We start from the raw sequence: 54,086 nt of genomic DNA on the forward strand, positions 1-54,086 counted from the left end.
GGGGATCGTCGGGTGGGAAGGCGACCAGGCGATCGTCATGACCGGCACCCGCCTCGGCGCCTTGGGCCCTCTGCTGGCCGAGAAGGGGCGGGCGCTGCCGAACCTGCCCGACATCAACAAGCAGTCGCTGGGCGGCGCTCTGGGCACGGCGACGCATGGCACCGGGATCAAACTTCCGGCCATGCACGGCGACGTCACGGGCCTGCGGCTGGTCACGCCCTCGGGCAAGGTCATCGACGCCGACGCGGCCAAGAATCCCGAGATTTTCCAGGCCGCCCGCGTGTCGCTGGGCGCGCTGGGGGTGATCAGCCAAGTGCGGATCCGGACCAGCGCCAACCGCCGTCTGCGCCGCCGCGTCTGGCTGGAGCCCTTCGAAGAGGCGATGGCGAAGGCTGACAGCCGCTGGGCCCAGCACCGCAACTTCGAGTTCTACGCCGTCCCGTTCACGGGGCTGGCGGTGAACATCAGCCATGACGAGACCGATGATCCGGCCGAGGCCCGCGGTCCCGACCAGGATGTCGAGTTCCTGCAGGCGCTGAGGGGCCTGCGAAACCTGCTGGGCTTCGCCACGCCGCTGCGCAAGGCGGCGGCCAAGGCGCTCTTGTCCTCGGCCAAGCCCGAGACCGCCGTCGACGAAGGCTGGAAGCTGCTCTCGACCGAACGCCCCGTGCGTTTCAACGAGATGGAGTTCCACCTGCCGGTCGAGAACCAGCTGAAGGCCTTGGAAGAGGTGATGCGGGTCATCGAGACCGAGCGGCCCGACGTCTTCTTCCCGATCGAAGTGCGCCGCATCGCGGGCGACGACGCCTGGCTCTCGCCCTTCTACGGCGCGGCGCGCGGGTCCGTCGCAGTCCACGCCTATTATCGCGACGACTTCACCTTCCTGTACCAGCTGATCGAGCCCATCTTCCGCCGCTACGACGGCCGCCCGCACTGGGGCAAGCTCCATACGCTGCGCGGTCGGCAGCTGGAGGCGATCTATCCGCGCTGGAAGGATTTCCTGGAGGTTCGCCAGGACCTGGACCCCGAGGCGCGGATGCTCAATCCGTACCTCAAGGGCCTGTTCGGATTGATGTAATTAGCCAGCGGCGCCGAGATACTCGGCGACGCGCGCCTCAAGCTCGGTGCTGAGAGCCTTGCCGACGGGGTGGGTGTCGACCTTGATGTCGTCGCGCACGCAGGCCTTGATCGCGTCAATATGGGCGTCGACGAGGAACATCGGAGCCTTGAGGCGCGTATCGGGATCATCGATCAGCTTGCACAGCGACGCCGCCAGTCGCGTGATCAGCGGAAACTCGTAGGTCGCGCCCAGACCCTTCAGGTCGTGCGCACGCAGGTAAAGGGTTTCCACCGTCTGGGCGTTGAGGCCTTCGGTCTTCACCGCCTGGCGCGCGGCCTCCAGCTTGACGATCTCATCATTGAGCCATTGGGCGAAATTGCCCGAGAGGCTCTTGAGCGCGGCTTCGGCCTTGGCGATTGCGGCCATATCGATGCCGCCGCGCCCGCCCACCTTGAGCTTGAGCATGTTCGGCACCTGGATCACCTCGGCGGTGGTCTTGTTGGTCACTCTTCGCCTCCCCAGCGGCGGTACAAGTTGGGTATGGCTAACATAGCAGGCGTTAATATTAGATGAGACCGGGGTTTTTGTGCGACTCAACGTCTCAGGTCTTGCTCAAGCCGAAAACTGTTCGGCCAGAACGCGCTCCTCCAGGCTCCGTCCTGCGTCGAAGAGCATGGATAGTGACGTGCCGCGATCCTCGGAGATGTGCACCTCCATCACGTCGCGAACCTCGAAGTTGTCCGCCACCGCGCTGACGGGACGTTTGTCGGCTTCGAGAATCTCAAAGGTGACCCGGGCGGACTGCGGCAGCAGGGCGCCGCGCCATCTGCGGGGGCGGAAGGCGCTGATTGGGGTGAGAGCCAGTACGCGGCCGTCGATCGGGATGATCGGGCCGTGGGCTGAAAGATTGTAGGCGGTCGAACCCGCCGGAGTCGCCAGCAGCACGCCGTCGCAGACCAGCTCGCCCATCCGAACCTTGCCGTCGATCGAGATGCGCACCTTGGCGGTCTGGCGGGTCTGGCGCAGAAGCGAGACCTCGTTGATCGCCAGCGCCCGATGCTGGGTGCGCCGCGCATCGATGGCGACCATGGCCAGCGGATGAATCACAGCGCGCTCTGCAGCGTTGATTCGCTCCAGCAGCCCATCTTCGCTGTACTCGTTCATCAGAAAGCCCACCGAGCCGCGGTTCATGCCGTAGATCGGCGTCTGGCTGGCGATCGCCTCGTGCAGACTCTCGAGCATGAAACCATCGCCCCCAAGGGCGACGATCACCTGAGCGTTTTCAGCCCCGACATCGCCATAACGCGCTGCAAGCCGTTCCCGGGCCTCCTGGGCTTCAGGGCGGTCGCTGGACTTGAACGCCAGGCGAGTCACGAACGGTTGCGGCTGGTACATGCGGCCAAGAGGCGGGAAGGCCGTGGTCTTGTCAAACCTGTCCGACGGCCTGCCGGAACGCCATGCCGGCAATGTCTGGCGTAAAGGGGCCAAAGGCGCTGGCCGCGCGGCGCACGCCCTCGTCACCGCCGCCAGGACGGCCGCCGTTCAGTTGCCGCACATGCTCCAGGATCGTCGGGAAGACGCTGCGGTCGATCCCGACGGCGGAGCAGGCCAATGCCAGGAGTTCGGGGCGACTGGTGTCGATCGCCCGCCGGATCTGTCCCGGCTCGAACTTACCCAGCCGCGCCAGGGCCATGACAAAGAGCTGGAGGCGGCCTTCCCGCAGAACGCGGAGAAGGTAGCCGGGGCGAAGCTGGCCGGCCGAATCGAGTTTCTCGATCAACGACCGTTCCATCTCTTCACGATCCTCGTCGACCTCCGCCGGGGCGACGATTCGATCGCTCTCGCCCTTGTGCGCGGCCCGCAGAGCTTCGTTGACGGCGGCCTGCATGCGCGCCGCGTCGAGCTGGAAACGCGAGGTCAGCGCGTCGCGAAGCGCACGACCGACCAGCAGGTAGAGTTGCTCGGCCAGGTCGCTGGAGAGCTTGGGGTGGCGCGCCAGCGGAGACCGTAGGGCCACGACGTCACGTGAGCGGTTGACCAGGCGGCCCATGGCGTCGGGCGAGATCTCGGCGGTGTCGTTGGACGCCAGGGCGGTCATGACCGCCGGCTCGTCCCGACTGATGATCGCTTCCACGACCGGAGCCTTCAGGTTGGGGCGGCGGGCGATCTCGATCTGATGTTCCAGCGTGGCCTGAACCAGCAGGCGGATCAGGTCATGATCCTCCAGCACCGGACTACGGGCGATGATGGGCCGAGCGATCTCGATCTCGTCGAGGGCCATGATGTTGATCAGGGCCGAAGGGGCCCAGTCGGCGTCGGCGAGCCGCTCGGACAGGCGCTTGCGAATGTCGCGCTCGGCTTCGACCACCAGGGTCATGAAGATCGAGTTCAGCAGGGCCTGGATATCGGGATGGGTGGGCTCGCCACGGGCCTGGCCCGCCTCGCATAGATCGACGATGCCGCTCAGCAGTCGTTCCCGATCACCGGGGTCACGACTACGCGCCAGCGTCATCAGCGAAGCGATTTCGACGGTTTGAATGGCCCCGCCTCCACGAATCCGGAAGGTCCGACGAGGATGAACTTGCGGCTCGCAAATGAAAACATGCTTAAACAGGTCAAAGCCGCCGACGCGGTGTTACGCGTCGAGATGCCGCAAGTCTGAGTGGAGGAACCGCCGATGGCGCAAGACCTGATCCTGGCCCTGGACCAAGGGACCACCAGCACGCGCGCCATCCTGTTTGACCGCTCCGGCGCGGCTCTGGGCGAGGCGTCCAGACCTCTGCGGCAGAGCTACCCCGCCGACGGATGGGTCGAGCATGACGCCGAGGAGATTTACGCCGCCGCTGTCGCGGTGCTGCGTGAGGTGGCCGAGACGACGGGGCGTGCGGCGGATATCGCTGCGATCGGGATCACCAACCAGCGTGAAACCGTGGTGGTCTGGGATCGCGCCACCGGGCGTCCGATCCATCCGGCCATCGTCTGGCAGGATCGCCGCACCGCCGATGTCTGTGCGCGCCTCAAGGCCGAGGGCCATGAGCCGAAGGTCACCGAGGTTACCGGCCTGCTGCTGGACCCCTATTTCTCGGCGACCAAGATCGCCTGGATCCTCGACAAGGTTCCGGGCGCGCGGGCGCGGGCCGAGGCGGGGGAGCTGCTTTGCGGCACCATGGACTGCTGGGTGATCTGGCGGCTGACTGGCGGCGCGGTGCATGCGACCGACGCCACCAACGCTTCGCGCACCCTGCTGTTCGACATCGGCGCCCAGGCGTGGTCCGCCGAGATGATGGCGCTGTTTGATGTGCCGCCGACGATCCTGCCGCAGGTGCTGGACTGCGTAGACGACTATGGCGCCACGCAGGTCGACATCCTGGGGCGCGCGGTTCCGATCCGTGGCGTTGCGGGCGACCAGCAGGCGGCGCTGATGGGGCAGGGCTGTGTCGCGCCGGGCCAGATGAAGGCGACCTACGGCACCGGCTGCTTCATGCTGATCAACACGGGAACCGACCGCGCCGCCTCGCGGGCGCGCCTCTTGACCACGGTCGCCGCACGGGTCGGCGGCAAGACCACCTATGCGCTGGAAGGCTCGATCTTCGTGGCGGGCGCGGCGATCCAGTGGCTGGGCGAGGGGCTGGGCATCACCGGCGGCCCGCGCGCCGCCGAGGCCCTGGCCCGCGCGGCCAGGCCCGATCACGCGGTGGTGGTGGTTCCCGCCTTCACCGGTCTGGGCGCGCCGTGGTGGGACGCCGATGCGCGCGGCGGGATCTTCGGCCTGACCCGCGACGCCGGTCTGCCCGAGATAGCCGCCGCCACCTTCGACGCCTGCGCGCTGCAGACGCGGGACCTCATCGAGGCGATGCGCGCCGACGCCCCCGCTGCGTTTGGCGAGGCGGCGCAACTTCGGATCGACGGCGGGATGGCGAAGAGCCCTTGGTTCTCGCAGCGGCTGGCCGATCTGACAGGACTATCGGTACGTCGCGCCAGTTATCAGGAGACCACGGCCCTGGGGGCGGCCCTTTTTGCCGCCGTCGGGGCCGGTCTCTACGCCTCGATTGAGGAAGCCGCCGAGGCCAGTCCAGCGGCCGAGACGTTGGCGCCGGCGATGGGCGAGCACGCCCGCGAAGCCGCCTACGCCCGCTGGCTGGACGCAGTGCCCCGCGTTCGACTTTAGTCGATCACCGGTTGCGGTGACATCGCTGTCATGGTCTCTAGCCCGCAATAAATATTAGCGGAGGCCGCCATGACCACTCGACGCGCCATGCTGGGCGCAGGTGTCGCCCTGATCACCGGGGCGCAAGGGTTCGCGGCCCAAGCGGCAAGCGCGGGCTATCCCAGGATCGGCCGCATCCGCCGCTTGTCGTCCGACCTGGATGCGGTTGTCGACGCGAACGCACCGATCGAGCAGCTGGCTGACGGGATCACCTGGGCCGAGGGACCGGCCTGGGTCGCTGACGGAAACTACCTGCTGTTCTCCGACGTGCCCGGCAACGTCATGCATCGGTGGGACGCCAAGGGTGGCAAGACCGACTTCCTGCGGCCCTCCGGCTATGATGGTCCGCCGACCAAGATCTTCCGCGAGGCCGGCACCAACGGCGCGATCATCAGCACGGCGGGGGCGCTGCTAGTCTGTGACTGCGGCAACCGCGCCGTCGCGCGGATCGATCTTGAGACCCGCAAGAAGACGCTGCTGGCCACCACCTTCAACGGCAAGAAGTTCAACAGTCCGAACGACCTGGTCGAGGTTCGTCACGGACCGCTGAAGGGTTCGCTCTATTTCACCGATCCGCCCTATGGCCTGGAAGGGATGGACGCCTCGCCGGCCAAGGAGCAGGCCTTCAATGGCGTCTACCTGCTGCGGCCGAACGGTGAGGTGGCTCTGGTTGACGGCTCCCTCAGCTTCCCTAACGGGGTGGGCCTGTCGCCCGACGGCCGGCGTCTTTACGTCGCCATTTCCGATCCCAAGCGTCCCGTGATCATGGCCTATGACCTGGGCGCCGATGGACTGCCGACGGCCTCACGGGTGTTCTTCGACGCCTCGGATCTGCTCAAGGCGGGCGGCCCTGGCCTGCCGGATGGGATGAAGATCGACACGGAGGGGCGGCTCTTCGCCAGCGGTCCAGGCGGCATCATGATCCTGACTCCGGACGCCAAACTGCTGGGCGTGATCGAGACCGGCTTCCCCGCCGCCAACTGCGTGTTCGGCGAAGACGGCCGGACCTTGTTCATCACGTCCAACAATGTCGTGGCGCGGGTGCGCACCAAGACGAAGGGTCTGGGACTTTAGTCATGGACACGATCAGCAAACGAACCCTCCTGAGCGCAGGCCTCGCGACTGGCGTGGCTGGCCTGCCCCTGAGCGCCTTCGCCGCCGAACCCGGACGCAAGCTGGGCTACGCGATCCTCGGCCTTGGCTACTACGCCACACGGATCATCATGCCGCGCTTCGCTGAGTGCGAGCACTCGCGTCTGGTCGCCCTGGTCAGCGGCACGCCCGACAAGCTGAAGACCTATGGCGAGCAGTACGGGATCCCCGAGACCCACCGCTACAGCTATGAGACCTTCGACCGGATCATCGACAATCCCGACGTCGACATCGTCTATGTGATCACGCCTAACAGTCTGCACCGCCCCTTCACCGAGCGGGCGGCCAGGGCCGGCAAGCACGTGATGTGCGAGAAGCCGATGGCCAATACGGTCGCCGACTGTGAGGCGATGATCGCCGCCTGCCGGAAGGCCGGCCGCAAGCTGATGATCGGCTATCGCAGCCGCTTCCAGGCCCACAACATCGAGGCGATAAAGCTGGTGCGGGACGGCGCTCTGGGACCGGTGCGTACGGTGGTCACCGACCACGGCTTCACGATCGGCGATCCCAAACAGTGGCGCCTGAACAAGGCCCTGGCCGGCGGCGGCAGCCTGATGGACATCGGCATCTACAGCCTGAACGCCGCCCGCTATCTCACCGGCGAAGAGCCCGTGGCGGTCAACGCCGTGGAATCCACGGACCGGTCCGACCCGCGTTTTGGTGAGGTCGAGGACATCATCAACTTCCAGCTCCTGTTCCCGTCGGGCGCCACGGCCAACTGCGTGTCGGCCTACAGCGTCAACTGCAACCGCTATCGGGTGAGCGGACCCAAGGGCTGGGTCGAGATCGATCCGGCGACCAGCTATCAGGGCCAGGCCATGCGGGCCCAGCTGGGCGGTCCGCCCGCGCCGCGTGAGCCCGCCCCGCAACCCAAAAATCAATTCTCGGCCCAGCTCGATCACCTGTCCGAGTGCATCCTGACCGGCCGCGAGCCGATCGTTGGCGGCGATGAGGGCCTGAAGGACCTTCGCGTGATCGAGGCGATCTATCGCGCCGCGCGCGAGGGGCGGACGGTCAAGCTGTGAGGGGGCTGCTTCTGATCGCCGCCCTGTTGGCCCCGACGGCGGCGCTGGCGCAGCAGCAGATCCCGCTGTGGCCCAACGGCGCGCCGGGGTTCGAGAGCCGAAAGGCGATCCCGGAACAGGCGGCCGACTACTGGGTCAAGAGCGTCAACAACCCCTCCATCACCGCCTATCTGCCGCCCAAGGAGACCGCCACCGGCGCCGCTCTGGTCGTGCTTCCGGGCGGCGGGCATCGGATCCTGGTCATAAACTCCGAAGGCGCAGACGTGGCCAAGGTGATGAACCCCAAGGGCGTGGCGGTCTTTGTGGTGAAGTATCGTCTCTTTCGCGAGGAGGGCTCGCCCTACACGATCGATCACGCCCGCCAGGACGCCGTCCGCGCGGTGCGCTATGTCCGCGCGCACGCCGGCGAGTTCGGCGTCGATCCCCAGCGGATCGGCCTGATGGGCTTCTCCGCCGGCGGCGAGGCGGTCAACCTCGCCGTCTATCAGGGGGCTGCGCAGGACCCCAAGGTCGACGCCGTCGATGCGACCAGCGCTCGCCCGGACTTCCAGGTGCTGGTCTATCCTGGACCCTTGGGCGTGCCCGACTCCGTTCCGTCCGATACGCCCCCAGCCTTCATCGTGGCCGCGAACGATGACGAATGCTGCTCGGCGCCGCCGGTGGCGCTGCTGAACAAGTTCCGGGCCGCCAAGGTCCCGGTGGAGTTCCACCTGTTCCAGTCGGGCGGTCATGCGTTCAACATGGGCCTGCGCAGCCAGAAGGCCGCGCTCAAGGCATGGCCGGATCGGCTTTTCGACTGGCTCGCGGATAACGGCTGGCTAAGACCGGCTAGCTGACCAGGGCCGCTTCGGTGGCGCGGACCAGGCCGTCGATCACGCCCGGCTCGGTCGAGGCGTGGCCAGCGTCCCAGACGATGTCGAACCGCGCCTCGGGCCAGGCCTTGTGTAGCCGCCAGGCGCTGTCCAGGGGCGTCACCACATCGAACCGACCCTGGACGATCCAGCCGGGGATGTCGCGAATCCGGTCGATGTTCTTGAGGATCCAGTCGTCTTCGTCGAAGAAGCCCTTGTGGGTGAAGAAGTGGCTCTCGATCCGCGCGAAGGCGATCGCGAAGTCCTCTTCGTTGAATTTGGCGGGGCGAGCTTCTGGGCCCCTGAGCGAGATGGTGTCGCCCTCCCACTGGCTCCAGGCGGCGGCGGCTTCCAGTTGCACGCGGCGGTCCGGCGCGACCAAGCGCCGATGATAGGCGGCCATCAGGTCGCCGCGCTCGTCCTCAGGGATAGGGGCCAGGAACCGCTCCCAGGCGTCGGGGAACAGCATCGAAGCGCCGTCCTGGTAGAACCAGCGCAACTCCTTCTGCGTCAGCAGGAAGATGCCGCGCAGGACGAGTCCCTCGACGCGGTCCGGATGCTTGATGGCGTAGGCGAGCGCCAGGGTCGAGCCCCAGGACCCGCCGAACACCGTCCACTTCTCGACACCCAGGTGCTTCCGCAGGCGCTCGATATCCTCGATCAGGCTCCAGGTGGTGTTGTCGTCCAGGCTGGCGTTAGGGCGGGAACGACCGCAGCCGCGCTGGTCGAACAGGGCCATGCGCCATTTGGCCGGATCGAAGAAGCGTCGCATGGTCGGATTGACCGCGCCGCCTGGACCCCCGTGCAGGATCACGCAGGGTTTGCCGCGCGGATTGCCGCATTCCTCGTAGTAGATCTCATGAGGACCGCCCGTCGGCATCCAGCCGAACGAAAACGGCTCGACCTCGCGAAAGAGGCCGCGGCGACCGACGGAACTCATGGCGGTTGCGGAAGCGTAACGATCCATGGCCGGAGTCTAGCGCGTTCGGCGCGGGGTTGTGAACGACGGATCGCGCCGGGTTCATGCCTTTCGTCGGCTTCTGTATGCTAAGCGCATGACTCAGATCGCGCCCGAAGATTATTCCGACGACGAGTTGCTGGCGATGCTGAAGCCGGTCCAACTGGCGGAACTGAACCGCCAGATCGGCGAGATGTTTGGAGCCGAGGGCGTAGACCGGGTCGAAGCCCTTTTCGCCATGGCCAACGTCTACTCCATGCGCGCGGCAGAACGCGACGAGACCTCGGCCTTGGCCATGCTGCAGCTGGCCGCCGCCATGCGCCGCCGCGCCCAGGCGATGGTCGACGCCCGTCGCTGAGCTACAACGGGAAGCGGCGGTCCAGCCAGCCGAGGATCGCGGCGTTCACCTCTGCCGGCTTCTCCTGCTGCGTCCAGTGACCGCTGCCTTCGATCAGCACCTTCTCAAGGTCGCTGATCTGGTCGCCCATGCGATCGGCCATGGCCGGCGGCAGGACGACGTCCAGCTCGGCCATGATCATCAGGCAGGGTATGCCGTCGACCCGGCGCGGCAGATGCTCTGAGCGCTCCCAGTTGCGCGTAAAGTTGCGGTACCAGTTGATGCCGCCGGTGAAGCCGGTGCGCTGGAACGCCTCGACGAAGAAAGCCAGCTCGTCAGGCGTCAGGAACTGGTTGTCGTCCGAAGACGGCTCATAGTGGGCGAGGGCGGTCTGCAGGGCCAGGCTGCGGCGCTCGGCCGGCTGGGCCAGGAAGTCTTCCTGCGTGCCCTTCGGCTTGCGCATGAAATAGCGAATGGTCTTCTCCACATCCGCGCCCAGCTGTGCGTCTGCGACGCCGGGCTTCTGGAAGTGGACGATGTACATGTCGTCGCCATAGGCGTTGCGGTACATCTGGATGGGGTCCAGCGGCAGGCGCGGGAAAAACGGCGTGTTGAGCCCGATGATCCCGGCCACCCGCTCGGGATGCATCAGCGGCAGCTGCCACACGACGATGCCGCCCCAGTCGTGACCGACGAAGATCGCTTTCTCTACGCCTAGGTGGTCGAGCAGGCCGACCAGGTCACCTGTCAAATGCTCCATGTCATAGGCCTCGACCGCCTCGGGACCTGGGGTCAGCCCATAGCCGCGCTGGTCGGGCGCGATGACCCAGCGACCGGCGGCGGCCAGGGCCGCGATCTGATGGCGCCACGAGAACGCCAGCTCCGGGAAGCCGTGGCAGAAGACGATCGGCACGCCCTGGCGCGGCCCGGCCTCGTAATAGGCCATGCGGATGCCGTTCACCTCGGCGAACTGCGGCGCGGGAAGACGAGGGGCCTGCGGCAGGGTGTCTGTCATGAGCGCTCAATCTCCCGCGATTGTTATGTGATTGGCGATAAGCTGCTGCGCGCGCGCCGGCCCGGCAAGCGCCATTTCAGGTTTCCGTCGCGGGAAACGCGCGTAAAAGGGCGCGCATGACGAACGCCAGCCCGCCGCCCGCCCACGTTCCGTGGCGACTTGTCCTGCTTCTCGGCGCGCTGACGGCCTTCGCGCCGATGTCGATCGACATGTATCTGTCGAGCCTGCCGTCGATCGGCCGGACCCTGAACGCGGCTCCGGACGAGACCCAGGCGACCCTGGCGGCTTTCTTCGCCGGCATGGCGATCGGCCAGGTGTTCTACGGACCGGCCTCGGACCGCTTTGGACGTCGGCCGCCGCTGTTGATCGGGATTGCACTGTTCGTCGCCGCCTCGATCATCTGCGCGCTCGCGCCCAATATCGAGACCCTGATCGCCGCACGGTTCGCTCAGGCGCTGGGAGGCTGCGCCGGTCCGGTGATTGCGCGGGCGGTGGTGCGTGACCGCTTCAGCCACACCGACACCGCCCGCGTATTGTCGCTGATGACCCTGATCATGGGACTGGCGCCGGTGCTGGCCCCGCAACTCGGGGGCGTCGTTCAGTTCGTGGCGGGCTGGCGCGGGGTGTTCTGGAGCTTGGCCCTGTTCGGCGTGATGATCGCCGCCTGGGTGGTGCTGAGCTTGACGGAGTCCCGCTCTGCGGCGACCGAGGCGCAGGCGCGGAGCGAAAACCCGCTGAGGGCCTATGTCGCGCTGTTCGGGATGCGTCGGCTGATGGGCTATGCGCTGGTGGGAGCGCTGAACGGCGCGGTGCTATTCACCTACATCTCGGGCGCGCCGGACCTGGTGATGGGGACCTATGGCCACACACCTCTGGTGTTCAATCTGGTGTTCGCCTTCAACGCTGTCGGCATCATCGGCGCCAGCCAGGTCAATCGCTGGCTGCTGCGGCGATCAACGCCCGATCAGGTTCTGGCGCGCGCCAGCATCGCCTCGATTGTCGCGGCGCTGCTGCTGACCCTGGCGGCCTGGACGGGCTGGGGCGGGCAATGGACGGTGCTGCCGCTGCTGTTCGCCGCCCTGTCGATCTATGGCCTGATGGGCGGCAACACCATGGCTGGCGCGCTGAGCGTCGATCCCCAGCGCGCCGGCTCGATCTCGGCGCTGATGGGCTCGGCGTCGTTCGGCGCGGGCGCGCTAGCCTCATGGGCGGGCGCAGCGCTGCATGACGGGACGCCTCGCCCGGTGGCCGGCGTGATGTTCGCCTGTTTGGTCGGCTCCGCTCTGGCGATCTTCCTGCTGGCCCTGCCGGGCGCGAAGAAGGTTCAGGCCTGAGGCAGGTTGAAGCCGCGCCAGGCCATCAGCGCCCAGCCAGCCATGAACGACAGCCCGCCCAGGGGCGTGATCGCGCCCAGGATGCGCGGCGCGCCCAGCGCCATGGCGTAAAGCGATCCCGAGAACAGCAGGATCCCAACGAAGAACAGCGCCGTCACGAGGCCCATGCTCTTGGCGCCAACCTTGTGCAGCGTGAACGCGGCGAAGACGGCCAGGGCATGGATCATCTGGTACTGGGCGCCGGTCTTCAGCCATTCGACGGCTTTCCAGCCTTCGATCCCATGCGCGGCGAAGGCGCCGAACGCCACGGCCAGAAGGCCGTTGGCGGCCGCCAGGCCTGTCCAGGTCCGGGGTGTCCACCCTTCCATCGCCTTTACGCTCCGTCACCGTTGCAATCGTTCGTCGCGACCTTAACGTCGTTCACCTGCTCGTAAAGCCGGCCCGTCAGAGCGTCGGCGCGAACAGGGGAGGGACGGCATGGCGCTCACCTGGGGCGACGATTATCCGATCCATCAGACGCCCGAGCCGGTGGCCTACGCCGGCACGGATCGGAACTTCTATGATCGCTATTTTTTCAACGGCTACGCGCCCGAGGGCGACGGGGGCGACCTGTTCTTCGCCGCCGCGTTCGGCGTCTATCCCCACCTGAACATCGCCGACGCCTCGTTCTGCGTGATGAAGGACGGCAGGCAGGTCAATCTTCACGCCAGCCGCTGGCTTGGCATGGAGCGCATGGACCTGCGCGTCGGCCCGATCGCGATCGAGGTTCTGCAGCCCCTGCAACGGCTGAAGCTGGTCGTGCAAGCGCCCGAGCAGGGCGTGGCCGCCGAGATCGTCTTCGAGGGACGCGCCTTCCCGATCGAGGAGCCGCGCTTCATCCGCCGAAATGGGCCCCGCGCCTTCATGGACTATACGCGTCTCACGCAGAACGGTCGCTACAGCGGCTGGGTCGAGGTGGATGGCCTCCGCACCGTCGTCGACGGCTTTGTCGGCACCCGTGACCGCTCGTGGGGCGTGCGGCCGGTCGGCGCGCGCGACCCGCAAGAGCCGGTCCCGCCGACGCCGCCGCAGTTCTTCTGGCTGTGGAGTCCGTGCAATTTCGCCGACGGCAGCTTCTTCTTCCACACCAATGACGACGAGCTGGGCCGGCCCTGGAACCGGCGCGCGGTGTGGCTGGAGGACGGCGGCCGCGAGGAGACGTTCGGCGGCTTTGCGGAGTCCTCCTGCGCCATCCGCTGGAAGAGCGCGACGCGGCACGCCGCCTCGGCGAGTCTGGACCTGGGCGAGGGTGGTTCGGTCTCTATCGAACCACAGACCGAGTTCTTCATGCTGGGCCTTGGCTACACTCACCCGACCTGGGGTCATGGCCATAACCAGGGCGAATTGAAGGTCGAGCGGGAAGACTTCGTTCTGGCGGACATCGACCGTCGCCTGCCGCACCACCTGCATGTGCAGGCGCTGAGCCGCGTGACCTATGTCGATGGGCAAGGGCGGTCGCGGGTTGGCCGGGGCGTCTTCGAGCAGTTGGCGATCGGACCGCACGCGCCGTCCGGCTTCGCCTCGATCCTGGATCTGGCCCCATGAGCCTGACCGAGCGCCTCGAGGCCTATCTGTCACGGATCTGGTCGACCTCCGTGACAGTGTCGGACCTCTCACGCATTCCCGGCGGCGCCAGTCGCGAGACCTATCGCTTCTCAGCCTTGGCGGAGGGCCGGACGCGGCCGCTGATCCTGCGCCGGGACCCGCCGGGCAGCCTGATCGAAACGGATCGGAACCTGGAGTACCTGGCGTTCGAGTCCTTCTACGACCGTCTGCCCATCCCGCGTCCTGTCGCGATGGAGCCCGAGGGCGCGGAGCTGGAGCGGCCGTTCTTCATCATGGAGCGCGTCGAGGGTGGCGCGGCCGCTTCTCCCTTCACGGTCGTTCCCTATGGCGAGCACGCTCGGACGATCGGCGAGCAGTTCTTCCGGATCCTCGGAACCATCGCCGCAGCCGATCCGACGACCTTGCCGCTGGCCAAGGCGGCCGAGCGCCCCGCGCCCGAGGACTGTTGGTGGATTGCACTCGACCACTGGACCAAGGTAATTGAGGACGACCAGCAACATCCCCAGCCGATCGTCTGGGCGGCGATCCGCGCCCTGCGGCGTCGTCCGCCGCCGCCGGCCCAGGCCGTTCGCGTGGTCCATGGCGACTATCGCACCGGCAACTTTCTGCACGACGGCGCGGGCAGGGTTCTCGCGATCCTGGATTGGGAAATGGTTCACCTCGGCGATCCGCTGGAGGACCTGGGCTGGGCCATGGATCCTCTGTGGGGGCACTTCGAGGCCGACAAGGTGGGCGGCATGCTGCCGGGCGACGAGGCCCTGGCCCTCTGGAAGGAAGCCAGCGGCCTTGAAGTCGACGAGACGGCGCTGGCCTGGTGGTCGCTGTTCAACGCCGTGAAGGGCCAGGCGATCTGGACCTCGGCGGCCAAGGAGTACCGCGACGGCGGGTTTAAGGATCCGGTCCTGGCGATCTCTGGCTGGTACACCGCCCGCCGCCACGATCAGATCCTGGCCGAGATGCTGCTGCGCCTGGAGGGGCTGTCATGACGCCGAGCGTGCCCGATATCCTGGTCGGCAACTTCTTGTGCATGGCCGAGCCTGGACCGCCCGAACAGCAGGGCGAGTTCATGGCCGGCAAGGTCGCGGTGGTGGCGCTGTTGTCGCTGCTGGCCGCGCAGGAGGCCGAACGCGGCGCCGCAGCGCGAGTCACCGAGAACGCCGCCATCCGCGAGATCCTGCTCGAGGCCGCTGCGGACTATGGCTTGCATGGCGGTTGGCCGGCCGACCCCGTCGAGCTGACGATCAGCGGGCTGGACCGCGTGAACGCTACGCTACGCCAGGCGCTGATCAGCCTGCATGAAGCCGTAGAGGCGCGCGGCGACACCGGTCGCCACGCCAGTATCCTGCGCCTCTATGCACGCATGGCCGAGCTTCGACGACTCGACCTGCCGCCGCTGCCGGGGCGCTAAAGCCCCGTCAGCGGTGCTTGTTATGCTGGGTGACTTCGTCCGGCTTGATGTCGATCGGGTCCGGGACGGCCGCGTTGTAGGCCGGCGTCTGGTTCAGATCCATCACGACGCTGCGATGGCCCGTCCAGATCATGTGCACGGCCACATAGAGCACGATGGCCAGGCCGACAAAGCCGATCCAGCGGTGCTTGTGCAGCAGGTTGGCGATGGCGGTGGCGGCCACGCCCATCAGGATGATCGACAGCAGCAGGCCGAAGATCAGGATGCTGGGATGCTCGCGCGCGGCGCCGGCGACGGCCAGGACGTTGTCCAGCGACATCGAGACGTCGGCGATCAGCACCTGCAGGAACGCGGCCTTGAAGGTCTTGGCCGGACGGGCGCGCGGCTCGGTGCTGGGATCATCGTCGATCATGGCCATGGCGTCGGCCTCGTCGTGCGTCGTCTGCTCGCGCAGCTCCCGCCACATCTTCCAGCAGACCCACAGCAGCAGGAAGCCGCCGGCCAGCAACAGGCCCACCACGCCCAGCAGCCAGGTGGTGATCAGGGCGAAGGTGATGCGCAGGACGACGGCCGCGCCCAGTCCGTAGAGGATAACCTTCTTGCGGTCCTTGGCCGGCAGGCCGCCGGCGGCCAGGCCCACGGCCACGGCGTTGTCGCCCGCCAGGACGAGGTCGATCATCAGAACTTGCAGCAGGGCGGTGAGCGGGCCTTGGAAGGCGCCGAACTGGGCGATCAGAGCGTCGAACATGGCCTCTCAATGCTTTGGCGCGGGTGACGATGCAAGGCGCAAACGCCTTTTCGCGCAGGATGCGAAAAGAAAGAGCCCCGGATCTGTGGATCCGGGGCTCTTGGTTCTGGGCGCGCTCGAACTAGTGGTGTGCGTGCTCGGGTTCCTTGTGGTGGGCGTCATGGTGACCGTGGCCATGATCGTCATGATGCCCGTGGTCATCATGACCGTGAGCGCCATGGCCATGCGCGTCATGGCCATGATCATCCTGCCCGTGATCGTCATGGCCGTGGCCGTGAGCATCGCCATGGCCGTGACCATGATCGTCGCCATGGCTGGTCGGGGTCACATGCGCCGTGTGCTCGGCATGGGCGTGATGAGCGCCATGGTCGTGGCCGTGGGCATGGTCGTCGTGGCCATGCGCGTGGTCATCGTGACCATGCCCGTGATCGCCGTGGCCGTGGTCGTCGTGACCATGGCCGTGATCATCGTGGCCGTGCGCCGCGTCGTGACCGTGGTGATCGTTGTGGCTGGCCGACGCCGCCGCCACCATGGGGTTCACGTACGAGACGTGCTCCGCAGGCGCGTGGGGCTCAGGGTGAGCGTGGGCATGGAGATCAGCGCCGTGCCCGTGATCACCATGCCCGTGGGCGTCGTGACCATGGTCGTCATGACCGTGGCCGTGATCGTCATGGCCGTGATGGTCGTCGTGGCCATGCCCGTGGTCGTCATGACGCGCCACGGCCGAACCCGCGACGGCGCCGACCGCCGCGCCGCCTGCAGCGGCGAGGAAGGGGTTGACGTGCGAGACGTGCGTGCTGGCCGGCGGCGTATCGAATTCCATCTCGTTACGGCCGTAGTCCGTCAGCGTGCGGTACTTGCGCTGGCTCTCCGCCTTGCGTCGCGAGGCCGAGACGCTGCGCGACACGCCGACCAGAATGATCAGCGCCAGAAGCACCAGAGCCGCGCCCAGCAGGGTCTTGATCGGCGTCGGACCAAGGCCCGGCAGCGAGATCGAGCCGTTCAGAGCCCCCAGATCCAGCTTGTCCATGCCCTTCTTGGCGGTTTCCGGCAGCGCCGCGACGCGCTTGCTGATCTCGCCAAGCGAGAAGCCCTGCGGTTCCTTGGCGCCGGTCATCTCGACGCCAAACTCCGACTTCAGTTCGCCCTTGGCCTCCTGACCCGGTTTGACCTGCCAGGCGAAAGTCGTGGCTTCGCCCGGCTTGACGACGGCGGTTTGACGGCCGTTCGGCGTGATCTCATAGCCTTCGCCCTGCAGTTCGGCGTAGGCGCTGGTCTTCTTGGCCGCCTTGGTCAGACCAAGCTTGGCGGCTTCTTTCTGGATCATTTCGCCCAGAGTCGCGGGCAGCGAGAGCGTGACCTGGCCCGGTTGACCCTTACCGAGGCTTTCCGCCGTGGCCAGCACCGCGCCATTGGTGGCGGCCGGGGCCACGGCGGCTTGCAGTTGTTCGAGCTTGGTCACGGGCTTGGTCGGAGCGGGCGCGGCGACCGGCGCGGCGGCGGCGACCACGGGCGGCTTGGCCAGCGGCGCCGTCGGTTGGGCGGGCTGAGCCGCCTTGATCGGCGCCGGAGCCGGCGCGACCGTCTTCGGCGTCACGGGCTTCACGACGGCCACCGTCGCGGGCTTGGCGACCGGCTTGGCCGGAGCGGCCGCGCCATGCGTCTGCATCGTCGCGTGGACCCGACGGGGCGTCGCCGAGGCGGCGTGGCTTGAGACCTTTGGGTTCGGGATCGGACGCATGGCCGTGACCAGCGTTCCGTCCGGCCGACGCCAGGTCTTCAGATGAGAATTGTGAGCCGGCGCCGGGGGGCGCGTCGAATCCGCTTGAGCCTGGGCCTGGGCTTGCGTCGAGGCGGCTGCGGTCGGACCGCCCAGCAGCCCATCCTGGGCCTGGCCAGCGTGGGGCGGCGGCGGCGCGCCCATCAGCTCCGGCGGCGCGGCGGCGCTCTGTTGACCGCTGGGCGGCGGCGCGGAGGCGACCGGGTCGCCAGCGCTACAGCCCGCGAGCGCCAGAACGCCGGCCGCGGCGGTCGCCAAGGCGGCCAAGCGTGTATTACGTCCAAACATCGGGTCCCCCGATCCCATGTCAGATTCCTCCGCAGAGCAGCGCTCGCGGACCACTGTTCACGAGAGAAGCACGAGCTTGCGACGAAATCAAAACGGTTAAGAGAGATTCACGAAACGATTTCGTCCACCGCGCGAACTTTCGAGGCCTCGTAGAGTGCGATCGCGGCGGCGGCGGAAACATTCAGGCTCTCAAAACCGCCGGGCATCGGGATTTTGCCCAAGGCGTCGCAGTGCTCGGCGACGAGGCGGCGAACCCCTTCGCCTTCCGAACCCAAAACGAGCACTGTCGGCTGGGCGTCGAGCACAGCCTCCAGGCTCTCCTCGGCCTCGCCGGCCAGGGCCACGGCGCGCCAGCCGAGATCGGCCAGCTCCTCAAGGGCGCGGGATAGATTGACCACGCGCGCGTAGGAGACCTTGTCCACGGCGCCGACAGCGGTCTTGGCCAGCACGCCGGAAAGCGCTGGCGCGTGGCGATCCTGCAGGATGACGCCCTTGGCCCCGAACGCGGCCGCCGAGCGGAAGATCGCGCCGATGTTCTGCGGATCGGTGATCTGGTCGAGCATGACCAGGAACCCCTTCGCCGGCGCGCCGAGCTCGGCGATCGTCAGCGCCTCGGGCTCGTCGATCTTCAGCGCCAGGCCCTGATGCACGGCGCCGGGCGGCAACTGCCTGGCGATGTCCTGGCTCTCCATGACCTGCAGGCACGCCAGCTTCTGAAGATGCGGCGCGAGTCGCTTGGCCCGGTCAGGCGTCGCCAGAAGGCGCTTTGGAGCAGGGCGTCGGGGGTTGGAAAGCGCGGCTTCGACGGCGTGAGTCCCCCAAATCCAGTCCTTGGCGTCGCCTTGGCCTCTGGAAAAGTCGTTCTGTTTCCGTGGCTTGGAACGAAAATCGCGTCCTTTGGCAGAAGGGGCTTTCCGGTCGTTGCGTTCGGAATGAGAGGACACTATAAGACGCGCTCCGATTTGGGGCCCCGAGGGCTTCTCGGCCAGCCGGCGCTGCTCTTAGCATCGTCCGGCGACGGTCCAAGAAGCTTTTGTTTCGCATCGGCGTTTGACGGCTTGCCGTCGCTCGTCGAAGCGGATAAAGGCCGCCGGCTTCGGAACTCCATCGCGTGCTTGGGGGAATGTCCCGAGTGGCAAAGGGGGGGGACTGTAAATCCCCTGGCGTAAGCCTTCGTAGGTTCGAGTCCTACTTCCCCCACCATGCGCGCGATGAGTTCCGGAAGGCAGCGCCCTTGAAAGACAGGGGGCGTCCCAGAGCCGAAAGACCGGGAGCCAATCGCGACCCCGCTAGCCCCTGAGGGTGATTGGGCGGGTATAGCACAATGGTAGTGCAGCAGCCTTCCAAGCTGAGGATGCGGGTTCGATTCCCGCTACCCGCTCCAGCTCCCTAACGAGTTATTCCCAACAACCCAGCCGCCGGCGCGAAGGTAGAGACGATGGCCAAGGAAAAGTTCGAACGCACTAAGCCGCACTGCAACATCGGCACCATTGGTCACGTTGACCATGGCAAGACGACGCTGACGGCCGCGATCACGATCACGCTGGCGAAGTCGGGCGGCGCGACCGCCAAGAACTACGCCGACATCGACGCTGCGCCGGAAGAAAAGGCCCGCGGCATCACGATCAACACCGCGCACGTGGAATATGAGACGGCCAACCGTCACTACGCCCACGTCGACTGCCCCGGCCACGCCGACTACGTGAAGAACATGATCACGGGCGCGGCGCAGATGGACGGCGCGATCCTGGTGGTGTCGGCCGCTGACGGTCCGATGCCGCAGACCCGCGAGCACATCCTGCTGGCCCGTCAGGTCGGCGTTCCGGCGCTGGTCGTGTTCATGAACAAGGTCGACATGGTCGACGACGAAGAGCTGCTCGAGCTCGTCGAAATGGAAGTTCGTGAGCTGCTGTCGTCGTACCAGTTCCCGGGCGATGACATTCCGATCACCAAGGGTTCGGCCCTGGCCGCGGTCGAAGGCCGTGACCCGAAGATCGGTGAAGAAGCGATCCTGGCGCTGATGGCTTCGGTCGACGCCTACATCCCGCAGCCGGAACGTCCGGTCGACATGCCGTTCCTGATGCCGGTCGAAGACGTGTTCTCGATCTCGGGCCGCGGCACCGTGGTGACCGGTCGCGTCGAGCGCGGCATCGTGAAGGTGGGTGAAGAAGTCGAAATCGTCGGCATCCGTCCGATCCAGAAGACGACCTGCACGGGCGTTGAAATGTTCCGCAAGCTGCTGGACCAAGGTCAAGCGGGCGACAACGTGGGCGTGCTGCTGCGCGGCACCAAGCGTGAAGACGTCGAGCGCGGCCAAGTGCTGTGCAAGCCGGGTTCGATCACGCCGCACACCAAGTTCGTGGCCGAAGCCTACATCCTGACCAAGGAAGAAGGCGGCCGTCACACCCCGTTCTTCACCAACTACCGTCCGCAGTTCTACTTCCGCACGACGGACGTGACGGGCATCATCAAGCTGCGCGAAGGCGTGGAAATGATCATGCCGGGCGACAACGCCGAGCTGGACGTCGAGCTGATCACCCCGATCGCCATGGAAGAGAAGCTGCGCTTCGCCATCCGTGAAGGCGGCCGCACCGTCGGCGCCGGCGTCGTCGCCAAGATCGTCGAGTAATCGACCGATCCTCAGCACACGCTGAACTGATCTAAGCGAAGGCCCCGGAGAGCGATCTCCGGGGCCTTTTGCTTGGGGCGAAAAGCGGGGAAGGTGGCTGGATGGCGATGATCACCGACCCTGACGACTACTTCCTCCAAGGCTGCGGTCGCTGCGCGCGGTTCGCGACCGCCGATTGCTCGACCCGCCCCTGGATCGATGGCCTCAACGCCCTGCGCCGGCTTTGCCGGGATATGGGCCTGGCGGAGACGGCCAAGTGGGCCCATCCCTGCTACATGCACGCGGGTCGCAACATCGCGCTGCTGGGCGCGTTCCGGAGCGACTTCCTGATCAGCTTCCTGAATGCGGGTCTCCTGGTCGACAGCGCGGGCGTCTTGATGGCCCCGGGTCCTAACAGCCAGACCCCAAGCGTCATCCGCTTCACGACGGTCGCGCAGGTCGAGGCTCTTGAACCCACGATCCGCGCGTATCTGCGTCAGCTGATGGATCACGCCGAAGCGGGGACGAAGCCGCCCATGGTGGCGCGCGAGATCGGCATGCCTGACGAGCTTGTCGAAGCGCTGGACGCTGACCCTGTCCTGGCCGAGGCGTTTCACGCGCTGACGCCCGGACGGCAGAGGAGCTATCTGTTCGCTTTGAACCAGGCCAAGCACGCTGCGACACGGATTGCCCGGATCGAGAAGTTTCGCGATCGGATCATCGCCGGCAAGGGCGCCCAGGAACGCTGAGGCTGGTCACAGCGAGTTTCGCGCCCAAGCAGAGGGAACACCAAACGCCACCCTCTCCCAGCGGGAGAGGGCCGGGGAGAGGGAGTGGGGCCTTGGCCGGAGCGCCGGCAGGGCGGCGGCTTTGAAACCCCTCTCCCGACCGCTTCGCGGCCACCCTCTCCCTCTGGGAGAGGGAGCTCGGCGCCCTGAGCGCTCGGAATTGGCGGGGCTGATCCCAACGAAATCAACGCCTTGTCACTTTTACGCGCCAACTTATCCCCGGCGTCAAAACCCGCTCCATACTCAATGCATCCCCGTCGCGGGGGAGGGCGTATGGATCCGGCCCAATACGGCGGCGGGGCTAGGTTGAGCGGGGCCGCGTGGTCTCGAAGCGGTTTCGACCGGGGTCTGTTCGTTGGATAGATCCGGGATCCCGGAAGGAACCGTAGAGAGGCGAGCGCGGAGCGACAGGGCGGTGATCGTACAAGCCGCCTATCGTGGATCGTCGGGCTGGACACGGATGTAGCCGCTCCAGTTGATCCGCGCCCGTCCGGGGGCTCCTGGGGTCCCGAGCTGAAAGACGCTCACGCCCCCCATCCTCACGGGCAAGAACAACCTGGCGGAGCGGAAGCGCGAGCCGAAACGCAAAACACATTCACGGTCTCCGGGTTCGCCCGGCCGCTCCGTCGCCTCCCCAGCACCTTCAGCGGTCATGCCGCGTGAAGCGGCGGACGCGCGCCTGCTCGGCTGTCGCCACGGCCGCTGTACCGCCCGACGCCGTCGGAGTAGGCTCCCGTCATGTCGCGTTCCGCCGTCGATCCCCGTTCCGCCCTGCAGTGGCGCGCCGATCAGGCCGCCCGGCCCATCGAGCGGATCACCCCTCAAGAGATCGCCGTCGGCCTGTCGTTCGATGGCCGGCCGCACACGGTGCTGATGGCCACGCCGGAGGATCTTGAGGACCTGGCGCGCGGCTTTGTCGTCACCGAAGCGGTGGCCGCCGCCCAGGACATCGCCGCGATCGACATTCGCACCGAGGAGCAGGGCGTCCTGGTCGATGTTCGCTTCCGCCCCGGGGCGGGCCCTCGGAAGGCTCGGCCGCGCAATCTGGAGGGCCGCTCCAGCTGCGGCCTGTGCGGGGTCGAGCGCCTGGCCGACGCCGTGCGGCCTCTGCCGGTGCTGGCGGCTTCGGAAACGGTCCTGGCGCACGCGGTCATCCCCCGCGCTCTGGAGAGGCTGGAAGCAGAGCAGGCTCTCGGCCGCCTGACCCGCGCCACCCATGCGGCGGCTTTCTTTTCCCCGGACGGCGATCTGGTGCTGTTGCGCGAGGACGTCGGCCGCCACAACGCGCTGGACAAGCTGGCCGGCGGACTGCTGCGCGAGGAGCGTGAGCCGGCGGCGGGCTTCGTCGTGGTGACCAGCCGCTGCTCGTTCGAGATGGTCGAGAAGACCGTGCGCCTGGGCTGTCCGATCCTGGTGGCGGTATCGGCGCCGACCGCCCTGGCGATCGATCGCGCCCAAGCGGCGAACCTGACCCTGGTGGCCCTGGCGCGCGCCGATGGTCACGCGGTGTTTGCGGGCGCCGAGCGCCTGACCGATCGGATGATGGAGCCGGCCTGATGGCGGACGAGAAGATTCCCGGCGTCCGCCCCTATGACGCCCCCGCCGGCGGCTGGGGCGCCCTGAAGGCGGTGGCCGGCGCGCTGTCGGATCAGGAGACGATGATCGAAGGCGGCAAGACCCTGCTGCGGGCCAACCAGCCCGAGGGTTTCGACTGTCCGGGCTGCGCCTGGCCCGACCCCAAGCACACCTCGTCGTTCGAGTTCTGCGAGAACGGCGCCAAGGCTGTGGCCTGGGAGGCGACGACCAAGCGCGCCACGCCCGAGGTGTTCGCCCGCCACACCGTCAGCGAGCTGCTGACCTGGAGCGACCACCAAATCGAGGATCTGGGCCGGCTGACCGAGCCGATGGCCTATGACCCGGCCGACGACCGCTACAAGGCGATCTCTTGGGACGAGGCTTTCTCGCAAGCCGGCGCGGCGCTGAAGGCCCTGCGTGACCCGAACCAGGCCGAGTTCTACGCCTCGGGTCGCGCGTCGAACGAGGCGGCGTTCCTGTACCAGCTTCTGGGCCGACGGTTCGGCACCAACAACTTCCCCGACTGCTCGAACATGTGCCACGAGCCCACCAGCGTGGGCCTGCCGGACTCGATCGGTCTGGGCAAGGGCTCGGTGACGCTGGAGGATTTCGACCACGCCGACCTGATCCTGTGCTTCGGCCACAATCCGGGGACCAATCATCCGCGAATGATGGCGACCCTGCGCGAGGCCAGCCGGCGCGGCGCGACGATCCTGGCCTTCAACCCCCTCAAGGAGCGGTCGCTGGAGCGGTTCGCCTCGCCGCAGGATCCCGTCGAGATGGCGACACTGGGCTCGACGCCGATCGCCTCGGCCTACTATCAGGTGACCATCGGCGGCGACGCCATGCTGGTCCAAGGCATGATGAAGGCCCTGCTGGCCATGGAGGCTCTGGAAGGCGGCGTCCTCGACCACGCCTTCATCGCCGAGCACACGACCGGCTTTGCGGCGCTGGCGGCGCAGCTTGAGGCCCTGGACTGGTCGGTGATTGAGGCGGGCAGCGGCCTGTCGCGCGCCCGGATCGAGGAGGCCGCCGCCGTCTACGCCAAGGCCAAGGCCGCGATCCTTTGCTACGGCATGGGCCTGACCCAGCATCGCGACAGCTCCGGGACCGTGCAGCAGCTGGTCAACCTGCTGCTGCTGAAGGGCAATATCGGACGCCCGGGTGCGGGGATCTGTCCGTTACGCGGCCATTCGAACGTTCAGGGCGCGCGCACGGTCGGGGTCTGGGAGAAGCCGCCGGCCGCGCTCTTGGACTCGATCCGCGACGTCTTCGGCTTCGAACCGCCGCGTGAGCATGGGCACACCGTGGTCGAGGCCATCGCCGCCATGGAGCAGGGCAGGGCCAAGGTGTTCGTGGGCTTGGGCGGCAATTTCGCCGTGGCCGCGCCCGATCCGACCCGCACCTTCGCGGCCATGCGCAAGCTCGACATGGCCGTGCATGTCGCGACCAAGCCGAACCGCTCGCACCTGCTGGTCGGCAAGGCGGCCCTGCTGCTGCCGTGCCTGGGCCGCACCGAGATGGACGTACGCGGCGGGGTCCGTCAGGCGGTGACGGTCGAGGACTCCATGTCCATGGTCCATGCCTCGCGTGGTCTCAATGCGCCGGCGTCCGAGCACCTGCTGTCAGAGCCGGCGATCGTTACGGGGCTGGCTCAAGCCGTCTTTGGCCAGGACCCCTTGATCGACTGGGCCGGGCTGGCGAACGACTATGACGCTGTTCGTGAGCTGATCGCTCGCGTCTTCCCGTCGGCCTTTACGGACTACAATGACAAGGTTCGTGTTCCGGGCGGCTTCCGGCTGCCGGTCGGGCCGTCCGACCGCATATGGCGGACCGCCAGTGGCAAGGCCAACTTCCTGGTCTTCGATCCCAAGGGCGGGGATCCGCGACGGGGCGATCCCGATGTGCTGCTGCTGACCACCCTGCGCAGCCATGACCAGTACAACACTACCGTCTATGGCCAGGACGACCGCTATCGCGGCGTGTTTGGCCGTCGCGACGTGGTTTTCGCCAACCCCGACGACATGGCGCGCTTTGGCCTGAAGGCCGGGATGCAGGTCGATCTCGTGGCAGCCTTCGACGAGGGCGTGTCCCGCGTCGCGCGCGCCTTCACCTTGGTGGCGCGCGACATCCCGCCCGGCTGCCTGGCGGCCTACTATCCCGAGACCAATGTGGTCATCGCGCTGGACGACCATGACCGGCGCTCGGGCACGCCGGCCTACAAGTCGGCCCCGGTCAGGCTGCGCAAGCATGAGGCAGGTCTCAACTAAAGCGATTGTTAGGATGCTCTGGGCCTAAATGTCCGCTCTCCAGGGAGGGCCCCGTGCAGGCCGACGACATCAGGGTCGAAATTGTCGACGCCGCGCGCCTAGGCCCTGCGGAGCGGGCGGCGTGGCGTGACCTGCGGGCTACAGATCCTGTTCTGGCCAGCCCGTATTTCGACTTCCGTTTCATCGAGATCGCCGCCCAGATCGCGCCGGGCGCCAAGCTGGCTGTCGTCCGCCAGGGCGATGCGGTCCAGGGATTCCTGCCCTTCCAGCAGCGCGGCGCGCTTCTCCAGCCCTTGGCCGCGCCGCTTAGCGATTTCCACGGCCTGATCGCCGCGCCAGGTCTTTCCGTGGCTCGCCTGCTAGCGCAGCTGCCGGGGGTGCGCCGAGCACGGTTCGGCGGGCTGGTCGCCGCGATTAGCGACGACCTTCCGGGTCTTGCGCCCCGCCGGGCCATGGCGGCGGATCTGTCTCACGGCTTCGAGACCTATCTCGCCGGCCGCGATGGCCGCTTTCTGAAGGACAAGCGCCGACGCCGGCGTTCGCTTGAACGGGATCACGGGCCGCTAAGCTTCTCGTTTCGACCGGCCACCCGCGACGACGTCGCACTGATCGTCGCTCGTAAGCGTGCGCAGATCCAGAGGACCCATCAGTACGACGTGTTCGCCTGCGGCTGGACGGTCTCGTTGCTGGAGCAACTCGCGGACGCCAGCGCCGATGACTTTGGTCTTCGGACCGCCACACTGCAGGCGGGGGGGCAGGTGATCGCGGCCGAGCTGGGTCTGCTTTCCGGGGGGCGCTATCATCTGTGGTTCCCGATCTACGATCCGACCTTCGCTCGCTACTCGCCGGGCGCGCTGATGACGCTGGACACGTTGGAGGCGCTGGCGGCCGCGGGGGTCACCCGCGTCGATTTCGGGGTGGACGCCGACAACTACAAGCGCGATTTCGCCGACCCCTTCGAGGCGGTGTTCGAAGGCTTGATTGAGCGACGGCGTGGTCCTCGTGGACATCCCATGCGGATGATGGGCGCGGCGCGGCTGGCTCGGCGGTTCGACCGGATCGTCGCCTGCGAGCCGGGTCTCGTGGGGCAGCTTCGTGGAGGAGGGGGCTTTCTCACAGCGATCGCCCGCCGCCATCCCCGGCTGGGCGCGGCGCTCGGTCTTGGGTTCGGCCTGGTCGGCCTGGCCATGATGGTCGACTAGCCGACGCTGAACATGACTTCGGGGTCATGACCTCGAATTAAGTCGAAACCTTGTCAGCCCGTCGCTAGCTTCCCCTCATCGAATTTCAACACGCATCCTTGGGGAGACACCGATGCGGGCTCTGACCACCCTGGCCCTGATGGCCATCGCTACGACCGCCGCTGGCGCCGCTACGGCTGCTCCGTCCCTGAAGATCAAGGACGCTGTCGCGCGGGTCGTGATCATTCCGGAGAACCGCCCCGACGTGAAGGTCGAGTTCCTGACCACGAACGGCGCGCTCCCACTCACAGTCCGCCAGGACGGCGATCAGGTGATCGTTGACGGCGACCTGAAGATGAACCGCATCAATAGCTGCAACAGCCGCGACGGTAAGGTCTGGGTGAAGGTCCGCGGGGTGGGGGAGGTGTCTTATGACAATTTCCCGCAAATCGCGGTCCGTATGCCTATGAACGTCAAGGTTCAGGCTGGCGGTGCTGTCTTTGGCGATATCGGCCGCTCGGACAGTGTTGAACTGGGCAACGCCGGCTGCGGCGATTGGACGATCGCCAACACCAAGGGCAAGCTGGAGGTCGCGCAGGCCGGCTCTGGCGGCGCCAAGGCCGGCACGGCCGCCGAGGCCGAGTTCAGCATCGCGGGTTCGGGTGATGTCTCCGCTCAAGCGATCGCCGGCGATCTGGAGACCAACATCGCTGGATCAGGCGATATCTGGGTGGCGAGCATCAATGGCAAGCTCGAAGCCAACATCGCGGGCTCGGGGAATATCACTGTCGCCGGCGGTCGCAGTCGCGCGGTTGATGTGAGCGTCATGGGATCCGGCGACGTGACCTTCAACGGCGAGGCGGGCGACGTCGACGTCAGCGTGATGGGCTCTGGTGATGTGAAGATCGCCAAGGCGACCGGTCCGGTGAAGAAGCACGTCGGTGGCTCCGGTGACGTGATCATCGGGCAATAGTTCGCCCTATATATAGAGAGGCGACAGAGCGATCGCCCTGGGACGCTATGCGTCTTGGGGCGATGGCGTATCCGGCCAAGGCTCAGCGACGCTGAATCAGGGGGCATCGCCCAAACGCGGAGCATGAGGCCGCGCCACGTGGCCGTTTGGGGGTTGCCTGAAACACGGGCGGCGCCTATCCAGAACCCGCCCGACGACTCGCGTCCCCAAAGTCGCGACGAACCGGACAGAGCGCTTGACGAAACCGATTCTGGAACGTACAAGCGCGCCTCTGTTGGACCGGCTGTGAGCTTTCGAGCTCAAACGCGGTTCGCGAGACGCCCGGACATAGCGCCCTCGTGGTGTGTTATCTGGTCATCACCCCCGACAGGCAACTGTTGGGGACATTTGTTTTGCGGACGCTGCGTACGGAGCCCACCTGGGTTCCGGGTTGGTCTTTGAAATGGTTCGAGACGCGGGCGCAGCCCACTAGGAAACCGAGCGATATGGATCGTCAGAACATCCGCATCCGGCTCAAGGCCTTCGATCACCGCGTGTTGGATCATTCCACGCGCGAGATCGTCAATACGGCCAAGCGTACGGGTGCGACGGTGCGGGGCCCCATCCCCCTGCCCACGCTTATCGAGAAATTCACTGTCAACCGTTCGCCGCACGTCGACAAGAAGTCGCGCGAGCAGTTCGAGATCCGTACGCACAAGCGCGTTCTCGACATCGTTGACCCGACTCCGCAGACCGTGGACGCGCTGATGAAGCTCGACCTGTCGGCCGGCGTTGACGTCGAAATCAAGCTGTAAGGAGGGCCGATCCATGACTCTCCCCACCCAACGCACCGGCGTCATCGCCAAGAAGCTCGGCATGACCCGCTTCTTCGACGAAGCTGGTCAGCACGTGCCGGTCACCGTCCTGTCGCTCGACGGTTGCCAGGTCACGGGCGTTCGCACCGTTGAGAAGGACGGCTACACGGCCCTCCAGCTTGGCGCCGGCGCCAAGAAGGCCAAGAACACCTCCAACGCCATGCGTGGCCACTTCGCGAAGGCGGCCGTTGAGCCGAAGCGCGTCGTCGCCGAATTCCGCGTCGAGGAAAGCGCCCTGATCGAAGTCGGCGCCGAACTGACGGCCGACCACTTCGTCGCCGGCCAGAAGGTCGACATCCAAGGCGTCACCGTCGGTAAGGGTTTCGCCGGCGCCATGAAGCGCTGGAACTTCGGTGGTCTTCGCGCCACCCACGGTGTTTCGGTCTCGCACCGCTCGCACGGTTCGACCGGTAACCGCCAGGATCCGGGTCGTACGTTCCCGGGCAAGAAGATGGCTGGTCACCTGGGTCAAGAAACCGTCACCACGCTGAACGTCACCGTTTGGAAGGTGGACGTCGAGCGCGGCCTGATCCTGGTCAAGGGCGCTGTCCCCGGCCACGAAGGCAGCTACGTGAAGGTTCGCGACGCCGTGAAGAAGGCTCTCCCCGCCGACGCTCCGCGTCCGGGCGCCTTCCGCAAGGCTGGCGAGGCTGCTCCGGCCGCTGCTGAGACCCCCGCTGAAGAGGCCCCCGCGGCTGCGACCGAAGAGGGCGAAGGCTAATGAAACTCGACGTCATCAAACTGGACGGCGGCAAGGCCGGTTCCGTTGATCTCGACGACGCCATCTTCGGCATCGACGAGATCCGCGGCGACATCCTGCAGCGCGTCGTGACCTGGCAGCTGGCCAAGCGCCGCTCGGGTAACCACAAGATTCAGGTTCGTAACGAGGTCTCTCGTACGAGCAAGAAGATGTACAAGCAGAAGGGCACCGGCGGCGCTCGTCACGGCTCGCGTCGTGCGGCTCAGTTCGTCGGGGGCGCCAAGGCCCACGGTCCCGTGGTCCGCAGCCACGCCTTCGACCTGCCCAAGAAGATCCGCGCCCTGGCCCTGAAGCACGCTCTGTCGTCGAAGGCCAAGTCGGGCTCGCTGGTCGTCCTGGACAGCGCCGTTCTGACCGAAGCCAAGACGGCCGCCCTGCGCGCCAACTTCGACAAGATCGGTCTGAAGAACGCCCTGGTCATCGCCGGTCCGGAAGTGGATGCGAACTTCAAGCTCGCCGCCCGCAACATCCCGAATGTGGATGTCCTGCCGAACGCCGGCCTGAACGTCTACGACGTGCTGCGTCGCCAGACCCTCGTCCTGACCAAGGACGCGGTCGAAGCGATCTCGGCCCGTTTCGCTGAGAAGGAAGCCGCCTAATGGCCGCCACCGCTCGCCACTACGACACGATCCTGTCGCCGGTGATCACCGAAAAGACGACCCTGCTCAGCGAGCAGAACAAGGTTGTCTTCAAGGTGGCCAACGACGCGACCAAGGACGAAATCGCCGCCGCCGTCGAAGAGCTGTTCAAGGTCAAGGTGACCAAGGTCAACACCATCGTGACCAAGGGCAAGACCAAGCGCTTCCGCGGTATCGTGGGTCGTCGCAACGACGTCAAAAAAGCGATCGTGACCCTGGCCGAAGGCCAGTCGATCGACATCACGACGGGGCTCTAAGACATGGCCTTGAAGCAATTTAACCCGACCAGCCCCGGCCAGCGCGGCCTGGTGCTGATCGATCGCAGCGAACTTCACAAGGGTCGCCCCGAGAAGAAGCTCGTCGAAGGCCTGACCAAGTCGGGCGGTCGCGGCGGCAATGGCCGTATCGCGGTCCGTTTCCGCGGCGGCGGCGCCAAGCGCCTGTACCGTCTGGTCGACTTCAAGCGTCGCAAGCAAGGCGTGGCCACGGTCGTTCGTCTTGAGTACGACCCCAACCGCACCGCCTTCATCGCCTTGATCAAGTATCAGGCCGACGGTGAGCTGGCCTACATCCTGGCCCCGCAACGCCTGAAGGCCGGCGACGAAGTCGTCACGGCTGAAAAGGTCGACGTGAAGCCGGGCAACGCCTCGCCGCTGCGCACGCTGCCGATCGGTACGATCATCCACAATATCGAGCTGAAGCCCGCCAAGGGTGGTCAGATCGCCCGTTCGGCTGGCGCCTACGCTCAGCTGGTCGGTCGTGACGCCGGCTACGCCCAGATCCGCCTGAACTCGGGCGAACTGCGCATGGTGCTCGATACGTGCATGGCCACCGTCGGCGCCGTCTCGAACCCCGACCACATGAACCAGAACCTCGGCAAAGCCGGTCGTTCTCGTCACATGGGCCGTCGCCCGCACGTCCGCGGTGTCGCCATGAACCCGGTCGACCACCCCCACGGTGGTGGTGAAGGCCGGACCTCGGGCGGTCGCCACCCGGTGACCCCGGCTGGTAAGCCGACCAAGGGCGCCAAGACCCGCGTCAACAAGGCCACGGATAAGTTCATCATCCGCTCGCGCCACAAAGCGAAGAAGGGCCGCTAAGCCATGACCCGCTCCGTCTGGAAAGGCCCGTTTGTCGACGGGTACCTCCTGAAGAAGGCCGATGCCGCTCTGTCGTCGGGCCGCAAGGACGTCATCAAGACCTGGTCACGCCGCTCGACCATCATGCCGCAATTTGTCGGCCTGACCTTCGGCGTGCACAACGGCCACAAGCACGTTCCCGTGCTCGTGTCGGAAGACATGGTCGGCATGAAGTTCGGCGAATTCGCGCCGACCCGGAACTTCCCGGGTCACGCCGCCGACAAGAAGGCCAAGAGGAAGTAATCATGGCCAAGCAGAAGCAAGAACGCCGCCTGCCGGCCGCCGAAGCGATGTGCAAGGTGCGCACCCTGCGCACCAGCCCGCGCAAGCTGAACCTGGTCGCTCAGTCCATCCGTGGCCTGAACGTCCAGCGCGCTCTCAACGAGCTCGAGTTCAGCCACAAGCGCATCGCTCAGGACGTCCGCAAGGCGCTGTACTCGGCGATCTCGAACGCCGAGAACAACCACAACCTCGACATCGACTCGCTGGTCGTCGCCGAGGCCTATGTGGGCAAGAACCTGATCATGAAGCGTTTCTCGCCCCGCGCTCGCGGTCGCGCGACGCGCGTTGAGAAGCCGTTCTCCGAGATCACGATCGTGGTCCGCGAACTGGGTGAGGCCGCCTAATGGGTCAGAAAGTCAATCCGGTCGGGCTGCGGCTCGGCATCAACCGCACCTGGGACAGCCGTTGGTTCGCCGACGGCAACCAGTACGGCAAGCTGCTGCACCAAGACCTCGCGGTCCGCGCCGCTCTGAAGAAGCGCCTGTACCAAGCTGGTGTCTCGCGCATCATCATCGAGCGCCCGCACAAGAAGTGCCGCGTGACGATCTATGCCGCCCGTCCGGGCGTCATCATCGGCAAGAAGGGCGCTGACATCGACAAGCTCCGCAAGGACCTGTCGGTGATGACCGAGGGCGAAGTCCACCTGAACATCGTCGAGATCCGCAAGCCGGAAACCGACGCTCAGCTGGTCGCCGAGTCCATCGCTCAGCAGCTGGAGCGCCGTATCGCGTTCCGTCGCGCCATGAAGCGCTCGATCCAGTCGGCCGTGCGCCTCGGCGCCAAGGGCATCCGGATCAACGTTTCGGGTCGTCTGGGCGGCGCTGAAATCGCTCGCATGGAGTGGTACCGCGAAGGCCGCGTGCCGCTGCACACCCTGCGCGCCGACATCGACTTCGGTTTCGCCGAAGCCAAGACCACCTACGGCATCATCGGCGTGAAGACCTGGATCTTCAAGGGCGAGGTGCTCGAGCATGATCCGATGGCGCTCGACAAGCGTCTAGCGACCGAATCCGGCCCGGCCGGTGAAGGTGGCGGACGTGAGCGTGGTGATCGTCCCGACCGGGGCGACCGTCGTGACCGTCGCGATCGCGCCTAAGGATTAGATCGCCATGCTGTCTCCGAAGAAGACCAAATTCCGCAAGCAGTTCAAGGGCCGCATCCACGGCACTTCGAAGGGCGGCACCCTGCTGAACTTCGGTTCGTACGGCCTGAAGGCCGTCGAGCCGGAGCGCATCACGGCCCGTCAGATCGAAGCCGCCCGTCGCGCCATCACCCGCCAGATGAAGCGTCAAGGCCGCGTCTGGATCCGTATCTTCCCGGACGTGCCGGTCACCGGCAAGCCGGCGGAAGTCCGGATGGGTAAGGGTAAGGGCGCCGTGGATTACTGGGCCGCTCGCGTGGCTCCGGGCCGCATCATGTTCGAAATCGACGGCGTGCCGGACGATATCGCGCGTGAAGCGCTCCGCCTTGGCGCCGCCAAGCTGCCGATCCGCACCCGTGTTGTCACCCGCATCGATGCGGGCGTGGCTCAGGAGGCCTGAGGCTCATGAAGATCGCTGAAATCCGGGGCATGACCCCCGACCAGCTGGCCGACACCCTGATCAGCCTGAAGAAGGAGCAGTTCAACCTGCGCTTCCAGGCCGCCACGGGCCAGGTCGAGAAGACCCACCGCGTCAACGAGATCCGCAAGGATATCGCGCGGATCAAGACCGTGCTGCGCGCCAAGGCCGCGGCTTAAGGAGAACGATATGCCCAAGCGTATCCTCGAAGGGGTCGTCGTCTCCGATAAGGGCGACAAGACCGTGGTGGTGAAGGTCGAACGGACCATCGTCCACCCGGTTCTGAAGAAGATCGTGCGTCAGTCCAAAAAGTACCACGCGCACGACGAAGCCAACGCGTACAAGGCCGGTGAAGCTATCCGCATCATCGAGTGCGCTCCGAAGTCCAAGCTGAAGACCTGGGAAGTGCTTCCCAAGGCTTCGGCTTAATCTGGAAGGTTTAGACCATGATCCAGATGCAAACTAACCTGGAAGTCGCCGACAACTCTGGCGCTCGCCGGGTCATGTGCATCAAGGTGTTGGGCGGCGCTGGCCGTCGCTACGCCAGCGTGGGCGACGTCATCGTCGTCTCCGTCAAGGAAGCCATTCCGCGCGGTCGCGTGAAGAAGGGTGACGTGCTTCGCGCCGTCGTCGTTCGGGTGAATCAAAATCTGAAGCGCAAGGATGGCTCGGTCATCCGCTTCGATAAGAACGCCGCGGTGATCGTGAACAAGCAGAGCGAGCCGGTCGGCACGCGGATCTTCGGCCCGGTTCCCCGTGAACTGCGCGCCAAGAACCACATGAAGATCATCTCCCTCGCCCCGGAGGTGCTGTAATGGCCGCTAAGATCAAGAAGGGCGACCGCGTCGTCGTTCTGGCCGGCAAGGACAAGGGCAAGCAAGGCTCGGTCCTGCAGGTCCTGCCGAAGGACAACCGGGTCGTCGTGGAAGGCGTGAACATGGTTTCGCGTCACACCAAGCCGACCCAAGCCGATCCGCAAGGCGGCATCAAGAACAAGGAAGCTGCGCTGCACGTCTCGAACGTCGCCGTCGTGGACTCCAACGGCAAGCCCACCCGCGTTGGCTTCAAGATCGAAGGCGACAAGAAGGTGCGCGTCGCCAAGACGACCGGCGAGGTGATCAATGGCTGATCAAGCTTACGAGCCCCGGCTGAAGACCGTTTATCGCGAGCGCATCCGCGCCGCGATGAAGGAGCAGTTCGGCTATACCAACGAGATGCAGATCCCCAAGCTGGACAAGATTGTCCTGAACATGGGTATCGGCGAGGCCGTGGCCGACTCCAAGAAGGCCCAGACCGCGCTGAAGGACCTGCAAGCGATCGCCGGCCAAAAGCCCGTTGCGACCCGCGCCCGCAAGTCGATCGCCGGCTTCAAGCTGCGCGAAGGCATGGTGGTCGGCGCCAAGGTCACCCTGCGCAAGGACCGGATGTACGAATTCCTCGACCGCCTGGTCACGATCGCGCTGCCGCGCGTGAAGGACTTCCGTGGTCTGAACGGCAAGAGCTTCGACGGCCGTGGCAACTACGCCATGGGTCTGAAGGAGCACCTGGTGTTCCCGGAAATCAACTATGACCAGATCGAACAGATCTGGGGCATGGACATCATCGTCTGCACCACTGCGAAGTCCGACCAGGAAGCCAAGGCTCTCCTGAAGGAATTCCAGTTCCCGTTCGTGAACTAAGAGCGGGAAGGGAAAGAAACCATGGCCAAGAAAAGCGCCGTCAACCGCAACGAAGCCGTCAAGGCTCTCGTCAAGAAGTTCGCCGAAAAGCGCGCCGCGCTGAAGGCGATCGCCAACGACGAGACCCTGCCGCTCGAGGAACGCTTCGAGGCTCGCCTCAAGCTCGCCAAGCTGCCGCGTAACAGCGCCGCGATCCGCATCCGCAATCGCTGCGAAGTCACCGGCCGTCCGCGCGCCTATTACCGTAAGCTCAAGATGAGCCGTGTGGCCCTCCGCGAACTGGGTTCGCAAGGCCAGATTCCCGGCCTCGTCAAGTCGAGCTGGTGAGGACGATCAGATGTCGATGAACGATCCCCTGAGCGATATGATCGCTCGCATCAAGAACGCCGCCCAACGCAAGCGGTCCAAGGTCTCGACGCCGGCTTCCAAGCTGCGCGCCCGCGTCCTGGACGTGCTGGCCGACGAAGGCTACATCCGCGGCTACTCGCTGGTCGAGAAGCCCGGCGCGTTCCCCGAATTCGAGATCGAGCTCAAGTACTTCGACGGTGAGCCCGTGATCGCTGAGATCAGCCGCGTGTCCAAGCCTGGCCGTCGCGTCTACTCCTCGATCAAGGACCTGAAGCCGATCAAGAACGGCCTGGGCATCTCGATCCTGTCGACGCCGAAGGGCGTCATGTCGGACACCGCTGCACGCGACGCTAACGTCGGCGGCGAAGTCCTCTGCCGCGTCTACTAGGCGCGGGAGGGAAAGAGCATGTCACGTATCGGTAAGAAAGCCGTCGCAATCCCCTCGGGCGTGCAAGTCACGCTCGCGGGTCAGACGGTCACGGTCAAGGGCCCCAAGGGTCAGTTGTCGTGGACGATCGCCGACGAAGTCGAAGTCAAGCAAGAGGGCTCTGAGCTCCTGCTGGCTCCGCGCGTCGACACGAAGCGCGCCAAGGGCATGTGGGGTCTGTCCCGCACGCTGGTGGCCAACATGGTGCATGGTGTCACCGCCGGGTTCGAGGAAAGCCTCGAACTGGTCGGCGTTGGTTACCGCGCAGCCATGAAGGGCACCGCCCTGAGCCTCCAACTCGGTTTCAGCCACGACGTGGACGTTGAGGCTCCGGCCGGCGTCACCTTCGCGGTGCCGAAGCAAACCGAAATCAAGATCGCCGGCATCGACAAGCAGGCGGTTGGTGAGATTGCCGCGAAGATCCGCCGCATTCGTCCGCCGGAACCCTACAAGGGCAAGGGCGTGCGTTATGCTGGCGAGAAGGTTCGCCGCAAGGAAGGCAAGAAGAAGTAAGCCATGGCGCTCTCTCCTCGTGAATCGGCGGCCAAGCGCGCTCAGCGCGTTCGCACCCGCCTCAAGAGCCTCGCCAACGGTCGTCCGCGTCTGTCGGTCTTCCGTTCGTCGAAGAACATCTACGCCCAGATCATCGATGATGTTCGTGGCGTGACCCTGGCGTCGGCCTCCACTCTGGAAGCCGAAGGCAAGGGCGCGGACAAGGATGCCGCCGCCGCTGTGGGCAAGCTCGTCGCCGAGCGCGCCATTGAAAAGGGCGTCAAGGACGTCGTTTTCGACCGTGGCAGCTACATCTTCCACGGCCGGGTGAAAGCCCTGGCCGACGCCGCGCGCGAAGCCGGCCTGAACTTCTAAGGGAACGAAAATGGCTCGTGGTGAACAACAGCGCGGTGAAGGCGGTCAACGCCGTGACCGTCGCGACCGCAACGCCCCCGAAGAGCGGGTCGACAGCGACATCGTCGAAAAGCTCGTCCACATCAACCGCGTCGCCGCCACCGTGAAGGGTGGTCGTCGCTTCAGCTTCGCTGCTCTGATGGTCGTTGGCGACCAAAAGGGCCGCGTCGGCTTCGGTCATGGCAAGGCGCGTGAAGTGCCGGAAGCCATCCGCAAGGCGACCGAAGAAGCCAAGAAGACGATGATCCGCGTTCCGCTGCGCGAATCCCGCACCCTGCACCACGACGGCGCTGGCCGTTGGGGCGCTGGCAAGGTGATGATGCGCGCGGCGCCTCCCGGCACCGGCGTCATCGCCGGCGGTCCGATGCGCGCGGTTCTCGAAACCCTGGGCGTCCAGGACGTCGTGGCCAAGTCGACGGGTTCCTCGAACCCGTACAACATGGTTCGCGCCACGTTCGAGGCCCTGAAGGTGCAATCGTCGCCCCGCCAGATCGCCGCCAAGCGCGGCAAGAAGGTTGGCGACATCCTCGGCCGCCGCGCCGACGGCGCTTCGGCGCCGGAAGCCATCGAGGGCTAAGTCATGGCTGAAGCTAAGACCGTTACGGTTCGCCAAACCGGCAGCCCGATCCGTCGTGAAAAGGACCAGCGCGCGACGCTCGTGGGTCTGGGTCTGAACCGCGTGGGTCGTGTCTCGACCCTGCAGGACAACCCTTCGACCCGCGGCATGATCCGCAAGGTCCAGCACCTGCTGGAAATCGTCGAGTAGTCCTTCTACACGATGCGAATACGCCACCCCGGAGCAATCCGGGGTGGTTTTCGTTTGAAATCGCGCATTCGCCCCATTGAGTTTTCTCGCGTTTTGGGGTTTTAAGCGCGCTCTGTTTTCACAAGCCGAGTCCAGCCGCCTGGCTGGGCGCAGATCTCCAAGGAGAGGCACATATGACTAAGCTGAACGAACTGGCTCCCCGCGAAGGCTCGACCAAGGGCCGCATGCGCGTTGGCCGCGGCCCGGGTTCGGGCAAGGGCAAGACCGCCGGTCGCGGTGTGAAGGGCCAGAAGGCGCGCTCGGGCGTCGCCATCAACGGCTTCGAAGGCGGTCAAATGCCGCTCCACATGCGTATGCCCAAGCGCGGCTTCAACAACCCCTTCCGCCTCGAGTTCGCTGAAGTGAACCTGTGGCGCCTGGAGCAAGCCGTCGAAGCCGGCAAGATCAAGAAGGGCGCCGAGCTGGGCGCTGCTGAACTGGTCGCCGCCGGCGTCATCCGTCGTGAACTCGACGGTGTGAAGCTGCTGGGCAAGGGCGAGATCAAGACCGCTCTGAAGCTCACCGTCTATTCGGCCACCGAAGCCGCCATCAAGGCTGTCGAGGCCGCCGGTGGTTCGGTGACCGTGACCAAGAAGGCCAAGGCGCAAGCCGAAGCCTAACCGATAAAACTGTCATCCCGGGCGAAGCGCAGCGAAGACCCGGGACCACGACAGGCGCCAGCGCTTCCGGCGGTCCCGGATGATCGCTTCGCGCTCTCCGGGATGACAGAATTTCGAGGCTCGCCGTGACATCGCGGCGGGCCTCACCTATTTGTGGCGCTCTCCTGGGATCAGCGTGATCCCGGAAGCCTTATTTCAGAGCGCGATCACCGCCGAAGCGGTATCTGCTTCGGCGATCGCGTTCTTGAGTCGTGGGGATCTGAATGGCCTCGGCCGCCGAACAACTCGCAGCCAATATGAACTTCAGCTCGTTCCAGAAGGCGAGCGAACTTCACAAGCGTATCTGGTTCACGATCATCGCCCTGGTCGTCTACCGCCTTGGCACCTACGTTCCGATCCCCGGTATCGATCCGGCCGCGTTCGCGTCGCTGTTCAGCCAGAACAGCAAGGGCCTCCTGGGCATGTTCGACATGTTCTCGGGCGGGGCTGTCGAGCGGATGGCGATCTTCTCGCTGAACGTCATGCCCTACATCAGCGCCTCGATCATCGTGCAGCTGATGGGCACGGTGTATCCGCCGTGGGAGAAGCTGAAGAAGGAAGGCGGGGAGGCGGGTCGTAAGACCCTGAACCAGTACACACGCTACCTGGCGGTTATCCTGGCCATCGTCCAGTCAGCTTCGATCGCCATGGGCATCGCGGCTCAGCCTGGCGTGGTGGCGGACGGCGTGGGCCACACCTTCTTCATCGCTTCGACCATCGTGGCGCTGACGGGCGGCACGATGTTCCTGATGTGGCTGGGTGAGCAGATCACCAGCCGCGGCGTCGGCAACGGCGTTTCGCTGATCATTTTCGCGGGCATCGTCGCCGCTCTGCCGATCAAGCTGATGCAGATGCTGACCCAGGCCCAGTCTAACAACAATTACATGCCGCTGCTCCTGGTGGTCGTTGGCGGAATCGCCGCCATCCTGGCCATCGTCTTCATCGAGCGCTCGCAGCGTCGTCTGCTGGTTCACTACCCCAAGCGTCAGCAAGGCAATCGCATGATCGGCGGCGAAAGCTCGTTCATGCCGCTGAAGATCAACACTGCGGGCGTGATCCCGCCGATCTTCGCCTCGTCGTTGCTGCTGCTGCCGACGACGGCCCTGCAGCTGGTGCAGACCGCCAACCTGCCGGCGTGGGCCTCCTGGCTGCCCTCCGTGGTCGGCTCGCTCCAGCATGGGCAGCCGGCGTTCTTGGTGCTCTACTCGCTTCTGATCATCTTCTTCTCGTTCTTCTACACCTCGGTGGTGTTCAATCCGGACGAGACGGCCGAGAACCTGCGCAAGTACGGGGGCTTCCTGCCGGGCATCCGTCCGGGCAAGCGCACTGCGGAGTATCTGGACTACGTCCTGACCCGCCTTACGGTGATCGGCGCGGCCTACATCACCGCTGTCTGTGTGGCGCCGGAACTGGCCATGATGGCGATGAAGTCGACCCAGTTCGCCTTGGGCGGCACCTCGATCCTGATCGTCGTCACGGTCACCATGGACACCGTGGCGCAGATCCAGTCGCATCTGCTGGCCCACCAGTACGAGGGACTGATCAAGAAGTCGAAGCTGCGCGGCGGCCGCAACCGCTAAGCCGGGCTTCAACTTTATTGCAAGCGTCGGAAGCCGGTTTGTCACAAAACCGGCTTCCGTTTTTGTTCCCGGGGCTCTAGGTCTGCTCCGGGAGATAGCCGGGCGCAGACTCGGTGACGCGCGAAGGGGCATCTATGAATCTGATCCTGTTCGGTCCGCCGGCGGCGGGGAAGGGGACCCAGGCCAAGCGGCTGGTTACGGAGCGCGGCATGGTCCAGCTCTCGACCGGCGACATGCTGCGCGCGGCCATCGCTTCGGGCTCTGAGCTGGGACAGCGCGTCAAGGGCGTGCTGGATCGCGGCGAGCTGGTCACCGACGAGATTGTCATCGCGTTGATCGAAGACCGTCTGCCCGAAGCCGAAGCGGCTGGTGGCGCGATCTTTGATGGTTTCCCGCGCACGGTCGCCCAGGCCGAGGCCCTGGATAAAATGCTCGCCGCCCGTGGTCAGAAGATCGACGTCGTTCTCCGACTCAAGGTAGACGAGCCAGCCCTGATCGAGCGGATCAAGAAGCGGTTCGAAGAACAGGGACGGCCTGACGACAATCCGGGAGTCTTCGTGACTCGTCTTGCCGCGTACAATGCTCAGACCGCGCCGCTTCTGCCCTACTACGAAGGGCAGGGCAAGCTGACGGAGCTGGATGGCATGGGGACCGTCGAAACGGTCGCCGCGTCTATCGACAACGCCTTAAGCGTGGTCGCCTGATTGAACCCCGAATTCGCAGGCTTTTCTGTGGATTCAGTTGTTGACGGAAGCGAAACGATCCCTATAACGGGGCGCTTCCGCGAAAGGGCGCGATCCGTGCGCGCCGGTTTGGATTTCGATCCGGCCGGGTGCGCCGTTCGCGTCTTTAGTGCGTGACTAGGAGAACATTAGACGTGGCCCGTATCGCAGGCGTCAACATCCCGACGAACAAGCGCGTTCTGATCGCGCTTCAGTACATTCACGGCATCGGCCAAAAGTCGGCTCGTGAGATCATCACCAAGGTGGGCATCGAGGACGCCCGTCGTGTCAATCAACTGACCGACGCCGAAGTCCTGCAGATCCGCGAGACGATCGACCGTGATTACACCGTCGAGGGCGACCTGCGTCGCGAGAACTCGATGAACATCAAGCGTCTGATGGACCTGGCCTGCTATCGCGGCCTGCGTCACCGTAAGGGCCTGCCGGTCCGCGGTCAGCGCACCCACACGAACGCCCGCACCCGCAAGGGTCCGGCCAAGCCGATCGCCGGCAAGAAGAAGTAAGGTAGCCTGACCGATGGCCAAGGAACCGGCTCGCGTTAAACGTCGCGAACGCAAGAACATCACCTCGGGCGTGGCGCACGTGAACGCCTCGTTCAACAACACCATGATCACCATCACCGACGCCCAGGGCAACACGATCTCGTGGTCCTCGGCCGGCATGATGGGCTTCAAGGGTTCGCGCAAGTCGACCCCTTACGCCGCGCAGATGGCCGCCGAAGACGCGGGCAAGAAGGCTGCCGAGCACGGCGTGAAGACGCTGGAAGTCAACGTTTCGGGTCCGGGTTCGGGCCGTGAATCGGCTCTGCGCGCGCTGCAAGCTGCGGGCATGACCATCACGACCATCCGCGACGTCACGCCGATCCCGCACAACGGCTGCCGTCCGCCCAAGCGTCGTCGCGTCTAGTACTTTTTAGACCACAATCTTCCTTCGCCGGCTGCGTAAACCGCGGCCGGCGAGCCGCGTTCAAGGGACCCGACCACGTGATCGAAAGAAACTGGAACGAGCTGATCCGTCCTGAGAAGCCGCAAATCGAAACCGGCGCCGATGCTACCCGCAAGGCCCGTATCGTCGCCGAACCGCTGGAACGCGGCTTCGGCGTGACGCTCGGCAATGCTCTGCGTCGCGTTCTCCTCTCGTCGCTGCAAGGCGCCGCCGTCACCGCCATCCAAATCGACGGTGTCGTGCATGAATTCTCCTCGCTCGAAGGCGTCCGCGAAGACGTCGTCGACATCGTTCTGAACATCAAGCAGCTGGCCGTGCGCATGCACGCCGAAGGCCCCAAGCGCATGACCCTGCGCGCCACGGGCCCCGGTCCGGTGACCGCCGGTCAGATCGAAACCCCGGCCGACATCGAGATCCTGAACCCCGACCACGTGCTCTGCACGCTGGACGACGGCGCCTCGGTGCGCATGGAGTTCACGGTCAACAACGGCAAGGGCTACGTCCCGGCCGACCGCAACCGTCCGGAAGACGCGCCGATCGGCCTCATCGCCGTCGACGCCCTGTACTCGCCGGTCAAGCGCGTCGCCTATCGCGTCGAGCCGACCCGTCAGGGCCAGTCGCTGGACTATGACAAGCTGATCCTGGAAGTCGAAACCAACGGCGCCGTCACTCCGGTGGACGCCGTGGCCTACGCCGCCCGGATCCTGCAGGACCAACTGCAGATCTTCATCACCTTCGAGGAGCCGAAGGCCAAGTCGGCCGACGAGTCCAAGCCGGAACTGCCGTTCAACCCGGCCCTGCTGAAGAAGGTCGATGAGCTGGAACTGTCGGTCCGTTCGGCCAACTGCCTGAAGAACGACAACATCGTCTACATCGGCGACCTGATCCAGAAGACCGAAGCCGAGATGCTCCGCACCCCGAACTTCGGCCGCAAGTCGCTGAACGAAATCAAGGAAGTGCTCGCCGGCATGGGTCTGCACCTCGGCATGGACGTGCCGAACTGGCCGCCGGAGAACATCGAAGACCTGGCCAAGAAGTTCGAAGACCAGATCTAAGACTTTCAAGCCTAACGCGCTTAATCCGGGCCGCGTCTTTCGGGATGCGGCCTGGGCCTTTTGAAGCCGCACACGCGGTGGAGGGCCCCGGCGCTTCGCTCTGACCGGGTCGGGACAGACCAGGATTGGTGACAATCAGGCGCTCACTGGTTTTGCGCCGTTCGGGCTGATCGCCCAGGAGATACAAAATGCGTCACGGTAAGGCTCACCGTAAACTCGGCCGCACCTCGGCTCACCGCACCGCCATGTTCGCCAACATGTCGGCCTCGCTGATCAAGCACGAGCAGATCGTCACCACCCTGCCCAAGGCCAAGGAACTGCGTCCGATCGTCGAAAAGCTGGTCACCCTGGCCAAGCGCGGCGACCTGCACGCTCGCCGTCAGGCCATCAGCTCGGTTCGCGACGTCGAACAAGTCGGCAAGCTCTTCGCGGTCCTCGGCCCGCGCTACAAGGACCGTCAGGGTGGCTACATCCGTGTCCTGAAGGCCGGCTTCCGCTACGGCGACAACGCCCCGATGGCCGTGATCGAGTTCGTCGACCGCGACGTCTCGGAAAAGGGCAAGGATTCGGGCCCGGTCTTCGCGGCCGACGCCGAAGACTAAGAGATTTCAGCGCAAGCTGAACCAGAAGGCCCCGGAGCGATCCGGGGCCTTTTTGCTGGGGTGCTGACCTCGCTTGGTTTCGCCGCGCTGATGTGTCGCCGATGAGATCGGGATTGCGGATGGAGGCGAGAGGCTGATCATGACCCATCACGAACGGTCCCATTGTCCGTTTTTAGGCCGCTGAAAGCCCCTCGCTACCGCCGGCCCCCCATCGGTGCTACATGCACCCGCAATGACTGACACCACCTCCCAAACTAAGGCCGGTTTTGCGGCCATCATCGGCGCGCCGAACGCCGGCAAGTCCACCCTTGTCAACCGCATGGTCGGGGCCAAGGTCTCGATCGTGACCCAGAAGGTCCAGACCACGCGCTTCCCCGTGCGCGGCGTCGCCATCGTGGGCGACACCCAGATCGTCCTCGTCGACACCCCCGGGATCTTCAGCCCCCGCCGTCGCCTCGACCGCGCCATGGTCCGCGCCGCCTGGGCTGGTTCGGAAGAGGCCGAGGCCACCGTGCACCTCGTCGACGTGCAGGCCGAACTGGCCAGCCGCGCTGATAAGGCCACGCCGGGCGAATACCGCTCGGCCCAGGACGTCCAGACCATCATCGAGGGGCTGAAGGCCGCCGATCGCAAGGTGATCCTAGCGCTGAACAAGATCGACGGGATCAAGCGCGACACCCTGCTGGCTGTGGCCAAGGACTTCTTCGACACTGGCGTCTACACCGACGTCTTCATGATCAGCGCCTCGACCGGCGCGGGCGTCGACGACCTGACGGCCAAGCTGGTTTCGCTGATGCCCGAGGGCCCCTGGCTCTATCCGGAAGACCAGACCGCCGACCTGCCGGCCCGCTTGCTCGCCGCCGAGATCACCCGCGAGAAGGTCTATCTGCGTGTCCACGAGGAGCTGCCCTATGCGGCCACCGTCGAGACGACCGCCTTCGAGGAGCGCAAGGACGGCTCGGTGCGGATCGAGCAGACCATCCTGGTCGAGCGCGAAGGCCAGCGGGTCATCGTGATCGGTAAGGGCGGCCAGACCCTGAAGTGGATCGGCCAGGCCTCGCGCGAGGAGCTATGCGACATCCTCGACCGTAAGGTTCACCTGTTCCTGCACGTAAAGGTCAAGGAGAACTGGGCCGAAGAGCGCGGCCTGTTCAGCGACATCGGGCTGGACTTCGATGTTTGACGCGCCTGCGCCGGCCGTAGATCTGGACGCCTACTTCCTGCGGATCGGCTATGACGGTCCGCGCGAGGCGACCCTGGACGTGCTGCGGGCCATCGCCTTCCGCCATCCCGACGCCATCCCGTTCGAGAACCTCGATGTCCTCTTGGGGCGCGGGATCAGCATTGTCCCGGCCGATGTCGACGCCAAGCTGATCGGCGCCGGGCGGGGCGGCTACTGCTACGAGCAGAACGGGCTGTTGAAGCGCGTGCTGGAGGCGCTCGGCTTCCAGGTCGAGGGCCTGATGGCCCGCGTGCTGTGGATGGCCCCGGAAGGCGCGCCGCCGCGGCCGCGCTCGCACCAGGTGCTGGGCGTGACGATTAACGGCGAGACCTGGCTGGCCGACGCCGGCTTTGGCGGCTGCGTGCTGACCGCGCCGCTGCGTCTGTTCTCGGATGCCGTCCAGGACAGCCCGCACGGCAAGTTCCGCATTGTCGATACGCAGACCAACGGCGTCGCCGAGCGTCAGGTCCAGGCCGATCTGTCCGGCCGCTGGGCGCCGCTCTATCAGGTGTCGCAAGGCGCCTGGGCCGAGGTCGATTACGAGCAGGCCAATTTCTACACCTACACCCACCCCAGCTCGCACTTCACCTGGAGCATGACGGTGGGGCGCACGACGCCGACCGCGCGCTACGCCTTGAAGAACAACCGGTTCACCCATCGCGATGTTACCGGCGCGGTCGTCGAGCAACGTGACCTTTCCGTTGATGAACTGGAAGCGACGCTGCGCGAGGTGATCGGCCTGCCGGTGGAGGCCGTCTGGCGGCCTGTCCTCGAAAAGGTCGTGGCCTGGGGAACGCCCGCTTGAGCCTGGAGTGGGAGGACGAAGCCTATGTCCTCTCGGCCCGCTCGCACGGCGAGACGGGAGCCATTGTCGAACTCCTGACCGAAGCGCGCGGTAAGGTCGCCGCCCACGTGGCCGGCGCGGCGTCGCGGCGGATGAAGCCCTTCCTGCAGCCCGGCGCGCGGGTCATCGCCCGCTACCGGGCTCGGGTCGAGGGGCAGCTGGGCTCGGCCAGCCTGGAGCCGATGGGCGAGGGACCTTCGAGCCTGTTCGATGATCGCCTGGCCCTAGCCGGTCTCTCAGCGGCGGCGGCGGTCGCGGCGGCGGCGTTGCCGGAACGCGAGGCTCATCCCGGCGCCTTCCACGCGCTGGAGGCCCTGATCCGCGTGCTGGAGATTCCCGACATCTGGCCGGCCGTCTATGTTCGCTATGAGGCGGGGCTGCTGCAGGAGCTGGGCTTTGGCCTGGATCTGTCGAAGTGCGCGGCGACCGGGACGTTCGACGATCTCGTCTATGTCAGCCCGCGCACCGGCCGCGCCGTCAGTCGCGAGGCGGGCAAGCCCTATCACGACAAGCTGTTGCCCTTGCCGCCGTTCATGCTGTCGTCGCAAGGCGGACTGGCCGAGGGCGACGTGAAGGCGGGCCTCGACATCACCGGTTACTTTTTGGAGCAGTTCGTCTTCGGCCCCCTGAACAGGCCGCTGCCGCCGGCCAGGCTTTGGCTGCTGGATCGCCTGACTGAGGCGGGAAGGCTTTAAGAGGCGTCATAAATGCGGTTTATCCCGAGGCGGAAGTTTCGGAGCCGCTTAATGTCTGTTCTTGATCGCTACGCCCTCAGCCGTCGTCGCCTGTTGTCCGTCTTCGGCGGCGCGGCCGTCACCGCGCTCGCCATCCCGATGGAGAGCGGCAAGGCGCTGGCTCAAGCCGTCTTCTCGACCTACCCGTTCCAGCTGGGCGTCGCGTCGGGCGATCCGTCAGCGGACGGGTTCGTGATCTGGACGCGTCTGGCGCCCGAGCCGCTGGAGATCGGCTATGGCATGCCCAGCGCGCCGGTCGCCGTCGAATGGGAAGTCGGTGACGCGCCCAACATGCGCAACATCGTGGCCAAGGGCACGGCCATCGCGCCGCCGGAGTTGGGCCACGCGGTCCACGTCGAAGTCGGTGGCCTGCAGCCCAATCGGGACTACTGGTATCGCTTCACCGCCGGACGGGAACGCAGCCTGCTGGGCCGGGCCCGCACGACGCCGGCGCTGGGTGCTGCGCTGGAGCGCGTGCGCTTTGCGGTGGCCGGCTGCCAGCACTACGAGCAGGGCTACTATACGGCCTATCGCCGTCTGGCCGAAGAAAACCCCGACTTTGTCTTCTGCTACGGCGACTACATCTACGAGTATCGTGGCAACCGGGTCTGGAACAGCGCCAGTGGTCCTGTGGAGAACGTGCGCCAGCATTTCGGTGGCGAGATCTACAGCCTCGACGACTATCGTCGCCGCTACGCCCAATACAAGATGGACACCGACCTGCAGGCCGCTCACGCGGCAGCGCCATGGTTCACGGTCTGGGACGACCACGAGATCGACAACAACTGGGTCACCGACCTCGACCAGGACGGCGTCGATCCCAAGATCTTCAACCTGCGCCGCCAGGTCGCCGTCCAGGCCTATTACGAGAACATGCCGCTGCGGGCGTCGAGCTTCCCGACCGGCACGTCGCTGCAGATCTATCGTCGGGCGACCTATGGCCAGCTCTTGAACCTGAACCTGTTGGATACGCGCCAGTATCGCACCGACCAGCCCTGCGGCGATCGCTTCGGCTACTGCGACGCCGTGGAGGCTTCGCGCGCCGAGGTGATCGGCCAGGTCCAGGAGAAGTGGCTGACCAACGGGCTGATCGAGTCCAAGACGACCTGGAACGTCCTGGCCCAGCAGATCATGATGATGGATCTCGACCGCGAGCCCGGGGACGGCAAGGCGGTCAATCCGGACTCGTGGGCGGGCTATCGCATGCCGCGCAACCGCCTGCTGCAGACCATCCGCGACCGCAAGGTCGGCAATGTGGTGGTGCTCACCGGCGACGAGCACCAGAACTACGCCGGTGATCTCTATCTCGACGGCACCAAGGCTGAAGGCGCGCCGATCGCGTCGGAGTTTGTCGTCACCTCGATCAGCTCCGGCGGCGATGGGACCGACCAGCGCGCCGACATGGCCAAGATCCAGGCCGCCAACCCGATCCTCAAGTTCAACAACGCCCAGCGCGGCTATGCGCTCTGCGATGTGACGCCCAAGGCGTTCGTCACCGAGTTCAAGGTGCTGGACGCGATCACCCGCCGAGACGGCAAGCTGTCGACCCGCGCCAAATGGGCGCTGGAGGCCGGAAAGACGGGGATCGTTCAGGCGTAAGACAGCCTAACCGCTCGAATCGTCGAGGGGATTTCTGCTAGTCTCCTTCCCCGGAGTAACGAATCCCCTCGATGAACAAGCCTGTCCTTCCTCCCCCCGGCGGCCCTGACGACGGCGACCGCATTCTCGACGAGCCGCTGACCGAGGCGCTTTCGCGGCGCTATCTGGCCTATGCGCTGTCGACGATCGGCTCGCGGGCGCTGCCTGACGTGCGCGATGGCCTCAAGCCCGTGCACCGCCGCGTGCTCTACGCGATGAGCAACATGCGGCTGAACCCCGACGCTGCGGCGCGCAAGTGCGCCAAGGTGGTCGGCGAAGTGATGGGTAACTTCCACCCGCACGGCGACGCCTCGATCTACGACGCCCTGGTGCGTCTGGCCCAGGAGTTCAGCCAGCGTATCCCGCTGGTCGAAGGGCAGGGCAACTTCGGTAACATCGACGGCGATAGCGCAGCGGCCATGCGCTACACCGAATGCAAGATGACGGAAGCCGCGACGCTTCTGCTGGACGGCATCGACGAGGACGCGGTCGACTTCCGCCCGACCTATGACGGCCAGGACGAAGAGCCGGTCGTGCTGCCCTCGGGCTTCCCGAACCTGTTGGCCAACGGCTCTTCGGGCATCGCCGTCGGCATGGCCACCTCGATCCCGCCGCACAACGCCGCCGAGCTGATCGACGCCTGCCAGCTGCTGCTGGCCAATCCCGACGCCACCACCGAAGACCTGCTGGAAAAGGTCCCTGGCCCCGACTTCCCGACCGGCGGGGTGATCGTCGAGTCGCGCGCCAGCCTGCTGGAGACCTACGAGACGGGTCGCGGCGGCGTGCGGATGCGCGCCAAGTGGGAAAAGGAAGACACCGGGCGCGGCACCTACCAGATCGTCGTCACCGAGATCCCGTACCAGGTGAAGAAGTCGGATCTGGTCGAGCAGCTGGCAGACCTGATCGACAGCAAGAAGGCCGCCCTCTTGGGCGACGTGCGTGACGAGAGCGCCGAGGACATCCGACTGGTCCTGGAGCCCAAGTCCAAGAACGTCGAGCCCGAAGTGCTGATGGAGAGCCTCTTTAAGCTCTCGGCGCTGGAGAGCCGCTTCCCGGTCAACATCAACGTGCTGGACGCGCGCGGCACGCCGGGCGTGATGGGTCTCAAGCAGGCCCTGATGGCCTTCCTGGCGCACCGCCGGGAGGTGCTGACCCGTCGGGCGCGTCACCGTCTGGCCAAGATCGAAGCGCGTCTGCACATCCTGGACGGCTTGCTGATCGCCTATCTGAACCTCGACGAGGTCATTCGGATCGTCCGCTACGAGGACAAGCCGAAGGAAAAGCTGATCGAGACCTTTGCGCTGTCGGACCTCCAGGCCGACGCCATCCTCAACACCCGCCTGCGCCAACTGGCCAAGCTGGAGGAGATGGAGATCCGTCGCGAGCACGCCGAACTGGTGGAGGAGCGCGACGGCATTCTGGCCATGCTGGCCAGCGAGGCCAAGCAGTGGAAGCTGGTGGGCGTCGGCCTCTCCGAAGTCCGCGCGACGCTGCTGAAGATCAAGCACCCGCTGGACAAGGCGCGCCCCACGGGCGTCACCGGCCGCTCGGTGTTCGGCGAGGCCCCGCAGGTCGACGCCGACGCCGCGATCGAGGCGATGATCGTGCGCGAGCCGATCACGATCATCCTGTCCGAGCGCGGCTGGATCCGCGCGGCCAAGGGCAAGGTCGACGATCCGTCCGAGCTGAAGTTCAAGGAAGGCGACAAGCTGGGCTTCCTGGCCCCGGCCGAGACCACCGACAAGCTGCTGATCTTCTCCAGCGACGGCCGCTTCTTCACGCTGGGCTGTGACAAGCTGCCCAGCGCGCGCGGTCACGGCGAGCCGGTGCGGATGATGATCGAGCTGGACGACAAGGTGAAGATCATCGACGTCTTCCCGTTCAAGGCCGGCCGCAAACGCATTCTGGCCTCGAAGGGCGGCTATGGCTTCCTGATGCCCGAGGAAGAAGCCCTCGCCAACCGCAAGGCCGGCAAGCAGGTCCTGAACGTCGGCAATGAAGGCGCGGCCTTCTGCCTGGAGGCCGTCGGCGACCAGCTGGCGGTGATCGGCGACAACGGCAAGATCCTAATCTTCCCGCTGGAGGAGCTGCCCGAAATGCCGCGCGGCAAGGGCGTCAAGCTGCAGGCTTATCGCGAGGGCGGCCTCCGCGACGGCCTGTCGTTCAACGCCGAGACCGGAGCCTACTGGATCGACACCGCCGGCCGTCGCCGTGACTGGGCCGAGTGGAGGGAATGGGTGGGCCGTCGGGCTGGCGCCGGCAAGCTGGCGCCCAAGGGCTTCGCCACCAACAAGCGGTTCCGGCCCAAATGAGGATCGGACGGCTGCGTCGCCCCGCGTTGAGCCTTCTGGCCGGCGTCTTTGGCTGCGCGGCCGTCGCCGCGACTCCGGCGCTGGCCTTGCCGAAGGCCAAGCCGGAGGAGGGCGGCTTCAGCGCCGAACGGCTGAAGCGCCTCGACGACCACATGCAGAGCATGGTCGATCGGGGCCAGATCGCCGGCGGCGTGACGGTTCTGGCGCGCCACGGGCGGGTCGTGCACGCCCGGGCCTTCGGGCGCCGGGTGCTGGGCGGCGATCCGATGCCGATGGACGCGATCTTCCGGATCCGCTCAGAGACCAAGCCAGTGACCGGCGTGGCCATGATGATCCTCTTCGAAGAGGGCAAGTGGAAGCTGGACGATCCGGTCAGCCTGCACGTTCCGGAGTTCGCGAATCTTCGGGTCGCCAAGGGCGTCGATGAGGCGGGGCGCCCGATCCTGACGCCGGTCTCCAGGCCGCCCACCATGCGGGAGTTGCTGACCCATACGGCGGGCTTCGCCTATGGGCTGGCCGACGATCCCAGCAGCCAGGCCGATCAAGCTTACTACCGCGCGGAAGTCCTGCAGTCGTCGTCGCTGACGGACCTGGTCCAGAAGGTCTCGGGCCTGCCGATGTTCGCCGAGCCCGGGCAGCTTTGGCGCTACAGCGTAGCCGCCGACATCCAGGGCTATATCGTTGAGAAGCTGTCGGGCCAGAGCCTGCCGGTGTTCATGCAGGAGCGCATCTTCACGCCGCTGGGTATGAAGGACACAGCCTTCTACGTCCCCGAGGAGAAGCAGGCCCGTCTCGCTGTGCTGTACGACGCTGATCCGGCCACGGGCCAGTTGGTTCCCGCCGTCGAAGGCGCGTGGCGCGACGTCAGCAAGCCGCCGGCCGCGCCGCTGGGCGGGGGCGGACTGGTTTCGACCGCCGGAGATTTCGCACGCTTCGCCCAGATGATCCTGAACAAGGGTGAGCTGGACGGCGTGCGGATTCTCAAGCCGGAAACCGTGGCGCTGATGACCCAGAACCACCTGCCCGAAGGGTTTGTGGTGACCACGAATGGCACCGCAGGCGTCTTGGCGCCGGCGGCGCGGCCTTTTCCGTTCGCTCCGGGCATGGGCTACGGGATCGATATGGCGGTCGCTGTCGATCCCACCGTGTCGGGTTCGCCGGTGGGGCCGGGCACCGTAAGTTGGGGCGGCAGCGCCGGGACGTGGTTCTGGATTGACCCGGCCAACAACCTTTTCTTCGTCGGCATGATCCAGCGGCTGGGCGGCGTGGGGCCGGGGCTGGACGCCCAATCGCGCGCCCTGGTCTATCAGGCGCTGGAGCGGGCGCCGCTTCCGCCTGTCCAGGTCTCAGCCAAGGCGCCCGCCAAGCCGACGGCGTCCCGCTGAGAAAGAAAGCTCCCCCCACCACACGGCGAGGGGAGCTCCTGCGCGACCTGGAAGGGCTGAAGTTCTAGGCCGCGAAGAGGATGTCGCCGACGCCGTTCGCGCGCCCGACGGTCAGGCCCGTGACGCCGGCCAGCTTGATCAGGCCATCGCCCGCATCCAGGCCCGCCACGCCGTTCTGATGGAAGACGTAGGTGTCGCCGTTCCATTCGAAGACGGTGTTGCTGTTCGCGGCGGTCATGCCGGCATAGGCCGTCAGGGCGTCGTCAAAGGTCGCCGTCGTGATGAAAAAGAGCTGCTTTTTCTCGCCGGGGCCAACGACGCCCGCGAAGCTGAGCAGGTCGCGGCCCTTCTGGAAGTCGTCGATCACGGCGATATCGGAGACCTTGCCGCTCGCCATGTGGACGCCCGCGAAGGAGCCTACATCGACCGAGTCATAGCCATCGCCGGTGGTGATCCGACCGTCGAACTGCTCGACAAAAATGATGTCGTTGCCGGTTCCGGTGTCGATATGACCGCGCATCGGACCATTGTCGGCATGGACGATGTCGTTGCCGCCGCCGGTGCGGATGTAGCGTCCGGCGTCCAGTCCGCCCTTGTCGGCCACGATCGGTTTGAGGATGTCGTTGCCCTCCGTGGCCAGCACATGGACATCTTGGCCCTCCGTCTTGGAAACATCGACGTTCCAGTTATGGGCGTAACTGGCGCGTTCGCCGGGCAGGCCGGGATCCGCCGCGCCCCCCTTGGCGTAGTCGCCGCCGGGCCCATAGGCCGAAATGAACACCGAGAGCGGCGAGGCGGTCCCGTCGATCCCGATGTCGGCGAGATAGGCGTGCACCGCCTCGACGTAAGGGCCCTTGTTGGCCTTGACCGCTTCAGCCATCAGCCAGCCGACCATCGCCGCCCGCGTGCCGAGGCCATTGCCGCCGTCGCCGCCGAGCTCGGCGAAGTATTCGCCGCGCGTGTAGACGCCGCCACGGCCGTTCGGGATCTCTTCGGCCAGGATATGGATTACGTCGTCGGTCGACTTTTCGACGCCGAAGAGTTTGGCGTACGCCTTGCGGAAGGTGTCGTAGGCGGTCCCTGACGCGCCGTAGGCGTCGATGAAGTTCTGCTTGGCCTCGCCGTGCTTTACGAGGTTGACCGCGAAGTTGATGTAGCGGTTCTCCAGATTGAAGTTGGCGTAGTAGGCGCTGTTGAGATGGTTGGGGTTTCCGCCTGTCGAAGAGACCAGATAGTCCAGCCCCGCCCGGCCCAGGGTGATATCGGCGAGGAAGCCGTACGAAAGCGCCGCAACCTGGGTCGTGGTCCTGGCGCTGTCGTAAATCCATTGGACGGCCGAAGCGTATGACCAGGGATCGGCGACCTGACCGTTGCGCCCCGCGTCGATCCCATTCGCCATAATGGAGAGCTGAGCCTGCACCGATGTGGGAAGAGGATCGCTTCCGGAAAGCCGGGTGACGTTTCGGTAGAGCGTTGTGAGATTGTCGAGCGTGGCCATGGCTGGCTGAAACCTGTCTATTTCGTAATCCCTCGTGCAGTAAAAAATATACAAGAACCCTGTTCGATCAACCCGCGCGCACATGAATTAAACTTAACCGTGGGGTAGCGGCGACGAGGTGGAAAAAGCGGGTTCCAACCAGGAAGGCGTCGCTCTAAGGTCACTCAAACAATTGTTTGGGAGGTTGGGTTGGCGTTCCGGAAATGGGTGGCGGCGAGTGCGGTCGCGATGCTGCTGGCGAGTGGAGCGCCGGCCGCCTGGGCCGAGACCAAGGCGCCTGCCATCGTCGCCGCTTCACCCGAGAGCGTCGGCTTTTCAGCCGAGGGGCTGAAGAAGCTGGACGCGCACATGCAGGGCCTTGTCGATAAGGGTCACTTGCCGGGCGTGACCACCATGCTGGTGCGCCACGGCAAGGTTGTTAACTTCGAGGTCCATGGCAAGAAGGGCTTCGACGGCCCGCCGATGACCAAGGACACGGTCTTCCGCATCTACTCGCAGACCAAGCCCGTCACCGGCGTCGCGATGATGATCCTCTTCGAAGAGGGCAAGTGGACGCTGGACGATCCGGTCAGCAAATACATCCCCGAGTTCGCCAACCTGCGCGTGTTGAAGGGCGTAAACGCCGACGGGTCGTTCGAGACGGTTCCCGCCGAGCGCCCGCCGACCATGCGCGAGTTGATGAGCCATTCGGCGGGCTTCGCCTATGGCCTGACGCCCGACAACCCCCTCGACAAGGCCTATGCGGACAAGGTGCTGGGCGCGCGCTCGCGCGATGACTTCGTCAAGGCGATCGCCGAGATCCCGCTGGTGGACCAGCCGGGCCAGCGCTGGAAGTACAGCATCGCCGTCGATATCCAGGGCCTGATCGTCGAGAAGCTGACCGGCATGTCGCTGGGCGACTTCATGAAGACCCGCATCTTCGACCCGCTGAAGATGAAGGACACCGGCTTCTGGCTGCCCGCCGAGAAGGCCGACCGGCTGGCGTCGCTCTATCTCTGGAGCCCTAAGGTCAACAAGCTGGTCCCGGCCGACGGCTTCATGGTGCTGGACATCAGCAAGCCACCGGCCATGGCTTCGGGCGGCGGCGGACTGGTCTCGACCAACGCCGACTACGCCCGCTTCGCCCAGATGCTGCTGAATGGCGGGGAGCTTGAGGGCGCGCGCATCCTGAAGCCTGAAACCGTCAAGCTGATGCGCACCAACGCGCTGAGCGATGCAATCATGAATTCGAGCGAGCCGCCCTTCAACACCGCGCGCGGTCGCGGCTTCGGTCTCGACTTCGCCATCGTGCTGGACAGCGCCAAGGCGGGTCCGCAGGGCGAGGGGACCTACAGCTGGGGCGGTGCGGCCGGCACCTGGTTCTGGATCGACCCCAAGAACGACTTGTTCTTCCTGGGCATGATCCACATCCTCAACAAAGGCGGCGATCCGGCGATCAAGGACATCGACGATGACAGCGCCAAGCTTGTCTACGACGCTCTGATCGATCCGAAGAAGTAACACCTTCATCCGATTTCCCCGGCGAAGGCCGGGGCCCAGAGTCAGTCTGAGCGATTTGGGCGCTCACGCCGTTCTCCCCGGCCCAATGAGGAGAGGTCCCGTATTCGATCTGGACCCCGGCTTTCGCGGGGGAGGTCGGGTTGGGGTAACAGGGAGGTGCTGATGAAAGCCGCCGTCTATTACGAAACCGGCGCTCCGGACGTCCTGCGCTATGAGGATGTTCCCGATCCCGTCTGCCACGCCCAAGGCGTCGTCATCCGTGTCGAGGCCGTCAGCATCGAGGGTGGCGACACGCTCAATCGGGGCGGCGGCCAGATGACGGGCAGTCCGCACATCGTCGGCTATCAGGCAGCCGGCGAGATTGTCGAGGTCGGGGCTGAAGTCTCGCACCTGAAGGTCGGCCAGAAGGTTGTCACGGTGAACGCCTTCGGCTCGCACGCGGAACTGCGCTCGGTTCCGGCGCGCAACGCTTGGCCGATCCCGGACGGGCTTGACCTCCACAAGGCCGCCGCGATTCCGGTGCCGTTCGGCACGGCGCACGAGTGTCTCTTCGGCGCCGGGCGGCTGAAAGCCGGCGAGACGGTGCTGGTGCAGGCCGGCGCCGGCGCGGTGGGCCTCGCCGCCATCCAGCTGGCCAAGCAGGCCGGCGCAACGGTTCTGGCCTCGGCGTCCAGCGACGAGCGCCTGGAGCGCTTGAAGCCGTTCGGAATGGATCACGGGATCAACTATCGCCGAGACGATCTGGTCGAGCAGGTCATGAAGCTGACCGGCGGCAAGGGCGTCGACTTGGTCGTCGACCCCGTTGGCGG

General features: G+C 65.8%; 61 protein-coding genes, 2 tRNA genes and 2 pseudogenes (2 of these 65 cut by a window edge). 55 read left to right on the forward strand and 10 right to left on the reverse strand.

Translation table 11 applies throughout. The features are described 5' to 3' along the window. Positions 1-1,078: the 3' portion of a D-arabinono-1,4-lactone oxidase gene (locus J2X45_RS01870; RefSeq protein WP_310210555.1), read on the forward strand. 329 nt of this gene lie to the left of the window's left edge; the window shows 1,078 of its 1,407 coding nt (coding positions 330-1,407); the start codon falls outside the window, past its left edge; the stop codon is at positions 1,076-1,078. Here the strand turns inward: J2X45_RS01870 and J2X45_RS01875 are convergent, their stop codons facing one another. From J2X45_RS01875 to J2X45_RS01885, 3 genes are all read right to left on the reverse strand, one after another. Beyond that, positions 1,079-1,567, reverse strand: a complete 489-nt coding sequence (locus J2X45_RS01875; RefSeq protein WP_310210558.1) for an Hpt domain-containing protein — start codon at positions 1,565-1,567, stop codon at positions 1,079-1,081. A gap of 105 nt (positions 1,568-1,672) precedes the next feature. Continuing rightward, entirely contained in the window at positions 1,673-2,455 is a 783-nt protein-coding gene (locus tag J2X45_RS01880) for an NAD kinase (RefSeq protein ID WP_310210561.1), read from the reverse strand. Positions 2,456-2,486: 31 nt separating this feature from the next. Beyond that, positions 2,487-3,572, reverse strand: a complete 1,086-nt coding sequence (locus J2X45_RS01885; RefSeq protein ID WP_310210563.1) for a DUF2336 domain-containing protein — start codon at positions 3,570-3,572, stop codon at positions 2,487-2,489. Between the two features lie 165 nt (positions 3,573-3,737). On the opposite strand from J2X45_RS01885, the gene glpK reads away from it, so the two are divergent. From glpK to J2X45_RS01905, 4 genes are all read left to right on the forward strand, one after another. Further along, positions 3,738-5,228 (forward strand): glycerol kinase GlpK, encoded by a 1,491-nt coding sequence (gene glpK / locus J2X45_RS01890; protein ID WP_310210566.1) that lies wholly within the window; start codon positions 3,738-3,740, stop codon positions 5,226-5,228. Between the two features lie 69 nt (positions 5,229-5,297). Then, positions 5,298-6,341, forward strand: a complete 1,044-nt coding sequence (locus J2X45_RS01895) for an SMP-30/gluconolactonase/LRE family protein (protein WP_310210569.1) — start codon at positions 5,298-5,300, stop codon at positions 6,339-6,341. Continuing rightward, positions 6,248-7,444 carry a Gfo/Idh/MocA family oxidoreductase gene (locus tag J2X45_RS01900; RefSeq protein WP_310212066.1) on the forward strand — a complete coding sequence of 399 codons (1,197 nt, stop codon included), beginning with the start codon at positions 6,248-6,250 and terminating at the stop codon, positions 7,442-7,444. The genes J2X45_RS01895 and J2X45_RS01900 overlap by 94 nt, the downstream gene beginning before the upstream one ends. Then, complete coding sequence (locus J2X45_RS01905; RefSeq protein ID WP_310210572.1) at positions 7,441-8,280, forward strand: alpha/beta hydrolase; 840 nt, start codon at positions 7,441-7,443, stop codon at positions 8,278-8,280. Before J2X45_RS01900 ends, J2X45_RS01905 begins: the two co-directional genes overlap by 4 nt. Here J2X45_RS01905 and pip read toward each other — a convergent pair. After that, positions 8,273-9,262 carry a prolyl aminopeptidase gene (gene pip, locus J2X45_RS01910; RefSeq protein WP_310210576.1) on the reverse strand — a complete coding sequence of 330 codons (990 nt, stop codon included), beginning with the start codon at positions 9,260-9,262 and terminating at the stop codon, positions 8,273-8,275. The genes J2X45_RS01905 and pip overlap by 8 nt on opposite strands. Before the next feature lie 88 nt (positions 9,263-9,350). Between pip and J2X45_RS01915 the strand changes: the two genes are divergently transcribed. Further along, on the forward strand, positions 9,351-9,611 hold the full coding sequence (locus J2X45_RS01915) for a low temperature requirement protein A (protein ID WP_310210580.1): 261 nt from the start codon (positions 9,351-9,353) through the stop codon (positions 9,609-9,611). A gap of 1 nt (position 9,612) precedes the next feature. On the opposite strand, the gene J2X45_RS01920 is transcribed toward J2X45_RS01915, so the two are convergent. Then, positions 9,613-10,605, reverse strand: a complete 993-nt coding sequence (locus J2X45_RS01920; RefSeq protein WP_310210583.1) for an alpha/beta hydrolase — start codon at positions 10,603-10,605, stop codon at positions 9,613-9,615. Between the two features lie 116 nt (positions 10,606-10,721). Here J2X45_RS01920 and J2X45_RS01925 point away from each other — a divergent pair, with 116 nt between their 5' ends. After that, entirely contained in the window at positions 10,722-11,939 is a 1,218-nt protein-coding gene (locus J2X45_RS01925) for a multidrug effflux MFS transporter (protein ID WP_310210585.1), read from the forward strand. On the opposite strand, the gene J2X45_RS01930 is transcribed toward J2X45_RS01925, so the two are convergent. Next, on the reverse strand, positions 11,930-12,307 hold the full coding sequence (locus tag J2X45_RS01930) for a DUF423 domain-containing protein (protein ID WP_310210589.1): 378 nt from the start codon (positions 12,305-12,307) through the stop codon (positions 11,930-11,932). The genes J2X45_RS01925 and J2X45_RS01930 overlap by 10 nt on opposite strands. A 109-nt stretch (positions 12,308-12,416) precedes the next feature. On the opposite strand from J2X45_RS01930, the gene J2X45_RS01935 reads away from it, so the two are divergent. Genes J2X45_RS01935 through J2X45_RS01945 form a run of 3 tightly spaced genes read left to right on the forward strand, consistent with a single transcriptional unit; the run spans position 12,417 to position 14,952 of the window. Then, positions 12,417-13,523, forward strand: coding sequence for a hypothetical protein (locus J2X45_RS01935; protein ID WP_310210592.1), 1,107 nt, complete (start codon positions 12,417-12,419; stop codon positions 13,521-13,523). Next, entirely contained in the window at positions 13,520-14,530 is a 1,011-nt protein-coding gene (locus J2X45_RS01940; RefSeq protein ID WP_310210595.1) for a phosphotransferase family protein, read from the forward strand. The genes J2X45_RS01935 and J2X45_RS01940 overlap by 4 nt, the downstream gene beginning before the upstream one ends. Continuing rightward, positions 14,527-14,952, forward strand: a complete 426-nt coding sequence (locus tag J2X45_RS01945) for a hypothetical protein (protein ID WP_310210599.1) — start codon at positions 14,527-14,529, stop codon at positions 14,950-14,952. Before J2X45_RS01940 ends, J2X45_RS01945 begins: the two co-directional genes overlap by 4 nt. A gap of 7 nt (positions 14,953-14,959) precedes the next feature. Here the strand turns inward: J2X45_RS01945 and J2X45_RS01950 are convergent, their stop codons facing one another. The 3 genes from J2X45_RS01950 to rlmB form a co-directional block, all read right to left on the reverse strand. Next, positions 14,960-15,700, reverse strand: a complete 741-nt coding sequence (locus J2X45_RS01950; RefSeq protein ID WP_310210601.1) for a TerC family protein — start codon at positions 15,698-15,700, stop codon at positions 14,960-14,962. Between the two features lie 121 nt (positions 15,701-15,821). Next, complete coding sequence (locus J2X45_RS01955) at positions 15,822-17,768, reverse strand: stalk-specific protein X (RefSeq protein ID WP_310210602.1); 1,947 nt, start codon at positions 17,766-17,768, stop codon at positions 15,822-15,824. A gap of 107 nt (positions 17,769-17,875) precedes the next feature. Further along, positions 17,876-18,712 carry a 23S rRNA (guanosine(2251)-2'-O)-methyltransferase RlmB gene (gene rlmB / locus J2X45_RS01960; protein ID WP_310210604.1) on the reverse strand — a complete coding sequence of 279 codons (837 nt, stop codon included), beginning with the start codon at positions 18,710-18,712 and terminating at the stop codon, positions 17,876-17,878. Between the two features lie 173 nt (positions 18,713-18,885). On the opposite strand from rlmB, the gene J2X45_RS01965 reads away from it, so the two are divergent. The 43 genes and pseudogenes from J2X45_RS01965 (at position 18,886) to J2X45_RS02175 (ending at position 50,279) form a co-directional block, all read left to right on the forward strand. Beyond that, a tRNA-Tyr gene (locus tag J2X45_RS01965) sits at positions 18,886-18,971 on the forward strand. A gap of 107 nt (positions 18,972-19,078) precedes the next feature. Further along, positions 19,079-19,152 (forward strand) — tRNA-Gly (locus J2X45_RS01970). A gap of 54 nt (positions 19,153-19,206) precedes the next feature. Further along, complete coding sequence (gene tuf / locus J2X45_RS01975) at positions 19,207-20,397, forward strand: elongation factor Tu (protein WP_310210607.1); 1,191 nt, start codon at positions 19,207-19,209, stop codon at positions 20,395-20,397. Between the two features lie 101 nt (positions 20,398-20,498). Then, on the forward strand, positions 20,499-21,125 hold the full coding sequence (locus J2X45_RS01980; RefSeq protein WP_310210610.1) for a YdeI/OmpD-associated family protein: 627 nt from the start codon (positions 20,499-20,501) through the stop codon (positions 21,123-21,125). Positions 21,126-21,283: 158 nt separating this feature from the next. Then, positions 21,284-21,527: pseudogene (locus J2X45_RS01985) on the forward strand (hypothetical protein); the annotation flags it as partial. A 375-nt stretch (positions 21,528-21,902) separates the two neighbouring features. Then, the gene (gene fdhD / locus J2X45_RS01990) at positions 21,903-22,721 is read left to right on the forward strand and encodes a formate dehydrogenase accessory sulfurtransferase FdhD (protein ID WP_310210614.1); all 819 of its coding nucleotides are present in this window, start codon (positions 21,903-21,905) and stop codon (positions 22,719-22,721) included. Next, a complete protein-coding gene (locus J2X45_RS01995) occupies positions 22,721-25,009 on the forward strand; it encodes an FdhF/YdeP family oxidoreductase (RefSeq protein WP_310210617.1) in 2,289 nt (762 codons plus the stop codon). The genes fdhD and J2X45_RS01995 overlap by 1 nt, the downstream gene beginning before the upstream one ends. A 53-nt stretch (positions 25,010-25,062) precedes the next feature. Next, positions 25,063-26,211 (forward strand): GNAT family N-acetyltransferase, encoded by a 1,149-nt coding sequence (locus J2X45_RS02000; protein WP_310210619.1) that lies wholly within the window; start codon positions 25,063-25,065, stop codon positions 26,209-26,211. A 112-nt stretch (positions 26,212-26,323) separates the two neighbouring features. Then, the gene (locus J2X45_RS02005) at positions 26,324-27,163 is read left to right on the forward strand and encodes a GIN domain-containing protein (protein ID WP_310210622.1); all 840 of its coding nucleotides are present in this window, start codon (positions 26,324-26,326) and stop codon (positions 27,161-27,163) included. A gap of 285 nt (positions 27,164-27,448) precedes the next feature. Beyond that, positions 27,449-27,635, forward strand: a pseudogene (locus tag J2X45_RS02010) (hypothetical protein). A gap of 13 nt (positions 27,636-27,648) precedes the next feature. Further along, entirely contained in the window at positions 27,649-27,957 is a 309-nt protein-coding gene (rpsJ, locus tag J2X45_RS02015; RefSeq protein ID WP_004616952.1) for a 30S ribosomal protein S10, read from the forward strand. 13 nt (positions 27,958-27,970) lie between these two features. Next, on the forward strand, positions 27,971-28,738 hold the full coding sequence (gene rplC, locus J2X45_RS02020; protein WP_310210625.1) for a 50S ribosomal protein L3: 768 nt from the start codon (positions 27,971-27,973) through the stop codon (positions 28,736-28,738). Further along, a complete protein-coding gene (gene rplD, locus J2X45_RS02025; RefSeq protein WP_099503304.1) occupies positions 28,738-29,376 on the forward strand; it encodes a 50S ribosomal protein L4 in 639 nt (212 codons plus the stop codon). The genes rplC and rplD overlap by 1 nt, the downstream gene beginning before the upstream one ends. After that, the gene (locus J2X45_RS02030; RefSeq protein ID WP_010919129.1) at positions 29,376-29,672 is read left to right on the forward strand and encodes a 50S ribosomal protein L23; all 297 of its coding nucleotides are present in this window, start codon (positions 29,376-29,378) and stop codon (positions 29,670-29,672) included. The genes rplD and J2X45_RS02030 overlap by 1 nt, the downstream gene beginning before the upstream one ends. A 3-nt stretch (positions 29,673-29,675) precedes the next feature. Beyond that, positions 29,676-30,515: a 50S ribosomal protein L2 gene (gene rplB / locus J2X45_RS02035; protein WP_010919130.1), complete on the forward strand. Its 840-nt coding sequence runs from the start codon at positions 29,676-29,678 to the stop codon at positions 30,513-30,515. A 3-nt stretch (positions 30,516-30,518) separates the two neighbouring features. After that, a complete protein-coding gene (gene rpsS / locus J2X45_RS02040; protein WP_010919131.1) occupies positions 30,519-30,797 on the forward strand; it encodes a 30S ribosomal protein S19 in 279 nt (92 codons plus the stop codon). Between the two features lie 2 nt (positions 30,798-30,799). Beyond that, complete coding sequence (gene rplV / locus J2X45_RS02045; RefSeq protein WP_010919132.1) at positions 30,800-31,180, forward strand: 50S ribosomal protein L22; 381 nt, start codon at positions 30,800-30,802, stop codon at positions 31,178-31,180. Then, complete coding sequence (gene rpsC, locus J2X45_RS02050; RefSeq protein ID WP_096032933.1) at positions 31,180-31,932, forward strand: 30S ribosomal protein S3; 753 nt, start codon at positions 31,180-31,182, stop codon at positions 31,930-31,932. Before rplV ends, rpsC begins: the two co-directional genes overlap by 1 nt. Positions 31,933-31,945: 13 nt before the next feature. Further along, on the forward strand, positions 31,946-32,377 hold the full coding sequence (gene rplP / locus J2X45_RS02055; RefSeq protein WP_010919134.1) for a 50S ribosomal protein L16: 432 nt from the start codon (positions 31,946-31,948) through the stop codon (positions 32,375-32,377). Between the two features lie 5 nt (positions 32,378-32,382). Further along, positions 32,383-32,574: a 50S ribosomal protein L29 gene (gene rpmC / locus J2X45_RS02060; protein WP_010919135.1), complete on the forward strand. Its 192-nt coding sequence runs from the start codon at positions 32,383-32,385 to the stop codon at positions 32,572-32,574. A gap of 10 nt (positions 32,575-32,584) precedes the next feature. Further along, positions 32,585-32,824 carry a 30S ribosomal protein S17 gene (rpsQ, locus tag J2X45_RS02065; protein WP_010919136.1) on the forward strand — a complete coding sequence of 80 codons (240 nt, stop codon included), beginning with the start codon at positions 32,585-32,587 and terminating at the stop codon, positions 32,822-32,824. Positions 32,825-32,841: 17 nt separating this feature from the next. Beyond that, positions 32,842-33,210 carry a 50S ribosomal protein L14 gene (rplN, locus tag J2X45_RS02070; protein ID WP_010919137.1) on the forward strand — a complete coding sequence of 123 codons (369 nt, stop codon included), beginning with the start codon at positions 32,842-32,844 and terminating at the stop codon, positions 33,208-33,210. Next, a complete protein-coding gene (gene rplX, locus J2X45_RS02075; protein ID WP_010919138.1) occupies positions 33,210-33,524 on the forward strand; it encodes a 50S ribosomal protein L24 in 315 nt (104 codons plus the stop codon). Before rplN ends, rplX begins: the two co-directional genes overlap by 1 nt. Further along, positions 33,517-34,074, forward strand: a complete 558-nt coding sequence (gene rplE, locus J2X45_RS02080; protein ID WP_099503308.1) for a 50S ribosomal protein L5 — start codon at positions 33,517-33,519, stop codon at positions 34,072-34,074. Before rplX ends, rplE begins: the two co-directional genes overlap by 8 nt. A gap of 21 nt (positions 34,075-34,095) precedes the next feature. Next, on the forward strand, positions 34,096-34,401 hold the full coding sequence (rpsN, locus tag J2X45_RS02085; RefSeq protein ID WP_010919140.1) for a 30S ribosomal protein S14: 306 nt from the start codon (positions 34,096-34,098) through the stop codon (positions 34,399-34,401). 10 nt (positions 34,402-34,411) lie between these two features. Beyond that, positions 34,412-34,810, forward strand: coding sequence for a 30S ribosomal protein S8 (gene rpsH, locus J2X45_RS02090; RefSeq protein ID WP_010919141.1), 399 nt, complete (start codon positions 34,412-34,414; stop codon positions 34,808-34,810). 18 nt (positions 34,811-34,828) lie between these two features. Then, positions 34,829-35,362: a 50S ribosomal protein L6 gene (gene rplF, locus J2X45_RS02095; RefSeq protein WP_310210642.1), complete on the forward strand. Its 534-nt coding sequence runs from the start codon at positions 34,829-34,831 to the stop codon at positions 35,360-35,362. 3 nt (positions 35,363-35,365) lie between these two features. Further along, entirely contained in the window at positions 35,366-35,716 is a 351-nt protein-coding gene (gene rplR / locus J2X45_RS02100; protein ID WP_310210645.1) for a 50S ribosomal protein L18, read from the forward strand. Between the two features lie 10 nt (positions 35,717-35,726). Beyond that, positions 35,727-36,332 (forward strand): 30S ribosomal protein S5, encoded by a 606-nt coding sequence (gene rpsE, locus J2X45_RS02105; RefSeq protein ID WP_010919144.1) that lies wholly within the window; start codon positions 35,727-35,729, stop codon positions 36,330-36,332. A 3-nt stretch (positions 36,333-36,335) separates the two neighbouring features. Then, entirely contained in the window at positions 36,336-36,521 is a 186-nt protein-coding gene (rpmD, locus tag J2X45_RS02110) for a 50S ribosomal protein L30 (protein ID WP_010919145.1), read from the forward strand. A gap of 173 nt (positions 36,522-36,694) precedes the next feature. After that, positions 36,695-37,180, forward strand: coding sequence for a 50S ribosomal protein L15 (rplO, locus tag J2X45_RS02115; RefSeq protein WP_310210654.1), 486 nt, complete (start codon positions 36,695-36,697; stop codon positions 37,178-37,180). 263 nt (positions 37,181-37,443) lie between these two features. After that, on the forward strand, positions 37,444-38,799 hold the full coding sequence (secY, locus tag J2X45_RS02120; protein ID WP_310210658.1) for a preprotein translocase subunit SecY: 1,356 nt from the start codon (positions 37,444-37,446) through the stop codon (positions 38,797-38,799). A gap of 134 nt (positions 38,800-38,933) precedes the next feature. Next, the gene (locus J2X45_RS02125) at positions 38,934-39,503 is read left to right on the forward strand and encodes an adenylate kinase (RefSeq protein ID WP_310210660.1); all 570 of its coding nucleotides are present in this window, start codon (positions 38,934-38,936) and stop codon (positions 39,501-39,503) included. 173 nt (positions 39,504-39,676) lie between these two features. Then, a complete protein-coding gene (rpsM, locus tag J2X45_RS02130; protein ID WP_010919149.1) occupies positions 39,677-40,045 on the forward strand; it encodes a 30S ribosomal protein S13 in 369 nt (122 codons plus the stop codon). Positions 40,046-40,058: 13 nt separating this feature from the next. Then, entirely contained in the window at positions 40,059-40,448 is a 390-nt protein-coding gene (gene rpsK / locus J2X45_RS02135; RefSeq protein WP_010919150.1) for a 30S ribosomal protein S11, read from the forward strand. 77 nt (positions 40,449-40,525) lie between these two features. Then, entirely contained in the window at positions 40,526-41,542 is a 1,017-nt protein-coding gene (locus J2X45_RS02140) for a DNA-directed RNA polymerase subunit alpha (protein WP_010919151.1), read from the forward strand. Between the two features lie 188 nt (positions 41,543-41,730). Continuing rightward, positions 41,731-42,144, forward strand: a complete 414-nt coding sequence (gene rplQ, locus J2X45_RS02145; RefSeq protein ID WP_310210665.1) for a 50S ribosomal protein L17 — start codon at positions 41,731-41,733, stop codon at positions 42,142-42,144. A 232-nt stretch (positions 42,145-42,376) separates the two neighbouring features. Beyond that, complete coding sequence (era, locus tag J2X45_RS02150; protein WP_310210668.1) at positions 42,377-43,327, forward strand: GTPase Era; 951 nt, start codon at positions 42,377-42,379, stop codon at positions 43,325-43,327. Further along, the gene (locus tag J2X45_RS02155) at positions 43,320-44,171 is read left to right on the forward strand and encodes an arylamine N-acetyltransferase (protein ID WP_310210671.1); all 852 of its coding nucleotides are present in this window, start codon (positions 43,320-43,322) and stop codon (positions 44,169-44,171) included. The genes era and J2X45_RS02155 overlap by 8 nt, the downstream gene beginning before the upstream one ends. A gap of 2 nt (positions 44,172-44,173) precedes the next feature. Further along, the gene (recO, locus tag J2X45_RS02160; protein ID WP_310212069.1) at positions 44,174-44,905 is read left to right on the forward strand and encodes a DNA repair protein RecO; all 732 of its coding nucleotides are present in this window, start codon (positions 44,174-44,176) and stop codon (positions 44,903-44,905) included. Between the two features lie 51 nt (positions 44,906-44,956). Continuing rightward, positions 44,957-46,543 carry an alkaline phosphatase gene (locus tag J2X45_RS02165; protein WP_310210674.1) on the forward strand — a complete coding sequence of 529 codons (1,587 nt, stop codon included), beginning with the start codon at positions 44,957-44,959 and terminating at the stop codon, positions 46,541-46,543. Positions 46,544-46,614: 71 nt separating this feature from the next. Then, positions 46,615-48,894 (forward strand): DNA topoisomerase IV subunit A, encoded by a 2,280-nt coding sequence (parC, locus tag J2X45_RS02170; RefSeq protein WP_310210677.1) that lies wholly within the window; start codon positions 46,615-46,617, stop codon positions 48,892-48,894. Continuing rightward, positions 48,891-50,279, forward strand: a complete 1,389-nt coding sequence (locus J2X45_RS02175) for a serine hydrolase domain-containing protein (RefSeq protein WP_310210679.1) — start codon at positions 48,891-48,893, stop codon at positions 50,277-50,279. The genes parC and J2X45_RS02175 overlap by 4 nt, the downstream gene beginning before the upstream one ends. Before the next feature lie 64 nt (positions 50,280-50,343). Here J2X45_RS02175 and J2X45_RS02180 read toward each other — a convergent pair whose 3' ends face one another. Then, positions 50,344-51,777: a hypothetical protein gene (locus tag J2X45_RS02180; RefSeq protein ID WP_310210681.1), complete on the reverse strand. Its 1,434-nt coding sequence runs from the start codon at positions 51,775-51,777 to the stop codon at positions 50,344-50,346. A 189-nt stretch (positions 51,778-51,966) separates the two neighbouring features. Here J2X45_RS02180 and J2X45_RS02185 point away from each other — a divergent pair, with 189 nt between their 5' ends. Beyond that, on the forward strand, positions 51,967-53,277 hold the full coding sequence (locus tag J2X45_RS02185) for a serine hydrolase domain-containing protein (RefSeq protein ID WP_310210684.1): 1,311 nt from the start codon (positions 51,967-51,969) through the stop codon (positions 53,275-53,277). 162 nt (positions 53,278-53,439) lie between these two features. After that, positions 53,440-54,086, forward strand: partial view of a zinc-binding alcohol dehydrogenase family protein gene (locus J2X45_RS02190; RefSeq protein ID WP_310210687.1) — the 5' portion only. 316 nt of this gene lie beyond the right edge of the window; the window shows 647 of its 963 coding nt (coding positions 1-647); it begins with the start codon at positions 53,440-53,442; the stop codon falls past the right edge of the window.

This window comes from Caulobacter sp. BE264 (assembly GCF_031457805.1).
Classification (GTDB): domain Bacteria; phylum Pseudomonadota; class Alphaproteobacteria; order Caulobacterales; family Caulobacteraceae; genus Caulobacter.

Coding starts and splice junctions, on each gene's coding strand:
- J2X45_RS01880 (WP_310210561.1), bottom strand. CDS start 2,455: ATGTACCAGCCGCAACCGTTCGTGACTCGCCTGGCGTTCAAGTCCAGC.
- J2X45_RS01885 (WP_310210563.1), bottom strand. CDS start 3,572: ATGACGCTGGCGCGTAGTCGTGACCCCGGTGATCGGGAACGACTGCTG.
- glpK (WP_310210566.1), top strand. CDS start 3,738: ATGGCGCAAGACCTGATCCTGGCCCTGGACCAAGGGACCACCAGCACG.
- J2X45_RS01895 (WP_310210569.1), top strand. CDS start 5,298: ATGACCACTCGACGCGCCATGCTGGGCGCAGGTGTCGCCCTGATCACC.
- pip (WP_310210576.1), bottom strand. CDS start 9,262: ATGGATCGTTACGCTTCCGCAACCGCCATGAGTTCCGTCGGTCGCCGC.
- J2X45_RS01915 (WP_310210580.1), top strand. CDS start 9,351: ATGACTCAGATCGCGCCCGAAGATTATTCCGACGACGAGTTGCTGGCG.
- J2X45_RS01920 (WP_310210583.1), bottom strand. CDS start 10,605: ATGACAGACACCCTGCCGCAGGCCCCTCGTCTTCCCGCGCCGCAGTTC.
- J2X45_RS01925 (WP_310210585.1), top strand. CDS start 10,722: ATGACGAACGCCAGCCCGCCGCCCGCCCACGTTCCGTGGCGACTTGTC.
- J2X45_RS01930 (WP_310210589.1), bottom strand. CDS start 12,307: ATGGAAGGGTGGACACCCCGGACCTGGACAGGCCTGGCGGCCGCCAAC.
- J2X45_RS01935 (WP_310210592.1), top strand. CDS start 12,417: ATGGCGCTCACCTGGGGCGACGATTATCCGATCCATCAGACGCCCGAG.
- J2X45_RS01940 (WP_310210595.1), top strand. CDS start 13,520: ATGAGCCTGACCGAGCGCCTCGAGGCCTATCTGTCACGGATCTGGTCG.
- J2X45_RS01945 (WP_310210599.1), top strand. CDS start 14,527: ATGACGCCGAGCGTGCCCGATATCCTGGTCGGCAACTTCTTGTGCATG.
- J2X45_RS01950 (WP_310210601.1), bottom strand. CDS start 15,700: ATGTTCGACGCTCTGATCGCCCAGTTCGGCGCCTTCCAAGGCCCGCTC.
- J2X45_RS01955 (WP_310210602.1), bottom strand. CDS start 17,768: ATGTTTGGACGTAATACACGCTTGGCCGCCTTGGCGACCGCCGCGGCC.
- tuf (WP_310210607.1), top strand. CDS start 19,207: ATGGCCAAGGAAAAGTTCGAACGCACTAAGCCGCACTGCAACATCGGC.
- J2X45_RS01980 (WP_310210610.1), top strand. CDS start 20,499: ATGGCGATGATCACCGACCCTGACGACTACTTCCTCCAAGGCTGCGGT.
- fdhD (WP_310210614.1), top strand. CDS start 21,903: ATGTCGCGTTCCGCCGTCGATCCCCGTTCCGCCCTGCAGTGGCGCGCC.
- J2X45_RS01995 (WP_310210617.1), top strand. CDS start 22,721: ATGGCGGACGAGAAGATTCCCGGCGTCCGCCCCTATGACGCCCCCGCC.
- J2X45_RS02005 (WP_310210622.1), top strand. CDS start 26,324: ATGCGGGCTCTGACCACCCTGGCCCTGATGGCCATCGCTACGACCGCC.
- rpsJ (WP_004616952.1), top strand. CDS start 27,649: ATGGATCGTCAGAACATCCGCATCCGGCTCAAGGCCTTCGATCACCGC.
- rplC (WP_310210625.1), top strand. CDS start 27,971: ATGACTCTCCCCACCCAACGCACCGGCGTCATCGCCAAGAAGCTCGGC.
- rplD (WP_099503304.1), top strand. CDS start 28,738: ATGAAACTCGACGTCATCAAACTGGACGGCGGCAAGGCCGGTTCCGTT.
- J2X45_RS02030 (WP_010919129.1), top strand. CDS start 29,376: ATGGCCGCCACCGCTCGCCACTACGACACGATCCTGTCGCCGGTGATC.
- rplB (WP_010919130.1), top strand. CDS start 29,676: ATGGCCTTGAAGCAATTTAACCCGACCAGCCCCGGCCAGCGCGGCCTG.
- rpsS (WP_010919131.1), top strand. CDS start 30,519: ATGACCCGCTCCGTCTGGAAAGGCCCGTTTGTCGACGGGTACCTCCTG.
- rplV (WP_010919132.1), top strand. CDS start 30,800: ATGGCCAAGCAGAAGCAAGAACGCCGCCTGCCGGCCGCCGAAGCGATG.
- rpsC (WP_096032933.1), top strand. CDS start 31,180: ATGGGTCAGAAAGTCAATCCGGTCGGGCTGCGGCTCGGCATCAACCGC.
- rplP (WP_010919134.1), top strand. CDS start 31,946: ATGCTGTCTCCGAAGAAGACCAAATTCCGCAAGCAGTTCAAGGGCCGC.
- rpmC (WP_010919135.1), top strand. CDS start 32,383: ATGAAGATCGCTGAAATCCGGGGCATGACCCCCGACCAGCTGGCCGAC.
- rpsQ (WP_010919136.1), top strand. CDS start 32,585: ATGCCCAAGCGTATCCTCGAAGGGGTCGTCGTCTCCGATAAGGGCGAC.
- rplN (WP_010919137.1), top strand. CDS start 32,842: ATGATCCAGATGCAAACTAACCTGGAAGTCGCCGACAACTCTGGCGCT.
- rplX (WP_010919138.1), top strand. CDS start 33,210: ATGGCCGCTAAGATCAAGAAGGGCGACCGCGTCGTCGTTCTGGCCGGC.
- rplE (WP_099503308.1), top strand. CDS start 33,517: ATGGCTGATCAAGCTTACGAGCCCCGGCTGAAGACCGTTTATCGCGAG.
- rpsN (WP_010919140.1), top strand. CDS start 34,096: ATGGCCAAGAAAAGCGCCGTCAACCGCAACGAAGCCGTCAAGGCTCTC.
- rpsH (WP_010919141.1), top strand. CDS start 34,412: ATGTCGATGAACGATCCCCTGAGCGATATGATCGCTCGCATCAAGAAC.
- rplF (WP_310210642.1), top strand. CDS start 34,829: ATGTCACGTATCGGTAAGAAAGCCGTCGCAATCCCCTCGGGCGTGCAA.
- rplR (WP_310210645.1), top strand. CDS start 35,366: ATGGCGCTCTCTCCTCGTGAATCGGCGGCCAAGCGCGCTCAGCGCGTT.
- rpsE (WP_010919144.1), top strand. CDS start 35,727: ATGGCTCGTGGTGAACAACAGCGCGGTGAAGGCGGTCAACGCCGTGAC.
- rpmD (WP_010919145.1), top strand. CDS start 36,336: ATGGCTGAAGCTAAGACCGTTACGGTTCGCCAAACCGGCAGCCCGATC.
- rplO (WP_310210654.1), top strand. CDS start 36,695: ATGACTAAGCTGAACGAACTGGCTCCCCGCGAAGGCTCGACCAAGGGC.
- secY (WP_310210658.1), top strand. CDS start 37,444: ATGGCCTCGGCCGCCGAACAACTCGCAGCCAATATGAACTTCAGCTCG.
- J2X45_RS02125 (WP_310210660.1), top strand. CDS start 38,934: ATGAATCTGATCCTGTTCGGTCCGCCGGCGGCGGGGAAGGGGACCCAG.
- rpsK (WP_010919150.1), top strand. CDS start 40,059: ATGGCCAAGGAACCGGCTCGCGTTAAACGTCGCGAACGCAAGAACATC.
- rplQ (WP_310210665.1), top strand. CDS start 41,731: ATGCGTCACGGTAAGGCTCACCGTAAACTCGGCCGCACCTCGGCTCAC.
- era (WP_310210668.1), top strand. CDS start 42,377: ATGACTGACACCACCTCCCAAACTAAGGCCGGTTTTGCGGCCATCATC.
- J2X45_RS02155 (WP_310210671.1), top strand. CDS start 43,320: ATGTTTGACGCGCCTGCGCCGGCCGTAGATCTGGACGCCTACTTCCTG.
- J2X45_RS02165 (WP_310210674.1), top strand. CDS start 44,957: ATGTCTGTTCTTGATCGCTACGCCCTCAGCCGTCGTCGCCTGTTGTCC.
- parC (WP_310210677.1), top strand. CDS start 46,615: ATGAACAAGCCTGTCCTTCCTCCCCCCGGCGGCCCTGACGACGGCGAC.
- J2X45_RS02175 (WP_310210679.1), top strand. CDS start 48,891: ATGAGGATCGGACGGCTGCGTCGCCCCGCGTTGAGCCTTCTGGCCGGC.
- J2X45_RS02180 (WP_310210681.1), bottom strand. CDS start 51,777: ATGGCCACGCTCGACAATCTCACAACGCTCTACCGAAACGTCACCCGG.